37 protein-coding genes, 2 tRNA genes and 5 pseudogenes are annotated in these 44,776 nt (G+C 35.2%); 39 read left to right on the forward strand and 5 right to left on the reverse strand.

Features of this window, described 5'->3' with window-relative positions:
* Nucleotides 1-117: 117 nt before the first annotated feature.
* From RYK07_RS04280 to RYK07_RS04385, 22 genes and pseudogenes are all read left to right on the forward strand, one after another.
* The gene (locus tag RYK07_RS04280) at nucleotides 118-504 is read left to right on the forward strand and encodes a hypothetical protein (protein ID WP_314852562.1); all 387 of its coding nucleotides are present in this window, start codon (nucleotides 118-120) and stop codon (nucleotides 502-504) included.
* 45 nt (nucleotides 505-549) lie between these two features.
* Nucleotides 550-1,173, forward strand: coding sequence for a GTP pyrophosphokinase family protein (locus RYK07_RS04285; protein ID WP_314852563.1), 624 nt, complete (start codon nucleotides 550-552; stop codon nucleotides 1,171-1,173).
* A gap of 1 nt (nucleotide 1,174) precedes the next feature.
* Entirely contained in the window at nucleotides 1,175-1,852 is a 678-nt protein-coding gene (locus RYK07_RS04290; RefSeq protein WP_314852564.1) for a response regulator transcription factor, read from the forward strand.
* Between the two features lie 13 nt (nucleotides 1,853-1,865).
* On the forward strand, nucleotides 1,866-3,089 hold the full coding sequence (locus tag RYK07_RS04295) for a HAMP domain-containing sensor histidine kinase (RefSeq protein ID WP_314852565.1): 1,224 nt from the start codon (nucleotides 1,866-1,868) through the stop codon (nucleotides 3,087-3,089).
* Nucleotides 3,090-3,162: 73 nt separating this feature from the next.
* Nucleotides 3,163-3,297, forward strand: a pseudogene (locus RYK07_RS04300) (AI-2E family transporter); the annotation flags it as partial.
* Nucleotides 3,284-4,579, forward strand: a complete 1,296-nt coding sequence (locus tag RYK07_RS04305) for a hypothetical protein (RefSeq protein ID WP_314852566.1) — start codon at nucleotides 3,284-3,286, stop codon at nucleotides 4,577-4,579. The pseudogene RYK07_RS04300 and the gene RYK07_RS04305, both read left to right, overlap by 14 nt.
* Before the next feature lie 4 nt (nucleotides 4,580-4,583).
* A pseudogene (locus tag RYK07_RS04310) lies at nucleotides 4,584-4,682 on the forward strand (tRNA-specific adenosine deaminase); the annotation flags it as partial.
* Between the two features lie 580 nt (nucleotides 4,683-5,262).
* Nucleotides 5,263-5,598 (forward strand): annotated as a pseudogene (locus tag RYK07_RS04315) (hypothetical protein); the annotation flags it as partial.
* 69 nt (nucleotides 5,599-5,667) lie between these two features.
* A pseudogene (locus RYK07_RS04320) lies at nucleotides 5,668-6,172 on the forward strand (T6SS immunity protein Tdi1 domain-containing protein).
* A gap of 257 nt (nucleotides 6,173-6,429) precedes the next feature.
* Nucleotides 6,430-6,513: transfer RNA gene (locus RYK07_RS04325), tRNA-Tyr, on the forward strand.
* Nucleotide 6,514: 1 nt separating this feature from the next.
* Nucleotides 6,515-6,586, forward strand: a tRNA-Gln gene (locus tag RYK07_RS04330).
* Nucleotides 6,587-6,718: 132 nt separating this feature from the next.
* Nucleotides 6,719-7,156: a hypothetical protein gene (locus RYK07_RS04335; RefSeq protein WP_314852567.1), complete on the forward strand. Its 438-nt coding sequence runs from the start codon at nucleotides 6,719-6,721 to the stop codon at nucleotides 7,154-7,156.
* 179 nt (nucleotides 7,157-7,335) lie between these two features.
* Nucleotides 7,336-7,659, forward strand: a complete 324-nt coding sequence (locus RYK07_RS04340) for a PTS lactose/cellobiose transporter subunit IIA (RefSeq protein ID WP_314852568.1) — start codon at nucleotides 7,336-7,338, stop codon at nucleotides 7,657-7,659.
* Nucleotides 7,660-7,689: 30 nt separating this feature from the next.
* Nucleotides 7,690-8,010: a PTS sugar transporter subunit IIB gene (locus RYK07_RS04345; RefSeq protein ID WP_314680083.1), complete on the forward strand. Its 321-nt coding sequence runs from the start codon at nucleotides 7,690-7,692 to the stop codon at nucleotides 8,008-8,010.
* Nucleotides 8,011-8,021: 11 nt separating this feature from the next.
* Entirely contained in the window at nucleotides 8,022-9,377 is a 1,356-nt protein-coding gene (locus RYK07_RS04350) for a PTS transporter subunit EIIC (RefSeq protein ID WP_314852569.1), read from the forward strand.
* Nucleotides 9,378-9,481: 104 nt separating this feature from the next.
* Nucleotides 9,482-9,985 carry a GrdB-related putative oxidoreductase gene (locus RYK07_RS04355; RefSeq protein WP_314852570.1) on the forward strand — a complete coding sequence of 168 codons (504 nt, stop codon included), beginning with the start codon at nucleotides 9,482-9,484 and terminating at the stop codon, nucleotides 9,983-9,985.
* 16 nt (nucleotides 9,986-10,001) lie between these two features.
* Nucleotides 10,002-10,982, forward strand: coding sequence for a hypothetical protein (locus RYK07_RS04360; RefSeq protein ID WP_314852571.1), 981 nt, complete (start codon nucleotides 10,002-10,004; stop codon nucleotides 10,980-10,982).
* A 4-nt stretch (nucleotides 10,983-10,986) separates the two neighbouring features.
* Nucleotides 10,987-12,078: a M42 family peptidase gene (locus tag RYK07_RS04365; protein WP_314852572.1), complete on the forward strand. Its 1,092-nt coding sequence runs from the start codon at nucleotides 10,987-10,989 to the stop codon at nucleotides 12,076-12,078.
* Between the two features lie 2 nt (nucleotides 12,079-12,080).
* Complete coding sequence (locus RYK07_RS04370) at nucleotides 12,081-13,040, forward strand: N(4)-(beta-N-acetylglucosaminyl)-L-asparaginase (protein ID WP_314852573.1); 960 nt, start codon at nucleotides 12,081-12,083, stop codon at nucleotides 13,038-13,040.
* Nucleotides 13,041-14,171, forward strand: coding sequence for a Sapep family Mn(2+)-dependent dipeptidase (locus RYK07_RS04375; RefSeq protein WP_314852574.1), 1,131 nt, complete (start codon nucleotides 13,041-13,043; stop codon nucleotides 14,169-14,171). It begins immediately after the preceding gene.
* A 17-nt stretch (nucleotides 14,172-14,188) separates the two neighbouring features.
* Complete coding sequence (locus RYK07_RS04380) at nucleotides 14,189-14,920, forward strand: copper homeostasis protein CutC (RefSeq protein ID WP_314852575.1); 732 nt, start codon at nucleotides 14,189-14,191, stop codon at nucleotides 14,918-14,920.
* Between the two features lie 13 nt (nucleotides 14,921-14,933).
* Nucleotides 14,934-15,830, forward strand: coding sequence for a haloacid dehalogenase-like hydrolase (locus RYK07_RS04385; RefSeq protein ID WP_314852576.1), 897 nt, complete (start codon nucleotides 14,934-14,936; stop codon nucleotides 15,828-15,830).
* Nucleotides 15,831-15,901: 71 nt separating this feature from the next.
* Here RYK07_RS04385 and RYK07_RS04390 read toward each other — a convergent pair whose 3' ends face one another.
* On the reverse strand, nucleotides 15,902-16,315 hold the full coding sequence (locus RYK07_RS04390; protein WP_314852577.1) for a peptide deformylase: 414 nt from the start codon (nucleotides 16,313-16,315) through the stop codon (nucleotides 15,902-15,904).
* A gap of 11 nt (nucleotides 16,316-16,326) precedes the next feature.
* Entirely contained in the window at nucleotides 16,327-16,875 is a 549-nt protein-coding gene (locus RYK07_RS04395; RefSeq protein ID WP_314852578.1) for a TetR/AcrR family transcriptional regulator, read from the reverse strand.
* A 125-nt stretch (nucleotides 16,876-17,000) separates the two neighbouring features.
* Here RYK07_RS04395 and RYK07_RS04400 point away from each other — a divergent pair, with 125 nt between their 5' ends.
* From RYK07_RS04400 to RYK07_RS04420, 5 genes are all read left to right on the forward strand, one after another.
* Nucleotides 17,001-17,702 carry an ABC transporter ATP-binding protein gene (locus tag RYK07_RS04400; RefSeq protein ID WP_314680107.1) on the forward strand — a complete coding sequence of 234 codons (702 nt, stop codon included), beginning with the start codon at nucleotides 17,001-17,003 and terminating at the stop codon, nucleotides 17,700-17,702.
* Nucleotides 17,703-17,715: 13 nt separating this feature from the next.
* A complete protein-coding gene (locus RYK07_RS04405) occupies nucleotides 17,716-20,886 on the forward strand; it encodes an FtsX-like permease family protein (protein WP_314852579.1) in 3,171 nt (1,056 codons plus the stop codon).
* 237 nt (nucleotides 20,887-21,123) lie between these two features.
* Nucleotides 21,124-21,390, forward strand: coding sequence for a metalloregulator ArsR/SmtB family transcription factor (locus RYK07_RS04410; RefSeq protein WP_314257266.1), 267 nt, complete (start codon nucleotides 21,124-21,126; stop codon nucleotides 21,388-21,390).
* Between the two features lies 1 nt (nucleotide 21,391).
* Nucleotides 21,392-22,033: an SdpI family protein gene (locus RYK07_RS04415; RefSeq protein ID WP_314852580.1), complete on the forward strand. Its 642-nt coding sequence runs from the start codon at nucleotides 21,392-21,394 to the stop codon at nucleotides 22,031-22,033.
* 105 nt (nucleotides 22,034-22,138) lie between these two features.
* Nucleotides 22,139-24,664, forward strand: a complete 2,526-nt coding sequence (locus tag RYK07_RS04420; RefSeq protein WP_314852582.1) for an ABC transporter ATP-binding protein/permease — start codon at nucleotides 22,139-22,141, stop codon at nucleotides 24,662-24,664.
* 467 nt (nucleotides 24,665-25,131) lie between these two features.
* Here the strand turns inward: RYK07_RS04420 and cbpA are convergent, their stop codons facing one another.
* Nucleotides 25,132-25,770, reverse strand: a complete 639-nt coding sequence (gene cbpA / locus RYK07_RS04425) for a cyclic di-AMP binding protein CbpA (protein WP_314257272.1) — start codon at nucleotides 25,768-25,770, stop codon at nucleotides 25,132-25,134.
* A gap of 218 nt (nucleotides 25,771-25,988) precedes the next feature.
* Here cbpA and RYK07_RS04430 point away from each other — a divergent pair, with 218 nt between their 5' ends.
* From RYK07_RS04430 to RYK07_RS04460, 6 genes and pseudogenes are all read left to right on the forward strand, one after another.
* Nucleotides 25,989-27,353: a hemolysin family protein gene (locus RYK07_RS04430; protein ID WP_314852583.1), complete on the forward strand. Its 1,365-nt coding sequence runs from the start codon at nucleotides 25,989-25,991 to the stop codon at nucleotides 27,351-27,353.
* A gap of 179 nt (nucleotides 27,354-27,532) precedes the next feature.
* Nucleotides 27,533-28,576: a Fic family protein gene (locus tag RYK07_RS04435; protein WP_314852584.1), complete on the forward strand. Its 1,044-nt coding sequence runs from the start codon at nucleotides 27,533-27,535 to the stop codon at nucleotides 28,574-28,576.
* A gap of 216 nt (nucleotides 28,577-28,792) precedes the next feature.
* Nucleotides 28,793-29,644, forward strand: a complete 852-nt coding sequence (locus tag RYK07_RS04440; RefSeq protein ID WP_314852585.1) for a helix-turn-helix domain-containing protein — start codon at nucleotides 28,793-28,795, stop codon at nucleotides 29,642-29,644.
* A gap of 86 nt (nucleotides 29,645-29,730) precedes the next feature.
* A complete protein-coding gene (locus RYK07_RS04445) occupies nucleotides 29,731-31,320 on the forward strand; it encodes an ABC transporter ATP-binding protein (RefSeq protein WP_314852586.1) in 1,590 nt (529 codons plus the stop codon).
* Nucleotides 31,321-31,475: 155 nt separating this feature from the next.
* Nucleotides 31,476-32,717 carry a serine/threonine transporter SstT gene (gene sstT / locus RYK07_RS04450; RefSeq protein WP_314852587.1) on the forward strand — a complete coding sequence of 414 codons (1,242 nt, stop codon included), beginning with the start codon at nucleotides 31,476-31,478 and terminating at the stop codon, nucleotides 32,715-32,717.
* Nucleotides 32,718-32,833: 116 nt separating this feature from the next.
* Nucleotides 32,834-35,318: pseudogene (locus RYK07_RS04460) on the forward strand (heavy metal translocating P-type ATPase).
* A gap of 59 nt (nucleotides 35,319-35,377) precedes the next feature.
* On the opposite strand, the gene RYK07_RS04465 reads toward RYK07_RS04460, so the two are convergent.
* Nucleotides 35,378-35,554 (reverse strand): hypothetical protein, encoded by a 177-nt coding sequence (locus RYK07_RS04465; protein ID WP_156902298.1) that lies wholly within the window; start codon nucleotides 35,552-35,554, stop codon nucleotides 35,378-35,380.
* Nucleotides 35,555-36,448: 894 nt separating this feature from the next.
* Between RYK07_RS04465 and RYK07_RS04470 the strand changes: the two genes are divergently transcribed.
* Nucleotides 36,449-37,765, forward strand: coding sequence for a glycosyltransferase family 4 protein (locus RYK07_RS04470; RefSeq protein ID WP_314852590.1), 1,317 nt, complete (start codon nucleotides 36,449-36,451; stop codon nucleotides 37,763-37,765).
* A gap of 181 nt (nucleotides 37,766-37,946) precedes the next feature.
* Entirely contained in the window at nucleotides 37,947-40,994 is a 3,048-nt protein-coding gene (locus tag RYK07_RS04475) for a YSIRK-type signal peptide-containing protein (protein ID WP_314852591.1), read from the forward strand.
* 94 nt (nucleotides 40,995-41,088) lie between these two features.
* On the opposite strand, the gene RYK07_RS04480 is transcribed toward RYK07_RS04475, so the two are convergent.
* Nucleotides 41,089-41,808, reverse strand: a complete 720-nt coding sequence (locus RYK07_RS04480) for a YebC/PmpR family DNA-binding transcriptional regulator (protein ID WP_314076628.1) — start codon at nucleotides 41,806-41,808, stop codon at nucleotides 41,089-41,091.
* A gap of 143 nt (nucleotides 41,809-41,951) precedes the next feature.
* Between RYK07_RS04480 and RYK07_RS04485 the strand changes: the two genes are divergently transcribed.
* The 4 genes from RYK07_RS04485 (at nucleotide 41,952) to RYK07_RS04500 (ending at nucleotide 44,652) form a co-directional block, all read left to right on the forward strand.
* Nucleotides 41,952-42,245 (forward strand): thioredoxin family protein, encoded by a 294-nt coding sequence (locus RYK07_RS04485; protein ID WP_314679638.1) that lies wholly within the window; start codon nucleotides 41,952-41,954, stop codon nucleotides 42,243-42,245.
* An 80-nt stretch (nucleotides 42,246-42,325) separates the two neighbouring features.
* Nucleotides 42,326-42,964: an NfeD family protein gene (locus RYK07_RS04490; protein WP_314852592.1), complete on the forward strand. Its 639-nt coding sequence runs from the start codon at nucleotides 42,326-42,328 to the stop codon at nucleotides 42,962-42,964.
* A gap of 18 nt (nucleotides 42,965-42,982) precedes the next feature.
* Entirely contained in the window at nucleotides 42,983-43,987 is a 1,005-nt protein-coding gene (gene floA / locus RYK07_RS04495) for a flotillin-like protein FloA (RefSeq protein WP_314679634.1), read from the forward strand.
* 71 nt (nucleotides 43,988-44,058) lie between these two features.
* A complete protein-coding gene (locus RYK07_RS04500; protein WP_314852593.1) occupies nucleotides 44,059-44,652 on the forward strand; it encodes a hypothetical protein in 594 nt (197 codons plus the stop codon).
* The last annotated feature ends 124 nt before the right edge of the window (nucleotides 44,653-44,776 follow it).

Raw genomic sequence — 44,776 nt, forward strand, 5'->3', positions numbered from 1 at the left:
CTCATACTAACTTCTAGTTTTGATACTTAACTAGAAGTTACTTTGAAACTTTACGTTTTTATTGATATAATGAAATTATAAATGTGAATATTGTTTAAATTCTCTGGAGGACGTATAATGTTGAATTTAGTAAAAGGTCACCGAGTTAGCTTGGTAGAAAACCTGTTTGAATCATTTACAAAGTTAACTGAACATCATTTGACGGCGAATGTACACGCAGAAAAAATATTAGAGGTTTTTCAACACTTTATTGCGATTCATGACGAGCCATTGTTTTTTTTTTTGGAATTGCCTGTCAGTATTGATAGAGAAAAACTGATAGCAAAGAATATTATCAAGGAATCCCATAAGGATGTTTATTATATTGATGGTTGTTCAAGAGAGGAATGCCTAGCCCTGTTGATTAGATACGGTGATTTGCTTGTTAATGATGGACTAAGTAAGTTTGGATTTGGTGGGCATAAAAGTCATAGTCACAATCTCATGCTCATTCCTTGTTTTTAAGCCAATCTATGTTATAATGAAGAAAAGCTATTAGAGAAGGTGTATATGTCAAATCAAAATATTTATGGGGAGTATGCTCAATACCTCCCCAAAATTTTACAAGAAATAACAGACCCCATTATTGCGGCTAATATTGCTAGCAAAAAAGAAACAGGTTTTAAACTCTATGAACATTTCATTTCACGGATTAAGGAAAGCGACTCCATGCGTGTAAAGTGTCGTAGGAAGAATTTGCCTGAGACCAGCCAGTCTGCCCTTAAGGAAATTCGTGACAGCATTGGAATCCGTATTATTTGTGGTTTTGTCAATGATATTTACAAGACCATCGAAGTAATCAAGGCTATTCCTGGTGTCATGGTCTACAATGAGAAGGATTATATTTCAACTGCCAAGCCTAACGGCTATCGCTCTTATCACCTCATTTTGCAAATGGAGACAAATTTTCCAGATGTCCTAGGCAATGATAAAGGGACCTATTTTGTTGAGGTTCAGCTTCGGACCATCGCTCAGGACTCGTGGGCCAGTTTAGAGCATCAGATGAAGTATAAACATGACATCAAGAATTCAGAAATGATTACCCGTGAGCTTAAGCGCTGTGCAGATGAATTAGCTTCATGTGACCTGACCATGCAGACCATCCGTAACTTAATTCAAGAAGGAAGTGACTAGAATGGCTCTGAAAATTTTATTGGCTGAGGACGAGAAAGCCTTATCTCGAGTTTACAAGGCGGCACTTGAGCATCAAGGTTTTGAAGTTGATCAGGCTTTTAATGGTCAAGAGGCAGTCGACCTAGCTGCACAGAATGCCTATCAAGTAATCATTATGGATATTATGATGCCTATCAAAACAGGTATTGAGGCCCTGAAAGAGATTCGATCCTCTGGGGATACTACTCATGTCATTATGTTGACCGCCATGGCTGAAGTTGCCGATCGTGTGACAGGACTTGATGCTGGGGCAGATGATTACCTGACCAAGCCGATTTCCCTAAAGGAACTTTTGGCTCGTCTGCGGTCGCTAGAGCGTCGTGTTAGTGAGACCTTTACTGCCAAAATTTTGACCCTTGGTTCTGTTCGCTTGGACCAAGAGGAACAAGAGTTGGTAGCTGGTAACGCCATAAGACTTTCAAGTAGAGAGACTAAGTTAATGGCCCACTTCATGCTCAACCCTGCTAAGCAATTAACCACTGATCACCTTTTTAAAACTATCTGGGATGATGAGGAAGATGTGGACGAGTCAATTGTCTGGGTTTATATTTCCTATCTGCGCCAGAAATTGCAAGCTATTCAAGCTGATATCAGTATTCTTGGTGAAAAGGGTGGCGACTTCTGCCTTCTGCAAATTTAGAAAGGAGTAGTCCATGTATAGACGTTTACGACTTCAGTTTATAACAATTGCTTCTTTGGCTATCCTCTTTATCTTGATCTTTACGGTAGGAATCATCAATGCTGTGAGTTCATTTCAGACGGAACAAGAAATTACCAAGGTCCTTAACACACTCACGGAAAATAATGGAAGCTTCGGAAAAACCACAAAAATTAAGACCAATCAAGGACTTGAGATTCCTTCGGACAGTTTTCTTTTTTTCAGCGTGACCTTGTCTGGTGATAAGGTTGTTAGCCAAGATACCAGCCATACGTCTCTAATAAACGATGAGGAGGCGGCTACATATGCCTTGGCAGTTAGTCGTTTGAACAATAATCTGGGAACGATTAGAGAAAAAAATATCAATCTTAGCTATCAAGTTAGTAAGGTCAGTAAAAATAAGGTTTTGGTAGTCTTTTTGGATACGTCTGCTTATTATAATTCTTCCCAAGCCTTGTTCAATCTTTCCATTCTTTTATCACTGCTTGCTTTCATCTTTTTTGTCATCATTGTCAGTGCCTTATCAGGAATGGTCATTCGCCCCTTCATTCGAAATTACGAAAAGCAGCGACGTTTTATCACCAATGCCGGTCATGAATTGAAAACCCCGTTAGCTATTATTTCTGCTAATACTGAGTTACAGGAACTCATGACAGGGGAGAATGAATGGACCAAGTCAACTAATGACCAGGTGACACGTTTGACCAATCTAATTAATTCTCTTGTGGTTTTATCTCGTCTGGAGGAGCAGCCGGACATTGTTCTTCAAGATGTGGATTTTTCCTATATTACAGAGGATGCAGCCGAGGACTTTAAGGGACCTGTCGTCCGAGATGGCAAATCCTTCGTTATGGATATCACCCCGGATATCCATGTAAAAGCCGAGGAAAAATCTCTCTTTGAACTTGTAACTCTTCTTGTGGATAATGCTAACAAGTATTGTGACCCTGAAGGAACGGTTACGATAAGGCTCCGTCAAGTCGGAAGAACACGTAAACGGGCTCGCTTAGAAGTGTCAAATACCTATAAAGATGGTAAGGCAGTCGATTATAGTAAGTTTTTTGAGCGTTTTTATCGTATCGAAGAATCTCATAATAACAAGGAAAATAAAGGTTTCGGCATAGGCCTATCCATGGCTCAAAGCATGGTCAAATTATTTAAAGGGCGTCTCTTTGCCTCCTACAAAGGTGACACCATCACTTTTACAGTCATTTTGTAAGGATATTTTAAAATTGGAACTAGTAATGGTACCGAAGGGGGCATTATTGATTGTGAATGGCCTTATATCCTGGTTTGGTTTAGTAGGAATGATTTTCTTCATACCAATTTTTGCCGTGATTTACCGTCTAGTGAAAGAATGGGTGGAGAAATATGAACAAGCTGCTTCAGTGGTAGCTGTAGGAGGTATTATTGATGAAGAAAATTAGTGACTTAGGAATTACGGGGAAAAAGCTCCTCTTTGAAGGAATTGGGTTCCTTGTTGTTGGGATGTTGCTCCTTATATTCGGACCAAACTTCCCAGATTTGATGTTACGTCTGTTTTTAACATTCTTATGGATTCGTGAACTATGGAATTTCTTGTTCCGTTGGTTTAGTAAGGCGGAGGCTAAAGACCCGTTATGGCTGAATATTACTAAATTTTTCCTTTACGGATTTTTAGCAGGAAATCAATTCTTCCTGTCATTGCCGGTTGCGATTGTAAGCTTCTTGATGGGGCTCAATGAAGTGATGAACGCGGGAATTAGTGGTGTGACGTACTATATTTATGTCAAAGACGGCATCCGTCCGCGATTCCGCTTGCTTATTGATACCATTTGGCTTTCAGTTGTCGGGATAGCCACTTTAATTGCGCTTGGGGGCGACGGCAACTTGCAAATGTTCTTCCTTTCGCTTTATTTCGTGGGGCTTGGGATTACCAATATTCGAGACGGCTGGTTCTTTGAGGCCGAAGTTGGAAAGAAAGTCCTTCGCAGACGCTTGCGTCGTGGGATGCCGCTCGTGTTTGCTGCACTGATCCCTCGCGTAACCTTGCAGAAAATCAATGATGCGTTGGAACTTGGAGAAGGCGAAACGGCTTCAGAAATTTACGACCGTGCTAAAGAAAATGCCGAACCAAACTTAGAAATGTTTATTCACGTCACAAAAGACGGATTTGGGGCAATCGGGCATGTCGACCTGTGTTACAAGGGACGCATTATTTCATTCGGAAACTACGATACGAATTCAGAGCGACTCTTTGGAGCGATGGGGGATGGGGTTCTTTTTAGTGCCGACCGTGAAAAATACATTGAATTTTGTAAACGCGAAAACCATAAGACCTTACTGGGATATGGTCTCGCCTTGTCTCCGGAACAACTCGCAGCTGTCGATAAGGAAATCGCCAAACTGATGTCGCTGACAGTGCCTTGGGATCCACCGCAAATGGTGAAACCAGCACGTCCTGGAATCGACAAAGAAGAACCAATGTATGCCTACAAGCTAAAACAAGAAGCAGATGGCCGCTTGTATAAATTTACCTCTTCAAAATTCAAGACGTATTTTGTCATGAGTACAAACTGCGTACTGCTAGCCGATACGATTGTCGGGAAAGCAGGAACGGATATTTTAAGCGCCCGTGGATTTATTTCCCCAGGGACGTACCAAGATTACTTAGATAAGGAGTTTGAGAGACCGCATAGTCTAGTCGTGACGAAGCGCGTCTATCAGTAAGAACATGGAACTTCAGGAAAAAGAATTCTTTATGAGGGAAGCGTTGAAAGAAGCGCAGAAAGCCTATGATCAAGCGGAAGTGCCAATCGGGGCGGTCGTGGTCTTAATAAGATAAGAAAAAGAAATGCTCAAATCAGATTTGATAAACATTATAACTAAGATAGACAAAGATGATATAAATTAACGTTTTGTTTGACAGGCGAGTTCTTTCTTATTAAAATAATTGTAAGTAAAAAAAGAGTGGGTATTCTCTGGTAAATTTCAAAAATAAAACCTTGATTTGTCGCTATTTCTTTTCTGTCCTTCCCGCAGCCGCGGGAGTAGCACCCTTTTGTTTAGGATTTATCCCTTTTTAAATGAAAATAATACAAGTAGGACACTTCTAAAAGTGATATACTTTTTTTAAATATTTTCATTCTAAAGTTTAATTTTAAACAACAACTCTATCACTTTCGTTCTATAATATAAAAGTTTGCTAGCCCCACAAGTTGTTGGTAGAGCTATGAAAGACCAGATTATATTCGATATCATTGGCTTGACTATCTACTTGACTATCAAAAAAGAGGTTCCCTCAAGCTGAGTCAACATTTTATGATGATTTGAATGCTTTATACCAAACAGGCTACATTCCTTGAGGTTATACCAAGGGGTACTATAAGGTTTTATAATTTGAAGATAAATTTATGAAAGTTCAGGCTAGTATGATTTCGCTAGCAATGGAATATGTCCAAAATCAAGCAGAAAAAGTATATATTTATTGTATTTCTGAAGAAGCATTACTTTCTTTTGATGTTTTTTATAAAATTAATGGAATTTTGACAAAAATGTATGCAGTGAATGAAATTATTAATAGAAAAGTAGACACGTCAAAAAATATGATGGTAGCAGTACAACGCTTTGGTTTTGAAGATATACAAAAAATGCTTGATGTTTGCCAAGAATACAATCGTGAACACCCAACTGAAATGTGGTTGATTTATGATTCACAGAAAAACAGCCTTGACAGTCGCTATAGCTATGGATGATGACAGAACAATTACAAAATACCTATCTATATGTTCACTTAACTTATTAAATTAGGAGTATATATGTTAAAAGATTTTACAAGAGTGGCGGTCATGCCTCAAGAAGTAATTAAAAAGTACAAAGACCAAGTTCCAGAAGAGCTAGTTCAAATCTGGGAAGAATGCGGTTTGGGGACTTTTTTAGACGGTTATCTGAAGGTCATTAATCCAGATGAGTATCTTGAACTGGTTCAGGAAACTTACTTCAGAGGGGGTACTTCCATTCCAATTTTTGTGACAGCTTTTGGGGATTATTAAATATAAAGAAGGTACATTTGATATTTTTTTAGAAAATTTATCACTTTTTATCAAGTTTTTACCTGATAAAAGTTTTATAGATGATTATTTTGACTTACCGCTTTATCATGAGGCAATTGAAAAATATGGTTCGCTTGATTATACACAGTGTTTTGGATTTGTACCACTTTTGGTTTTAGGTGGATTTAAAGATGTGAATCATCTAGATAAGGTAAAAATGTATGAACATATTTTTTTAATTACTCAATTCACTGGACCTATAGGAGATTAAAAGTAGTCATACTCTTGATAATCTAATCAAAATGAAGAACCTTGTGTAATACCTAATTCAATTTCAGTGCAATCGGATAACGTTAAATGTTTGTGTTCTTTGTTTTTGTCTCATACTAACTTCTAGTTTTGATACTTAACTAGAAGTTACTCTGAAACTTTACGCTTATATAAAAATAAATATTTTTTTAAAAAAAGGTATTGCAAAAAGTTTGGGTCTAGTGTACTATATATGAGTACGTTATTTTAATAGCAGCTGGAGGGGTAGCGAAGTGGCTAAACGCGGCGGACTGTAAATCCGCTCCTTAGGGTTCGGCAGTTCGAATCTGCCCCCCTCCACCATTGGGGTATAGCCAAGCGGTAAGGCAACGGACTTTGACTCCGTCATTCGTTGGTTCGAATCCAGCTACCCCAGTAGGATAGACAGCTTCGGCTGTCTTTTTTATTTCCTAAATTTTTATTAAATTTTCTCAGATACTCTTGATTTAAAGGGGCTAGTCCGTGATGATGGTCGTAAAGGTGGGAGTTAGAGAAAGGAGCAAAGGTGATGAAAAAGTTTAGTACATATTATTGGAAATTCATCATGGGAATGATAGTACTAACGAGTGTAATAACAGTATATGCAATGAATCAAGGAAATTCACTATTAGCTAAAGATGGGGAAGTCGTTTTATTTGTGTCCTTAATGGCTTTGTTGATTATGATTGCAGAACAATGGAATGGGAAAACATGGAAAAATTCTCCATTAATCATATTAGGAGAAATGATGTTTGCGATTATGTTAACACCAATCTTTTTTATGTCGTATCGTTATATGGCAGAAGTATTAAGTTTAGGATGGATTCTTCATTTATCTAGTCCAATGATTTTATTAATGAGATTGCTTGGGATGGTGCAATATGCACTAGTATTGATAAATCCAATTATGGCGATTTTAAAAGCTATTCAATTTGTGAAGTCTCCTTATGAAAAGACAATTAGTTAAAATGAACTCTCAGAATGATAGTAGATCTATTGTTCTAAGAGTTTTTTTGTTTTCATTTTGTGAAAAAATGGAATAATTGAAGGATTTTAAGATAAAAGACTAGGATTTTTCTTGAAAACGGTTTATAATGACTTCAGAAAGAAAGCGTTTTTGAAAAGATTGTGAAAGGAGGAACAATCATGAATGAAATAGAATTAGTTTGCTTTAAAATGATTAGTGCATTAGGGGCAGCTCGTTCTGCTTTTATGGAAGCAATGGTAGCAGCAAAAAAAGGAAATTTTGAAGAAGCTCAATCTTTGATTGAGGAAGGACAACAGCAACGATTAAAAGGACATGAAATTCATTTTGAATTATTACAAAAAGATAGTTCAGGAAATAAAGTACCTTTTTCGTTGCTTTTATTACATTCAGAAGATCAATTGATGAGTGCAGAAATCTTACAAGTAACAAGTGAAGAGATTTTAGCCTTATATCAACGATTGGATAAAATTGAAAAAGCTTAATAACATAACAAAATAACTGGGGGTATATGTATGAAACGTGTGTATTTATTTTGTAATGCAGGGATGTCTACTAGTCTAGTGGCAAGTAAGATGCAGGAAGTTGCAAATCAACATCAATTGCCAATAGAAGTCAAAGCATTTCCTGATGTTCAGCTAGATTCTGTAGTTCAAGAATTTCATCCTGATGTTATTCTTTTAGGACCTCAAGTGAAATTCAAATTTAATGCTACTCGTGAGAAATATGAGCCTACTGGTATTCCTGTAGAAGTAATTAATTTGGAAGATTATGGGAATGTTAATGGGGAACGTATTTTGAAACGCGCGATTCAACTGATTAAAAATAAAAAATAGGAGGAATTGTTATGTTTGCTTCGTTAGAAAAAGTAATGGGAAGTTCCGCGGAAAAATTAGGTAATAATAAAGTCTTAATTGCAATTCGTGATGGTTTCTTAGTATCCACACCATTAATTATTGTGGCTTCTATTTTCCTTGTTATTGCGAACTTTCCAATACCAGGTTATGTTGATTTCTTAGCTCAATTTTTTGGTCAAGGTTGGCCAAGTAAAATGGATGCGGTTATTGATTCAACATTTAGTGTTTTAGGGCTATTAGGAGCAGTTGGGATTGGTTATGCATATGCACGTCAATTAGAAAGTGATCCAATTGCGGGTGGAGCCGTTTCTCTTGTATGTTTCCTAATTATTACACCAAAGGTTCATGCTGATTTCGTAAATGCAGCAAATGGCAAAGCTTTTAATGGATTTGCATTAGCACATTTAGGGTCAGCAGGAATGTTTTTGGCAATGTTAACAGCTATTATTTCTGTAAAAATTTTTGTAACGATTAAAAACAAAGGCTGGGTTATTAAAATGCCTGATGGGGTTCCACCAGCTGTCACTCAATCATTTGCAGCATTAATTCCAAGTGCATTTGCAATGTTCTTCTTCTTTGTAGTGTATTTAGTGTTCTCAGCAACAGATTATCAATACGCTCACAATTTTATTTATAAAATTTTACAAGCACCGTTAATGGGATTCGGACAAAGTTTGATTTTTGAGCCGATTTATCAGTTCTTATCTACTTTATTCTGGTTCTTTGGTATTAATGGTCCTGCTGTAACGAATACGGTATTTAATCCAATTCATTTAGCTTTAACAGCGGAAAACTTAGAAGCTTTCAAACAAGGTGCTACACTTCCTAATATCTTTACAGGGCCATTTGGAGATTTCTTTGGAAACTTTGGTGGTGGCGGTAGTACATTGTCACTTGTTTTCTTAATGGTATTCTTTGGAAAATCAGAACGTATGAAAAAATTAGGACGTTTAGCTATTATTCCTGGTATTTTTGGGATTAATGAAATGATTATTTTTGGATTACCAGTTGTATTAAATCCATTAATCGTGATTCCATTTATTTTAACGCCATTAGTAAATACAATTTTAGCGACTATTGCTACATTAATTGGTTTAATTCCATATACTACAGGAGCAGCTCTTCCTTGGACAACTCCATTCTTCTTCTCTGGTTGGTTATCTACAGGAAGTATCGTTGCAGGTTTATTCCAAATTGTATTAATTATTATTGGAATGGGAATTTACTATCCATTCTTTAGAGTGATTGATAAACAATATCTTCATGAAGAACATCAAGCTGCTAATTCATTAAGTGATGAATTAGATGAATTGTCATTAGATGATTTAAGTTTTGATGATTTATAAAAAGTAATAAGCGAGTAGAAAAGTTGAACGTGCGGAGGTGGGAAGACAACAGAAATGAATCAATTTCTGTCGTTATTCCCACTTTTTTTGAAGGGAGAATGCATATGCGAGTGATATTATTTTTGAATCAAATACAAGCGGGTTATGGTGGAAAGGAAAGAGCAGATACTCCTCTTGGGTTAGAAAAAGGAGGAATTGGTTCTTACTTAATGTATAAAGATTACTTTTTAAAAGAAAATTTACAAGTATTAGCGACTGTCTATTGTGGTCCAGATTATTTTGCGAATCATAAGGAAGAAGTGCTTCATAAAATTCATAATTTGATTTTAAAAACAAAAGCAGAAGTGTTATTTGCAGGTCCGTGTTTTAATGATGAAAGTTATACAGAAATGGCAGCAAATGTAGCTTCTTTTATTGAACATCAGACGGATTGTAAAACGTATGTCGCTTGTTCGAAAGAAAATGAAGAAATCATTCAACAATTCAAGGAACATACGACTATGATTGAAATGCCTAAAAAAGGTGCAGTTGGTTTGAATGATGCGTTGAAAGACATCGCACTAATTATTGCGCATGATCAACAAAAGTCAAATCGAATTTATCGTTAGAAGGGAAGCGAGTGAAGTGGAGTTACGTACCTTATGTAGTCTACCTGGAGTTTCTGGAGACGAGTATGAAGTTCATCAATATTTGTCTCATGAATATCAAACATTGAATTTAGACTTGAAAAGAGATAAATTAGGTTCGATTTTTGGGGAGAGACAAGTTGAGAATAGTCCTTTTAAAGTGATGATTAGTTCAAATATTGATGAATGTGGAGGGATGATTGATGATATTCATGAGAATGGATTATTGTCTTTTGTAACCATTGGAGATGTTGCACCAAAAGATTTTCTCCACCAAAGAGTTTGTCTGTTGACACGACATCATCAACGAGTTTATGGATATGTACTACAAAAACAAGAACACTATTGGATTCATATAGGAGCTAAATCACTACAAGAAGTGGAACAAATTGGGGTTCAAGTAGGAGATACTTTTGTCTTAGAAATTTCAGCGATTGAAACAGAACAAATGATATTAAGTAAAAATATCTCCAATCGAGCTGGAGTTTATGCTGCTTATCAGTTGATGAAAACAATGCCTCCTCTACCGTATACGCTTAGCATTGGAGGAATTACTCAATCTATTGTGGGATATAGAGGAGCGATTACTGCAACAAATACGATATTACCAGATGTGTCGATTGTATTAGATGTAGCGCCGGTTAGAGATTATGCAGAACAAACAGTTTATATTCGTTATTTTGATAAGACATTATTACCAAATGTTTCGTTAGTCAAAGAAATTAAAGAAGTTGCTCAAAGTTTAGGATACGAAGTGAAGGCAAATGTTCAAGAAAAAGGGACGGATGGATCGTTTATTCATAAATCTTTAGCAGGAACACCAACGGTGGTTGTGGTGATTCCCTTAAAAGAAGAAGGACAATTTGTCCAATTATTAAATAAGGAAGATTTGAAACCTGTTATTCATACGCTTCAAGTATTTTTAGAAAATCTAACTTTCCAAAAAGTTCAGCAACTTGCTTTTCAAGAAAGTTGGTGAAGCAATGTTAGAATATCATCAAATAGAACTATTAAAAACATTGAGTAATCTTGTAGGTGTTTCAGGACATGAAGAGCCAATTTTACAATTTGTATCAGAACAACTCCCGTTTTGTGCTAAAGAACAAGACAAATTAGGATCAGGATTATTTTCGTTAGGGGAAGGCGAACTTTCCATTATGTTTGCGACTCATATGGATGAAGTGGGTTTTATTGTTTCAGCCATTAATGACAAGGGCTATGTATCGATTCAACCTGTAGGAAATATGTGGGCGCATACGTTATTACAACAATTAGTTACGATTACAACGAGTGATGGTCGAACATGGACGGGAATTATTGGTGGCCCTCAAACGCATGCAATTTCTCCGGAAGTTCGTAAAAAAGTCGTTGCTATGGAGGATTTATTTGTCGATTTGGGTGTTGAGAATCGAGAAGCTATTCAAAAAATGGGCATTGAAGTAGGAGATATCGTGAGTTTAGTGAGTACTTGCCAAACGATTGGTTTGAATCAGGAATATATGATTGGAAAAGCGCTCGATAATCGGGTAAGTGTTTCTTTAGGAATTTGGCTCATGCAAGCTTTAGAACGTCATCATCTATCTAAAAGAGTGACACTAGCAACAACGATTCAAGAAGAAGTCGGACTAAGAGGGGCACGGACGACAGCTTTCCAAGAAAAGCCATTAGTGGCTTTTGCGGTTGATACAACATTAGCAGGAGATACTCCAGCTAATCAAAATCATACGAAACTTGGAAAAGGCGTCTCTCTTACAGCTATTGATAATATGACGGTAACAAATCGAGGGTTACTTATTTATTTAGAAAATCTTTGTAAGAAACATCAAATTCCTTATCAAATTGGTTGTTTTACAAAGGGTGGAACAGATGCGGGAAATATTTACAAGTCTGAAACGGGAATTTTAGCGACAACTTTATCAATTCCAATTCGTTATATGCATACACATCAAAGTATTGTGCATTTAGGCGATATTGAAGCAACTCTTCGATTAATGTGTGCGATTTGCGAAGATTTAACGATGAAAAAATACTATCAAATATTAGAACACAATTATCAATATGGAATGGAGGAGTGACTATGTGGGGAATGATTGCCACTTGGAGAATGGCGTTAGAAGGAGTCCAAGAGGCTGTGCAGACATTAGAACAACAGGCATCTTCTGGAGATGCAATTGAAGTAGCGATTAAAGCAGTTGAAGATTTTCCCTATTATAAATCAGTCGGTTATGGTGGACTTCCTAATGAAGTGATGGAAGTGGAATTAGATGCAGCTTATATGGATGGAACAACTCTTGATTTTGGAGCGGTATGTGCCATTCAAGATGTGGCGAATCCCATTTCAGTGGCTCGTCAATTAAGCTTGCAATCGGTGAATAATGTATTAGTTGGAATTGGTGCTCAAGCTTACGCACAAAAGCAGGGATTTGAACGGAAAAATATGTTAACAGATCGCGCGAAAATTCATTATCATAATCGAGTTAAAGATTTACAAACGGAATCTTTAGCACCTTATGCAGGTCATGATACGGTTGGGATGGTTAGCCTAGATACAGCTGGAAAAATGGTCGCAGGAACTTCTACAAGTGGACTATTTATGAAAAAAAGAGGACGTGTTGGAGATTCTCCATTTATTGGTTCTGGCTTATATGTGGATAGCACAGTTGGTGGTGCAACTGCTACAGGTTTAGGGGAAGATTTGATGAAGGGAATTATTTCCTATGAAATTGTTCGATTAATGGAACAAGGAATGCATCCTCAACAAGCGTGTGAAATAGCTGTGAAGAATTTGGCAGAAAAATTAGTGCGACGAAGAGGTAGTGCAGGAGATTTATCAGTCGTAGCAATGAACCACAAAGGAGAATGGGGAGCAGCAACAAATATTGCCAATTTCTCTTTTGTAGTAGCAACTGAAAAAGAACCATTAACGGTTTATCGAGTACATCCACAAGAAGATGGCACAATGATTCATGAAATAGCGACTCAAGAATGGTTGGATGACTATTTAAGAGAACGAATGAAGCCACTTGAGGTGAAATAAATGGGAATAAAAGAAGAAATAGTTAAAACTTTGGAAGAAATTCAACCTGAATTACATAAAGCTATCGAGCGATTAGTTGCTATTAAAAGTGTTCGGGGAGAATCATTGCCAGAAGCTCCTTATGGAGAAGGTCCCAAAAAAGCTTTAGTAGAAGTATTAACACTCGCTGAAGAATTAGGATTTGAAACGAAAAATTTAGATAATAAAATTGGCTATGCACAATATGGGGAATCCCGTGAAGACGGAGCGTATTATGGCATTTTTGGACATGTCGATGTCATGCCATTAGGAACAGGATGGGAAAGTCCTGCGTTAAAAGCAACGAAGCGAGAGGGGAAAATTTTCGGACGTGGTGTGCTGGATAATAAAGGACCGATTTTGTCGAATTTATTCGCCTTATATGTATTAAAAGAAAAGGGAGTTTCATTTGACCGTCCAATTCGAATTGTATTTGGAACAAATGAGGAAACGGGATTTGGCTGTGTAAAACATTATTTAACAAAAGAACAGCCCCCTACGTTTGGTTGGACTCCAGATTGTAAATGGCCAGTTGTTTACGGAGAGAGAGGACGATTGAAAGTTCGATTGAGTACTTCTTTAGAACAGATTTCAGCATTATATGCTTTTATGAATCAGTACTTACTTCATACGACTCATCAAGGAGTAGAATTAGGAATCAATTATTCCGATGAAGACTTTGGAATGATGCAATTAAGAGGATATACAGTCGGAATAGAGGAAGGAAGACACTTTATTGAGTGGACGATGTGTTATCCAGCCTCTGTGACAAAAGAACAATTATTATCGGATATTCAAAAACATATTCCAGAAGGAAGTCTTTTAGAAGAAATTAGTTCGTGGAAGCCAGTGTTGTATGATAAAGATTCGATTTATGTGCAAACTTTACAAAAAGTGTATCAAGAAGTCGTTGATGGCAATGCAACACCTGTTACGACAACGGGTGGAACTTACGCGAAAATTATTCCAAATATTATTGCTTATGGCCCAAGTTTTCCAGGGCAAAGAGATATTGCTCATCTTCCAAATGAGTGGATAGGAATCGAAGATTTAAAAGTGAATACTATTATTTATGGATTAGCATTGTATAAATTAAGTTTCATAACAAAATAATGAGAAGGAGGGAAAGGATGACAACTTTAGAAATTTGTGCAGGAGGGATTGAGGACTGTATCAATGCTCAAACTGCAGGAGCCGATCGAATTGAATTAAATAGTGCGTTACATTTAGGAGGATTAAGTCCTTCATTAGCTGTTTTAACGCAGGCTGTTAAAAAAATCGATATTCCTATTGTTTGTATGGTTCGACCAAGGGGAGCTGGTTTTTGTTATAACGAATTGGAAAAAGAAGTAATGTTTGAAGATGCGAAAATTTTCTTAGAAGCAGGAGCAAAAGGCTTAGCTTTTGGTTTTTTAACTCCAGAAGGGGACATGGATTGGGATGCTACAAAGAAAATGATTGAGCTATGTAAAACCTATAATGCCGACAGCGTAGTTCATCGTGCCTTTGATTGTGTGAAAAATCCGGAAGAAACACTTGAAACATTAATTGAGTTAGGTTGCACTCGCATTTTAACAAGTGGACAAGGAAAAAATATTATGTCTGGCTTGGAAAATTTAGCTAAGTGGCAAAAACAATATGGAAATCAAATCGAATTTTTAGGAGGATGTGGTGTTTCTCTTGCTAATCTAACAGAAATTCTAGAAAAAACAGGATTAGAACAACTTCATGGAAGTTTTAAATCTTGGGCAGTGGATCCAACGACAACGAATGGAGAAGTTTCTTATCGCTATTCTGATAGCGGAGACTATGATTTGTGTCATTTAGAAAGTATGAAAGAAGCAGTTACTATTTTAAAATAAAGGGGACTTTACAATGGGAAAACGAATTTTAAGCTGTGTGGCAAGTGATTTTAGAAAATTTTCAGCAGAAGAATTAAAATTAGCCATTCAGGCAGGTGAGGGTAGAACGGTATGCTGTGAAATGGCGATTCATCATCGCCCTATTATTCCTGAATTAACACATGCGGAAATCGCCAGTGCATTCGGGGGAGACTTAATGCTTTTAAATGGATTTGATTGTTTAAATCCAAAATTATACGGAGTAGAAGGTAGCTCCAATCCAATTGAACGATTAAAAGAATTATGCGGACGTCCTATCGGTGCCAACTTAGAACCAGTCGATTTAGAAGCAGAAATGTTGGAGACTCGATTAGTGATTCCAGCGGGAAGGATTTGTTCAAAAGAAACATTGAAATCAGCAGAAGCATTAGGCTTAGACTTTATTTGCTTAACAGGAAATCCTGGTACAGGAGTAACGAATCAAGCAATTGCCCAAGCAATTCAAAAAGCAAAAAAATATTTTACAGGAGTTATTATTGCAGGAAAAATGCATGGAGCAGGATCCAAAGAACCGGTAATGAATCGAGCAATTGCAAAGGAACTGATTGAAGCGGGAGCAGATATTTTATTGGTTCCAGCAGTAGGAACAGTTCCTGGATTCACAGAAGAAGCGCTCATTGATATTGTCCAGTTTGCACATGAACATGAAACACTTGTGTTATCTGCCATTGGAACTAGTCAAGAAGGCTCTTCTAAGGAAGTCATTGAACAAATTGCGATTCGCAATAAAATTTGTGGAGTCGATATTCAACATATTGGGGACGCGGGTTATGGTGGTTTAGCTGATGTGAATAATATCTTTGCTTTATCCGTTGCGATTCGAGGCATGAGACATACTGTTGCAAGAATGGCAAGTTCGGTCGTTCGTTAATAGAAAGTTAGAAATTGAAAAACGAGCATTTCCTTTTCGGAGATGCTCGTTTTTGTATGGATTTGAAAGAGTTAAATCAAAATTCCCTGTAAATGATCCATCTCATGTTGGATGACTTGAGCAGTAAACTCTGTGAAGGTGCCTGTGTGAGTTTTACCCATAGCATCTTGATAGCGAACTTCGATTTTTTGATAGCGAGTGGTGCTCTTCATTCCTGTATGAGAGAGACAACCTTCTTCTGTTTGATACGGTTGGGATTTTTTAGTAATAACTGGATTGACCATCACGATATCAAATGGGCCAGCAGCAACGATAATAATTGATTTATTACTTCCAATCATATTTGCCGCTAAGCCGACACAACGGTCACGATTGGCACGTAATGTATCTTGTAAGTCAATAATGACTTGTTTGTCAGTAATAGGATTAGCAGGGATTGCTTTTTGTGATAAGAAAAATGGGTCTTTAACAATATCTTTTTTCATACTTGTCTCCTTTATTCTTGGCACATTCCAAGAAATATTTTAGTAATTTCTTCAGGGGATTCTACTCCCCCTTTTAAAATCCAGTGGAAAATAATCGCGCTATTGCTATAAATGAATACTTCTCTAGCATAGTCTTCTGGCATAGGTAGTTCTTGTTTTAAATTTTGCTTAATTGAATCCATTTTTTCCATTAGTTCGATTAAAAATTTTCGAACGAGTTGATTCGTATACGTGAAACGGCTCGTAGCGACTGCGTGTATAAATTCAAATTCTTCTTTTAAATATTCGAAAATTTGAACGACTGCAGGATAGGCTTCTTGTTTTTGAGTAATAGGATACTGATGCAAAATCGTTAAAATATGATGCAAAATTTCTTCTTCTAACTGATTCATCATATCGAATTTATCCACATAATGTAAATAAAAAGTTCCACGATTCACGCCTGCAGTGCGAGAAATGTCACTAACCGTAATAGCTTCAAAATCTTTTTCTTGAAGAAGTTGAATTAAGGCTGTTTTTAAAATTTCTTTCGTTTGAGTTTGTCGTTTTTGAACTTCCATCGTCTCATCCTTCTTAAATCAACACACAGCTTCTAATTGCGCATTGAAATTTCTGTAGCGCTATTATATAGTAAATTTAAACAATAATCAACACGTTGTTCATTTAATAAGTAGAGGGAAAAGTGATGACATATATACAAGTAAAAAATAGTTTTAAACGATATCAAGTAGGAGAAACTGAAATTATTGCGAATCATGATGTGAATTTTGAAATTGAGAAAGGTGAATTCGTCATTATTCTTGGTGCATCCGGAGCAGGAAAATCCACTGTCCTAAATATTTTAGGGGGGATGGACACTAATGATGAAGGAGAAGTATGGATTGATGGTGTCAATATTTCAAACTTTGATGAGAAGCAATTAACGTATTATCGTCGAGATGATGTAGGTTTTGTGTTTCAGTTTTATAATTTAGTACCAAATTTAACAGCAAAAGAAAATGTAGAATTAGCTGCTGAAATTGTGAAGGATGCTTGGGACGCAGAAGAAGCTTTGGAAGCAGTAGGTTTAGGACATCGTCTTCATAATTTTCCTGCACAATTATCGGGTGGGGAACAACAAAGAGTATCGATTGCTAGAGCGATTGCGAAAAAGCCGAAGATTTTACTCTGTGATGAGCCTACAGGGGCATTAGATTATCAAACAGGCAAGCAAGTATTGAAGATTTTACAAGAAATGTCGAGAGATTATGGAGCAACTGTTATTATCGTTACCCATAATACGGCATTAGCGCCATTAGCGAATCGTGTCATTCATATGCATGATGCTAGGGTAAAAAGTATTGTACTGAATGAATCTCCGCAAGCGATTGAGGAATTGGAATATTGAGAGGAGAAGAATCGTGAAGAAAAAAATATTGAATAAAGCGATTCTTTCTTCATTGAAGGAATCGAAGGGAAGATTTTTATCAATCTTATGTTTAATGATGCTTGGTTCATTTGCATTAGTAGGATTAAAAGTTTCGGGTCCGGATATTCAAGAAACGGTTCACCAATATTTGGAGAAGTATCATACAGCGGATATTTTTGTGTTGGCAGATTATGGATTAAGTCCAAAAGATCAAGAAGATTTAAAAGAAGAAAATGCAGAGGTAGAATTTGGATATTTTGTGGATACTGTAATAGAGGATAGCCCACAAGCGATTCGAGTATTTTCTAAGACTGCTCAACAATCGGAAGTGGAATTAGTGAGTGGGTCTTATCCAAGTAATCTTGATGAAGTGGTATTAGATGAACAGCTATCGAAAAATTATCAAATCGGGGATTTCATAAGTTTAAATGAAGTAAAGTCTCCGTCATTGTTAAAACAACACGAGTTTAAAATTGTGGGATTTGCTCATTCGAGTGAAATTTTATCGAAAAATAGTAAAGGAGTCTCGACTGCAGGAAGTGGAGATTTATCAGGATTTGCAGTTGTTCTACAAGAAAGTTTTGACAGCTCTGTTTATACAATTGCCCGTTTACGTTATTCGAATTTACGTAATTTGAAAACATTTAGTAGGGAATACTTAGATGAAGTGGTTGGGATTCAACAATCTATCGAAGAAAAATTATCCGATAATGGAACCGTAAGGCTGAATGATTTAAAAGAGGAAGCAGATGGAAAAATCCAAGAGGGCGAAGAACAAATTTCTCAAGCTAAAAATCAACTAGAAGAGGGAAAAACGAAGCTAGAAGATGGGAAACAACAATTAGCCAATCAAGAAGGTAAATTAGTTCGAAGTCAAAACGAACTCGCACAAAATCAGGGCTCTCTAAATAGAGGGAATCAAGAAATTCAACAAGCAAAACAAAACTTACAAAGTCAGTTTGAATTACTGGAAGCTAATCGAATACAGTTAGAAACCTCCAAACAAACGTTGGATCAACAAAATAGTGCCTTGCAAGAAGGAAGAAAGAAAGTAGCGGAAGCAGAGCAACAATTAGAAGCTCAAAAAGAAAAAGGACTTCCTCAAACAGCATTATCTGCTATGCAAGAAAAAATCCTTCAACAAAAACAAAAATTAGAAGCTGGGACTACCGCTTATGAACAAGGCATGAGGCAATATGAGAGCGGATGGTCTAGTTATCAAGAAGGCTTGAAACAGTACCAAGAAGGATTAGCAATCATTCAGTCTAAACAAAATACGCTAGATGCTGGACAAAGGGCATTAGCAGAAGGTAAAAGACAAATTGCTGCTGGTGAGGAAGCTATAGCGAAAGCAAAACAAGAACTTATTGACAAACAAAACCAATATACAGATGAAAAAGAAAAAGCTGAAGGAAAGATGAGTCAAGCTGAAACAGATTTAGAAGATGCAAAAGTCAAAGCTTCAAAACTAACGAAACCTCGTTATTCTGTTTATACTCGCTCAACTATGCTAGGCAGTGAAGGCTATTTAAATATGAAGTCTACCGCAGATGGAATTATTTCTGTAGCGAATTTATTTCCTGTTGTGTTATATGCTGTAGCAGCTTTGGTGACAGTGACAACGATGACTCGTTTTGTGAATGAAGAACGAATGAATGCCGGCATTTTAAAAGCGCTAGGTTATAGTACATTTGATGTGATGAAGAAATTTGCCTTTTATGGTTTTAGTGCAGGGATGATTGGAACAATACTAGGTATTGGTTTAGGAACTTACTTTTTACCAAGTATATTAGGCGTTACTTTATTAAAAGAAACGATTCTTCCTTCGATTTCGCTATTGTTTAATTTGCGAATTACGATTGTAGCCTTACTATGTTCGATTGGGTGTAGTGTTATTCCACCAGTATGGATTGCTTATCGAGAATTAAAAGAAAGTTCGGCAAGTTTACTATTACCAAAAGCTCCGAGTGTGGGTTCTAAAATTTGGTTGGAGTATATACCGTTTATTTGGAAGAGATTTAGTTTTACTCAAAAAGTTACAGCACGAAATATTTTCCGTTATAAACAACGAATGTTGATGACGATATTTGGAGTAGCGGGTTCGGTCGCTTTATTATTTGCTGGAAGAGGAATTTTGTCTTCCTTATCAGGCATTGCTCAACGTCAATTTGGGGAAATCATTACGTATGATGCTATTGTTGTCAAAGAAGCGGTGATGACGGGAAAAGAACAAGAAGCCTTGAACCAATTATTAGCAACAAAAGAAATTGAGCATTATAGTGATGTACATAGTGAAACGATTACCACTAAAATTCCTGGCGTACATGAAGAACAATCAGTGACAGTATTAGTAGGAGAAGAAGCCGAGTTAAGTCGTTATTTACAGTTGTATGATGCGAAAACGAAGCAAGCGAAGACACTTTCAAATGATGGAGTGTTTTTATCGAAAAAATTAGCGCAGTTGTTGAATGTTCACGAAGGAGAAACGGTTCGTTTGCCGATTAAAGACGGTGTTACGAAAGAAATGGTTGTGTCAGGCATTATTGAAATGTATGCGGGCCACTTTATGATCATGTCGCCAACGGTTTATGAAACGTTAACTCAAGAAACACTAACAAAAAACGCAAGCTTTGTTAGCTTTAAAGAAAAAGATGCGGATAGTGTACGTAAGATGTCTGCTCAATTATTAGCTCAAGATGGAGTGAAGGCAGTTATACAAAATACTTCTATGATTCATCGAATTGAAACGATTGTTGGTTCATTGAGTCGAGTGATGATTTTATTAACGATTGTGTCGGTTCTGTTAGCTATTGTGATTTTATATAATTTAACAACGATTAATGTGGCAGAGCGGATTCGAGAATTGTCGACGATTAAGGTGTTAGGCTTTTTGAATCGAGAGGTGACATTGTACATTTATCGTGAAACGATGGTTCTTTCTTTGATTGGGATTGGAGTAGGGCTATTGTTGGGGAAGGTATTGCATCGTGTGATTATTGAAGCGGTGGCACCTGCATTTGTGCGGTTCAATCCGCAAGTCGGCTTGGATGTTTATATTTGGCCGTGTATTTTTATCTTATTGATTTTAGCAGTGCTAGGAATATTAGTGAACCATATGCTGAAAAAGGTTGATATGTTAGAGGCCTTGAAGTCTGTTGATTGAAAATGAAAAAAGACTGGAATAGCTGTAGCAATGGACGCAAGCAGCTTCGCGAAGCGAATCTCTCCAATGCTACGGCTATTAGTATTTTCATTTTTATTCACTTCAAAAATACCGGCGTTTTTTATTGTAAAAAATTTAAACATCTATTTAAAAATATTTTTAAATAATTCTTGCATTTTGATTTCACAAGGAGTATTATCTATTTAAAGAAAATTTTAAATAGAAAGAGATGATCATATGTCTGTAAATGATATTTTGTCTGCATTATCGGATGAAAACCGTCGGAAGATTTTAGAAATTTTACGACAGGGAGGAATGAATACTGGAGACTTAGCACAGAGCTTACAAATCACACCGCAAGCATTGTCGTATCATTTAAAAAAGTTAAAACAGGCGAATTTAATTTATGAAACAAAGGAAAAAAACTTTATTTATTATGAATTAAATTTAACAGTTTTAGAAGAGGCAATTGTTTGGATGAATTCAATTATTGGAGGAAAATAATATGTTAGTTGAACAAAGAAAAATTTATTTATTAGATGTCATTTTGACTTTTTTACCTATATTACTTGCTTTATGCGTTGTTTGGTATGCACCTGAGACAATCGTTTCTCGTTTTGACTTAGAAGGCAATATTGTCGCAACAGCTTCCCGTTGGACGATTCTAATATTACCAATTTTCATTTTATTATTATCTGGCTTGATCAAATGGATTGATTATAAAGAATTAGTCGGAAGTCATAACAAGGAAATTAGCCGTTATATTTTCAGAGTAACATTACTATTGTTTAACGCTATCGCCTTTTTCCAATTTTTCTTAATTTTAACAGGGTATAGTATGGTATCCCAAATGGGACGTTTGATGGCATTTCTTATAGGGTTATTTATGATATTCGTTGGAAATGTTAGTCCTAAAATTAAAGAAATGAACAAGCACTTTGGATTCCGTGTGCCTTGGATTATGAATAATGATGAAGCTTTTCGTAAAACACAACGATTCTTCGGATTTGCGAGTATGATTTGTGGAATTATCTTTATTTTAATTTCATTATTTGTGGCGAATCAATTAGCAATGATTCTTGTAAGTAGCGTTTTATTGCTAACGATTGGGATTACTATAGTGTATTCATATAAAATTAGCAAATAAATGATGAATGACTTTTCTAGGTAATAATTTTAGGCAATATTCTCTATCGTTACGAAGAAAAATTATGTTATTAGACTTAATAAAAAACTAAAAGGAAGTTAGACAATGTTACAGTTACAACATATTTCAAAAATATATAAAACTGGAAATCAAGAATTTCACGCGTTGAAAGATATCTCGATCCGTTTCCGTGAAAATGAGTTCGTCTCAATTCTCGGACAATCGGGTTCAGGGAAAACCACCCTATTAAATATCATCGGCGGACTCGACCAATACACATCGGGTGATTTACTTATCCAAGGAAAATCAACAAAACAATTTAAAGACCGAGATTGGGATAGCTACAGAAACCACACAATTGGTTTCGTCTTCCAATCCTATAATCTTATCGGCCACCAAACGGCACTCTCAAACGTCGAGATTGCGATGACGCTCTCTGGTGTTTCTAAAGCAGAACGTAAGAAATGTGCCATCGAAGCGCTAGAACGAGTTGGATTGAAAGATCATTTATATAAGAAACCAAACCAAATGTCTGGGGGACAAATGCAACGAATCGCGATTGCACGTGCCCTTGTCAATAATCCAAAAGTCGTTTTAGCCGATGAACCGACTGGAGCGCTTGATTCTGAGACTTCACTTCAAATCATGGAGTTGTTAAAAGACATCGCCAAGGAACGTCTCGTTATCATGGTGACGCATAACCCAGAGTTGGCACAGGCGTACTCCACTCGTATCGTACAAGTATTAGATGGAAACATCTTAAGCGACTCGAATCCATACGAATCAACCGAAGAAACCAAACAAGGCGATATTCAGTTCACGAAGACGAAGATGAGCTTTATGACAGCTCTAGCCCTCTCGTTTAATAACCTATTGACGAAGAAGGGCCGTACCTTCCTGACTGCCTTTGCCGGTTCTATTGGGATTATCGGGATTGCCCTTATTCTGGCCCTTTCGAACGGTGTGAGCAACTACGTGAAGAAAGTGCAAGAAGACACCCTCGTTTCTCTTCCTCTGACGATTAGAGAACAGAACCACAGTAATTTGCTTGCAACCTCTCCGGATTTGAGTGATAAACCTTATAAAGACAATAACGAACTCGGAGTCAATACGGTGTTGACGAATTTATTGAAAAAACAAATTGGGAAAAACGACCTCGCGCCTTTCAAGACTTACTTGGATGAACACGCATCCGAAGTCGCAACCCTTACCAAAGACATTCGTTACCAATACAATTTACAACCGTACATTTACGCTAGTGATACATCGAGCGGTCCAAAGAGCATTCTTCCGTCAAACTTATCGGAAGAAATCGACACGTCGAACCAAACGATTAAAGGTTACTTGCAAAATATTGACTACTGGAGCCAACTTTCAAGCGACGAGGAGATGCTTAATACGCAATATGACGTGCTAGAAGGTCGACTTCCAAATGATAAATCTGAAATCGTCCTTATAGTGGATGAAGATAATCAAATTAGCGACTTGCTCCTTTATAGCTTACGCATTAAAGACCCTAGCGAATTAAACGATGTGAAGAAACTCGATGAACTTAAATCACAAATATATCAATATAGTGATTTCATCGGAAAAACATTCAAAGCCGTTGTGAACACGAACAGATTCGCCAAAGAAAATAACCAATGGATGAATAAAATTAACGACGAAGCCTATATGAAGACGCAAATCGAGAATGGGCTCAATCTTACAATTGTCGGCGTTCTTCGTCAAAAAGAAGGCACCAGTTCTGGTGTGAACACTCCTTCTGGTGGTGTGGCTTATACAAGCGCTCTTATCGATTATACTTCTGAGCAAATTCAAAATAGTGACATCGTAAAAGAGCAAGAAGTCAACCCAAACATCAATGTATTTACTGGAAAAGAATTTGCCAAAGATCCAAAACCATTCAATTCAGCTAATTTAACCGAAGAAGAAAAAATCCAGTTGGTAAAATTGACGCCTGAACAACAAGCGCAATATATCCAACAATACAACGAAAACTCAGCTGCTACTTACGAGGAAAACTTAGCGAAATTGGGTGTTATCGACAAATCCAAACCGGCTGCTATCGAGTTCTACACATCTTCGTTCCAACAAAAACAAGAGTTAAAGGACTTCATCAACGCCTATAACACGGCGAAAAAAGACGCCGGCGAAGACGACAAAGTGCTCGCCTACTCCGACGATATTCAAACCATCATGTCTTCGATTACGACAATGGTGGGTGTGATTACAACCGTACTTGTTGGCTTCGTGGCTATCTCGCTTATTGTATCATCGATTATGATTGCGATTATCACGTACATCTCGGTTCTCGAACGTACAAAAGAAATTGGAATTCTACGTGCAATGGGGGCTTCGAAGAAAGACATCCGTCGCATCTTCACGGCCGAAACCGTCATCGAAGGATTTATTTCCGGGCTACTCGGTATCGGAATTACAGTACTTGCTGTTTTCCCAATTAATGCGATTGTTGAGAAAATAGCAAAAGTTAAGAATGTGGCACAATTACCGTTGTCTGCAGCACTTATCCTTATCGGTATCTCAATTATCCTTACCATGTTAGCTGGTCTTATCCCTTCACGTATCGCCGCGAAGAAAGATCCAGTTGAATCATTACGAAGTGAATAATATCTATACTCCAAATTTATTATTATAATTCGTTTAGTTCTCGAAATAAAAACGTAATAGAAACACCTCAAAGGATAATTAGTTAACTCTAATTTTTAGGTTATTTGACAAATCCTGTTGGTGAGAAATCACCGACAGGATTTTTTATATGCAAAAAAGAGAAATCCAGATTATGATTAAGTCGACCAAAACCAATCAAAGGAGGATTTCTTTCATGGATTATTGTATATAAAAATTACTAAGATTAACAGAAGAAAATTTTATTACGGATGAAAAGAGTAAAGGGACAAAAAAATAAAAACAGAAAAAGTTGGAGCGCTGTAGCTTTGGTACTATAAGCCACAGGGGCTTATGGTACGGGAAAAATTGAGACCGAGGCTCAATTTTTAGCCATGAGATTCGCAAAGCGAAGCTGCTGGCGTCCCTAGCTACAAAAGCGTAGACTTTTTCTGTTTTTATTTTTGTTTTTAGTAGTCGTTCAAATCTTCCACTTCAGCAATTGAGAAGTCTTTTTTCTCTAGCGCTGCAATAATTTGATTCAATGTTTCGTTTGAAACTCCCGCTGGAAGCGTAATTAACAGACGACGAAGTGTACGATCTCTTTCCGTATCTAATGTCATCACATTGGCAATAGAAGCATATTGATTAATAATCTTAGAAATTTGAGCTAACGAACCCTTTTCACCACCAGAAATAATCGTTAAAACATAAGAACCATTATTCACACTCCAAGATTCTTGAAGCATATTTAATAAACTACTATGCGTTAAAATACCATAAAAATGTTGAGAATCATCTAACACCGCAATATAAGGTAATTCTTTAATCGTAAAGAACACTTTGAAGAACGAACTCGTAATATTGATAAATTTCGTAGTATTTTTAATTAAATGAGTAACCGGTAAGCTCATATCGCCCCCATTTGCTTTATGACGATAGATGTGCATTTTATAAATATTTCCACGGAAGAAAGTTTCTGTTTCATCTAAAACTGGAACGCAACGATATCCAGAGTTTTCTAAAATAACAATCGCTTCTTCAAGAGTACAAGATTCTTTAACAACCGTTAAACTCTTTTTCGGAATAACAAGTGATTTTAATAGCATAGACATGCCCCTTTCTTGAAATCAATTTTCGTGTTTTGTAAAATATAGACACGTTTTCATTATTGATAATACCACTTTTTGATTAAAAAGTAACGAGAAATTTATTAAAATAGGGGGCAAAAATCTCTATATGATGGACATATCTTGCATTTTCACGCAAAAGTGAGTATGATATTTGTATATTTTTAAAAAATTAACAAAGTAAAGGGGATAACTGAATGATGACAGCAGATTCTGATGGGAGTTCGCTGGGAATCCAGATTTTAATTATTGTACTATTAACTGCCATAAATGCATTTTTTGCAGCAGCGGAAATTGCTTTTGTATCGGTCAATCAAGGAAAGATGAGTCAAAAAGCGAGTGAAGGAGATAAGAAGGCGCAACGAGTGATGCGTTTATTAGAAAATTCGGATGAATTTTTAGCAACGATTCAAGTAGCGATTACGTTAGCAGGATTCTTCTCAAGTGCTTCTGCAGCAACAAGTTTTGCTTCACGTATTCAACCATTATTGGAGAATGTACCGGGTGCAGAAACATTAGCAATTTTGATTGTGACTATCATCTTATCTTATTTAACATTAGTGTTTGGGGAATTGTATCCAAAACAAGTTGCTTTACAATTGGCGGAACCGATTGCCTTACATACGGCAGGAATTATTTTATTTGTTAAAAAAGTTTCCAAACCATTTGTATGGATTTTAACCGTTTCAACGGGTATTTTAAAACGAATGACACCAATTGAATTTAATAATGAGCAAGAAAAATTAACGCGTAGTGAAATGAAATCTCTTCTAGCGAATAGTCGTAATGATGGAGCGATTGATAAAGAAGAATTTACAATGCTTCAAGGAGTTTTATCTCTTGATTCAAAACTAGCTAGAGAAGTGATGGTACCAAGAACGGACACATTAATGCTTGATGTGGAAGATGATTTAGCAGAAAATATCGAAATCATTTTAAGTAGTTCTTATTCACGTTTCCCAATTTATGAAGAAGATAAAGATAATGTCATTGGAGTTTTACACTCTAAAGATGTTTTAAGAGCGGCAAAAGAACAAGGTTTCGATCAAATCCAATTAATGGATTTAGCGCATCAGCCATTATTTGTTCCGTCAACGATTTTCGTAGATGATTTATTAGTCGAATTTAGAAAAACACGTCAACATATGGCGATTTTAAAAGATGAATACGGTGGAGTCGAAGGTGTCGTAACATTGGAAGACTTAATCGAAGAAATTGTCGGTGAAATTGAAGATGAGTATGATGTGGAAGAAATGAGTTACCGTGAAATTGATGAGAAGAATTTCTTAATTGATGCGGGAATGACATTAGAAAAATTCAATCAAACATTCCAGACAACGATTGATTCAGATGAAGTGGACACAATGGCGGGAATTATTTTAGAAGACTTAGGATATTTCCCAGAAGATGACGAAGTGGTAGAAGTTCGTAACGAGAATGTCTTATTAAAACCAACATTAGTAGAAAATGGAAGAATTCGTCGTATTCATGTTCACTTACTAACTCCAGAAGAAGTAGAAGCGTACGAACAAGAAGAAAACGAAGAAGAAACAGAAGAATAATATATCGTAACTATCGGGTCAACGAGCTCGGTAGTTTTTTTGTGTTTATAGATGCTAATCTCGCCATCGCTAAATTTTCATAGCCAAAACGTTAAAAATGGCGTAGATTAATCTCGCCATTCATAGTTTTTCTACGCCAAATGTGATATAATGGCGTAGAAAAAGATGGAGGGGATATTTTGAGACAATTTAATTATTTAAAACTGATGGAATTATCTATACCTGTAAATATTTATCATCATATTGCTAAAATTCATGAATATAAAGGAAAACAAGAGCTTTATGTAGAAAACTATCCGGATGTACTGGAAAAAATGGTGGATGTTGCTAAAATTCAAAGTACAAAATCCTCTAATGCGATTGAAGGGATTTATACAAATGATGCAAGACTGAAGGAATTGATGAATCAAAAGGCAGAGCCTCAAAATAGAAATGAAGAAGAAATTGCAGGATATAGGCATGTGCTTGATCTAATTCATGAAAATTATGATTATATCGAGTTTAATAAAAATGATATTTTAACACTGCATAATCAGTTGTATTCTTATTCTTTCGTGAATCATAACGGGAAGTTTAAGAAATTGGATAATAGTATTATAGAAGTAGATGCTTTTGGAAATCAAAAAGTTCGATTTCAACCAGTTAGTAGTTTTGAAACAGAAATGTATGTTGATGAAATGGTGAAGGCTTATAACGAAGCGATAAAGGAAAATGTTCCTCCACTTATTTTAATTCCAGCGCTCATTCATGATTTCCTATGTATTCATCCGTTTGATGATGGAAATGGAAGAATGAGTAGAATTTTAACATTATTATTACTCTATAAATTTGGATATTTTGTAGGGCGGTATATTAGTATAGAAATGCTGATTGAGGAAACAAAAGAGTCTTATTATGAAGAATTACAACATTCAAGTGAAAAATGGCATACTGGAGAAAACGATGAATTGCCATTTATCAAATATATGCTAGGTGTTATCTTGAAAGCATATAAAGAATGTGATGATAGATTTAGATTAATAGGAGAAAAACAATTAACATCTCCCGAAAGAGTATTAACAGTAATTCAAAAATCTTTATCGCCACTTTCTAAAAAGGATATTATGATTCTTTGCCCAGATATTTCACAAAGAACAATTGAACGAGCTCTAAAAGAATTACAGGATTTAGAAAAGATACAACAAGTAGGAAATGGTCGTTCTACAAAATATATAAAACTATAGATTTAAACTAAAAGAAACTATCGGGTAACTGAACTCGATAGTTTTTATTTTAGAGATTGTATAATTTCGGATAAGTTTGGGCGTGGTTTTGGATTTTTTGTTGAATTCTCAATGATTTTTTCTGTCATATTCTTTACTCCTTTTTAAAAATGATTATAATAAAAACTAAATTATTGTGTAAAAAGTAATCTTATAGGATGACTTGGGGGAGAAGTTATGGGACATGGAGAATTTATTAAAAAAATCAGACAAGAAAAGCATTTAACTCAAAAAGAGTTAGCGGAAGGTATTTTAAGTAAAAACTTTTTATCGAAGTTTGAAAGAGGAGAAAGTAAAATAACGAGTGAAATTTTTTTGAATTTGTTGGAACGATTAAATGTCTCCTTAGATGAATTCGAACAATTAGTGACTTCAAAACATTCTCAAAAGGAATTCCTACAAAAATTAGACACTTTTAAAAGTCAAAAAGACGTTTATTTATTGGAAATTTTAAAAGCGGAAGAAAAACAATTATTTCAAGCTGATAGAAATAGACGACATCTTCATAATCAAATTTTGGTGGAAGCTCATCTACAGTATTTACAAGGTAACAATCTTGAGGTGAAGCAAAAAAGAGTGATTCAATCCTATTTATTTGAAGTAGAAGAATGGGGAGATTATGAATGGGAATTATTCGGGAATATTGTTTTTTGTCTTTCCACTAAAGAAACACATTTATATATAGATTCTATCTTTAGAAAAGCTCGTTTAGGAAAACAGGACATGATGCATAAACGAATGTTGTGTCGTATTTTATTAAATATTTTTTTAGAAGATATTGAAGCAAATTCATCTGAAGCTAGCCAAGTAGAAAAGTATTTAATAGAGGTATTACAAGATGAAGAATTTTATTACGAGAAAATTCGTTTCAACTATTTGCAAGGGATTCTTCACATTTATCAAGGTTATGTAGAAAAAGGGGAACAAGAGTGTTTGAAGATGATTGATGTTTTTAAGAATTTAAAGGAAGTGAAGAAGGCTTCTCAATATCGAGAATATTTAGAGTGTGTTTTGTGTGAAATAGAATAAATCCAACTATAGGATGATATTTTTCAAAGTATTTATGGGGAAAGTATACTGTAAGTAAACATTCGTTTTTTTAAGGGGAGTATGACATGATTCGAAAGTTAACATTACAACTCATAACTATTTTCATCATCTTTTGTAGCTTAGAGGGATTAGAGTTATGGACAAGCTTTATCCATGCAGACTTATTAAATTCTCTGGTGGATTTGGATTTTCATCAATTCGGAATGGGAGCATTATTACTAGTAGCGGTATATGCTGTTTTTCTAGTAGTAACGTATATGGATCTTCGTTATCGCTCCTTTGTAAAGCAAAAAATTGCAACGATTTGGAGAGATGAAGTGAGTGAAGCTATTTCCAATACATCTTATGGTCATTTTCATCAAAAGAAGAATCATGATTATATTGCTTGGTTTACAAGTGATATGGATCAAATTCAAGAAATGGCAGTCAATCCAAGTTTTTCCTTGTTAAGGGGAATTTTAGGAATCGTATTTTCAACGATTGGGTTATGGAGTATTCATTGGAGTTTAGTCGTTGTTGTGATGGTTGAAATTGGTGTTTTACTTCTATTGCCGAAGGTTTATGCTAAAGAACTATCTAAGAAAACCGTGCATAAAACCAAGGAAAATGAACGATTGAATCAAATTATTTCTGATGTATTATTAGCGTACGATACAATTTTTGTGTTTCAACAATGGAAATATTTTAAAGAAAAAATTCATCAAGCTTCTGAACAATTGGGATTTACTCGAAGAAATTATAGTAAATCTTTTGCAAAAGTAGCAGTTTTAGGTGGCTTTGGGAATGTCCTTAGTCAAATTTCCATTTTTTTATTTACAGGATATTTAGTGACTAAGGGAATTGTAACTGTAGGGGCTATTTTGGCAACGACAAGTTTAGCAGGAACTATTTTCAATGCCGTTGGAAATATGAGTCAAGAATTAGCGATGGTTACTAGTGCCAAACCATTATTTGAAAAAATTCATACATTAACGCCTTCAGCACGATCAGAGGAGAATGCAGTAGAAACACTTGATAATGCAGAAGTATTATACAACATAGAAAATCTTCAGTTTGCTTATGGAGATGCTATCGTGTTGAAACCTTTTAGTAAAACCTTATTCAAAAACCATAAATATGTCATTATGGGAGAAAGTGGAACAGGAAAATCTACTTTGCTTAATATTTTAGGAGGAAAAATCGAAGGATATCATGGGAATGTAACTCTATATCAAAAAGAATTAAATACCATTCCCTATTCAAAACTATACGATTCCGTTACTTATGTGGAACAAAATCCTCATATTTTCCAAGGAAGTATTCGTGAGAACATTGTTTTCCAAGAAGAAATATCGGATGAGAAAATTTGGAATGTACTAGATCAGGTATTGCTGAAATCCATCGTGGAACAATTACCTCAAGGTTTAGATACAATGATAGGAGATACTTCCTCAACATTGTCAGGAGGACAATTACAACGTATTTCTCTAGCAAGAGCGCTTGTGAGAAATCCTCAAGTGTTATTATTAGATGAAGTGACAGCGAATTTAGATGTTCAAACTGGAACTGAAATCATGCACTCTTTATTGCAAGAAGAAAATTTAACCATTCTTTGGGTAACTCATCATCTTCCTGAAGGATTGAAATCTTTATTAGATGAAGAAATCATTTTGTAAATAGAGGGAGGGAAGAGTTTTCTTCCTCTCAAAAGCAGTGAAAAAGAAGTGTTTTCTTAAGGAGGACAAATGTATCTAATTCGTGGATTTTTATTGACAGAATAGGGTTTGTTTGTGTATGATTGTCGCTATATTAAGAGAATAGGGGCAAGAAGATGAAACAAGCATTAAATTTTTGGAATCAATTAAGTTTGATTAACCGAATCGTCATTGGTATGATTATTGGTATTTTATTAGGAATTTTCGTTCCTCAAGCTGTAGCGGTAGGAACTATCGGGACAGTTTTCGTAAGTGCGTTAAAAGCAATCGCACCATTATTAGTATTCTTTATTGTACTAAGTGCTTTGGCACAACATAAAGAAGGACATGAAACAAATATGAAATCAATTGTGGTTTTATATTTATTCGGAACTTTTGCAGCAGCGTTAGTGGGAGTTCTTGTTAGTTTTGCATTTCCAATTACATTAACATTAACGGACACTGTATCAGAAATTGCAGCGCCGGAAGGAATTGCTTCAGTATTACAAACCTTAATTTTAAAATTAGTAGATAATCCAGTGAATGCTTTAATGAGCGGAAACTATATTGGTATTTTATCTTGGGCAGTTGTGTTTGGATTTGCATTCCGCAAAGCAGATGAAGCAACAAAATCATTTTTACAACAAGTGGCAGATGCAACAAGTTATGTTGTTAAAGTAGTGATTAGCTTTGCGCCATTTGGGATTATGGGATTAGTTTATACAACTGTTTCAGAAAATGGAGTAGGTGTATTTGCAACTTATGGTGAGTTAATTATGGTATTAGTTGGAAGTATGTTCTTTGTAGCATTAATTATGAACCCAATTATTGTATTCTTTATGATTAAAGAAAATCCATATCCATTAGTATTCCGTTGTTTAAAAGATAGTGGAATTACAGCTTTCTTCACTCGTAGTTCAGCAGCAAATATTCCAGTAAATATGGAATTATGTAGAGATTTAGGATTAGATGAAGATAGCTATTCAGTATCAATTCCTTTAGGGGCAACCATTAATATGGCGGGCGCAGCAATTACAATTACAGTATTATCATTAGCAGCCGTTAATACTTTAGGAATTCAAGTGGACTTTTTAACAGCGTTAGTACTAAGCGTATTATCAACAGTAGCAGCATGTGGTGCTTCTGGAGTAACTGGTGGATCATTATTATTAATTCCTGTAGCATGTAGCTTATTCGGAATTTCAAATGATATTGCGATGCAAGTTGTTGGGGTTGGATTTATTATTGGGGTATTACAAGATTCTTGTGAAACTGCCTTAAATTCATCAACAGATGTTTTATTCACAGCAGCAGCAGAATTCCGTCAATGGAAAAAAGAAGGTCGAGTAATTAATGTTCGTCCTGAATTAGCAGAATAACATTTCTAGGGAAGATTTTTTAGTCTTCCTTTTTTTTGTGTTGACTTTTTTAAAATAAGAGGTATAATCAATTTATGAAGTTTACAAATGTAAATTTAAGAAAGGTGGTTTTTTTAATGATAAAAGAATTTAAAGTAGAAGGATTAAAATGTTCAGGTTGTGCGAAAGCTGTTGCAAATGCAGTGAGTGCTGTTGAAGGTGTTGAGAAAGCAACTGTTAATTTAGAAGCTAAAAAGCTGACTGTAGAATTTCAACAAGATAAAGTAGAAGAACAAAAAATTATAGAAGCTGTATCCAAAGCAGGATATCAAGCTGAATTAGCATAATAGTAAGAAGGTGTTGTTAATCATGAAGAAAGAAGAATTTGCATTAGAAGGATTACAATGTGCTGGTTGTGTTAGTACGGTTGAAAAAGTTGTCCGAGATCTTCCAGGCGTTAAGGAAGCCAATGTGAATTTAGCGACTGAAAAAATGATGGTGCAATTTAATCCAAAGGAAGCAGATGTACAAAAAATTATGGAAACTGTTTCTCTAGCTGGATATCAGGCTATATTGATAAATGATGAAGAAGATGTGTTAGAAAAAACAGCGATTAAAAAAGAAAAACAATTACAATCACTTAAAGTAAGAGCATGGGTATCAGGTGTGTTTGCCATTGTATTACTTTATATTGCGATGGGTGAAATGATTGGACTTCCTCTTCCACAAATCTTACAGCCGATGGAACATCCAATTGTATTTTCTGTAACGCAATTGATTTTAGTAACTCCTATTTTATGGGTGGGTCGTAGTTATTTTGTGAATGGATTTAAGGCATTGATTAGAAAGCATCCGAATATGGATTCATTAGTTGCATTGGGAACGAGTGCTGCCATTTTATATAGTGTATGGAGTACGATTCGTATTTTAGCTGGAGAGTATCATTATGTGATGCATCTCTATGTAGAATCTGCAGCGGTCATTTTAGCTTTTATTACTGTAGGAAAATATTTTGAAACTTTAACAAAAGGAAGAACTTCTCAAGCGATTCAATCATTAGTCGCTTTATCTCCAAAAGTAGCGACAGTTATTCGTGATGGAAAAGAAGTAGAAGTTCCAGTAGAGGAATTACAAATTGGAGAAGTAGTCTTCGTACGACCAGGTGAAAAAATTCCTGTGGATGGGGTTATTATTTCTGGAGAAAGCTTTGTTGATGAATCCATGATTACAGGCGAAAGTGTACCAGTCTTCAAAAAAGAAGGAAGTAAAGTTGTCGGTGCTACGTTGAATACAACTGGTTCATTCCAAGTTGAAGTAAGCCAAGTTGGGAAAGACACAACTTTATCTCAAATTATTCGTTTAGTAGAAGAAGCGCAAGGCTCTAAAGCACCAATTGCTGCCATTGCAGACCGTGTAGCCGGAATTTTTGTTCCAATCGTGATGGGATTATCTCTCTTAGCAGGACTTTATTGGGGATTGATTGGTGGAGAATCTTTTGAATTTGTCGTAACCGTGATGATTTCTGTATTAGTTATTGCTTGTCCATGTGCATTAGGATTAGCAACTCCAACTGCCATTATGGTAGGAACAGGTTTCGGTGCTAAAAGAGGCATTTTAATTAAAAGTAGTGCAGCTTTAGAAGAAGCTGGACATGTAGGAGTTGTATTACTAGATAAAACAGGAACGATTACAAATGGTAAACCTAAAGTGGTCGATATTCAAGTATTCAATGATTATTCAAAAGAAGAAGTGCTAAAAGTAGCAGCTTCTATTGAAAAACATTCTGAACATCCATTAGGGAAAGCTATCGTGGAAGAAGCTGAAAAACAAAAATTTGATGTTTTACCAATTGAACAATTCCAATCTATTTCTGGTATGGGAATTCAAGGGATTGTAGATGGGAAAGAAGTATTACTAGGAAATCATTTATTATTACAAAATCAAGAAATTGCGGTGGATGATTTTAACACAGTGATTGATGAAGTAGCTTCTCAAGGACAAACAGCAATGTTTGTAGCCATTCAAAAACAAGTAGCGGGAATTATTGTAGTTGCAGATACAATTAAAGCAACTAGTAAAGAAGCAATTCAACAAATGAAAGCTTTAGGACTTCAAGTTAGAATGGTAACAGGAGATCATGAAAAAACAGCCAAAGCAATTGCGAATGAAGTTGGAATTGAGACGGTATATAGCCAAGTATTACCAAATGAAAAAGCAAGTGTTGTCCAACAATTGTTAGACGAAGGCTATCAAGTAGCCATGGTTGGAGATGGGATTAATGATGCTCCTGCACTTGCCAAAGCAACAGTCGGAATTGCGATTGGATCTGGAGTAGATGTTGCCATTGAAACAGCCGATATGGTGATGATGCAAGATGATTTAAGATTAGTGGCTAAAACCATTCAATTAAGTAAAATGACAATGATGACGATTAAAGAAAACTTATTCTGGGCATTTATTTATAACGTAATTGGAATTCCAGTAGCAATGGGTGTCTTACATTTCTTTGGAGGTCCATTATTAAGTCCAATGATAGCAGGAGCTGCGATGAGTTTCAGTTCCGTATCAGTTGTGCTAAACGCATTGCGATTGAATCATAAATTATCTAAATTGGAAAAATAAAAAAGATGAAGCGACCCCAAAAAGTTTAATTTTTTGAGGTCGCTTCAATTATTCCTTCATTATTTTATATCCATGTCTTTGTTTCTTGGGAATATAACATTGTAGTAAAAACTAGCAATACAAAATATAACAATTACTGGTTTAAGAAATGGAAATGAATCGAGAATATTGGTAAACCAAACTAATAAGGCTAAAAATATAAAAGTAATACAGATGATTATTTCATAAAATTTCATATCAATTCCTCCTAACATTTATATACCATGCCATCGCCTCTACTAAGTGAAATGACGATGATGACCATTAAGGAAAACTTATCCAAGAATCGCTTCAATATTTCATGGAAACTACAACTAAAATAAATATCAATATTAATACAAATATTAAAAAACTCATTGGATTAAATTCTTGAATTTTCTTTTTATAGACTAATACAATACTTATTGTGACTGAAATCAAACCCATAACAAACACAAATAATGTTACCATTTATAATCACCTCGGGTAGCAAGAAATTGTTGACTGCTAATTCAAATCTAAAGTAACACCATCACAATCTAAGCTGTGATAAGTAACATTTTAAGGTTTATTTTTGATCTTTTTGAACACAAATTTTAAAAAAGCATACAGTAATGCTAGATAAAAACAAATGGTAGATAGATGAACAAATAACAAGAAAAAGTCAGGTAAGAAATAATATATAAGAAGTACTATTGCTACGCCGAAAAAAGCTCCATAAAATAAATAATTACTAAATAAAAACTTACTCATTTTTTTCATCTCCATTCTGATAAGGTGTCTAGTTTTCCTATCTTATCAATATTTTAAACTATCATTTTAGTAAAAAAACAGACTTATCATTCAGAAAAAATTGATGTATAATTAAATTTTGTAAGGGTTTTATTTTTTGTATGACAGTTAGTCTATCTAAGGAAAGCTTTGTCGATGAATGATTATAGGTGAGGTAACAATAAATTATCGAATTTGGAAAAATAAATAGAATAGAAGAATTTGAGGGCTATATGTTAAGTCCTCTTTTTTATGACATCAATTTCATTTTGTTTATGGTAATATATGGGTAATTAAGAGTAATAAAAGTAGATTAGAATCAAAGAAGCGAGGAGTCTTTTATGGTAAAAATGGTTACGATACATCCAGGGATTTGGAAAGAAAATGTTAAAAAATATGGGTTCGAGTCCTCTCAATTATCAAGAAAGAAAATAGCTGAATATTTAGGATGGGGACATCTTTATATTTTAACGCATCCTCAAGTACGACCTGATTGGAAGGCAGGATATGAAAAAATAGGATTTCAACGGGATGAATTAATATCAGTTTCTCATTATCAGTCAGATATTGGACATGATGAATTAAGTGTTCGCCCTTCTGATATTATAGACAAATATCCAAATGGGGAAATGACCGTTATAAATGGCTTTGTAGCAAGTATGGAATTAGAAGAAGAAACATTATATTTTACTTCGGGCTTATTTTTAAAGAAAAATAAAAAAGAGGAATTAGAATGGTATAACCAGGATGGTTCTGTTGCTTTGAGAGCTAGGTATTATAAACCAAAAGAAGAACCGACTCCTATTTATATGATGGAGGATAATTACTTATATTACAAAGATGGAGAATGGCTCACATACGAGGATTTATTGATTCAAGTATTAATGACTCTTACAGATAAGAATGATATTTTGATTCGAGATCAGCATAATATAGTCACACCAAAGTTATGGCGCTTTGTGGAAAATACGAACCGACATTATTTTGAATATATTCATAATAATGTATTGAAAGATCCAGCACATAATTTAAGAAGAAAAACACGATACTTAGTTGCTTCTGAAGTTTTATCAGATATTTTACAAGATTTAGGCTATCATACTTGGTTTATGCCACCAATTTATGCTCCTCAAAATGATTCTGTAGTTACAAAGAGAAGCAATCCTCGTTCGTATTGTTATGCTGGGAATATGAGTCAAGTGAAGAGAGTAGAATGGATTATCGAAGCGTTTAGACTATTGGAAAAAGAAGGTATGAATGTTGAAGTATCTTTATATGGGGGAGATTTGACTCAATTAAAAGAACAGTATGAAAAGTTACCTTCTAATATTCATATTGTTGGATATGTTGATGAAGTACCGTATTGGAAACATGATGGGTATATTTCCACTTCACAAAAAGAATTATTTGCGAATGCTTGTGTCGAAGCAATGAGTTTTGGGTTAATTCCAGTGTTATCTAATGTGGAAATTGCGCATCAATATTATGCTGCTAAAAATTCAGATGTTTGCCTATTTGATTCACCTGAAGAATTAGCAACTATTATTAAACAATTATATGAATTAAAAAATGAAATTACATTGAATAATACGATCGATTTTGTGAAGAAGTATTCAATAGAAGAAGTTTCGGAAAAATATTTATCAATAAATAAATAATGAAATTTATACATAACGCTAAAATAACAGTAATTTTTTAGGAAAAATCCCTTTTTAATGTTAAAAAAATATTTGTGAATAAATTGTACAACTATTTGATAACTAAAAAATAGAATGATATGATTAATGAGATACAATATAAAATTTATATAACAATTTAGAATAGTGAAAAGAGGCTTTTATGAAAAAATTAGTTTCAGATAAAATTCAAAAATATTCATTACGTAAATATAAAGGAATTGGTGTGGCATCAGTTTTATTAGGGATGATGGTTGTTGGAGCTAGTCCGGTATTGGCTGAAGAAACTGTAAATACAGCTAATGAAACTACAGTAACACCTACAAAAGATAGTGTGGAAATGGAAACGTTGAGTAATGGCGCAGGTAGTTATACAATGCCAAAAATGCATGTGTTTAGTGGATTGAGTTACACTGGAGCAGATACGGAAGATGCGTATAAAACAAATCATAGTAGAAATGAAGATAGGGCTAAATATAATTTAGATAGAGTTGAAAAGGAACATATAAAAAAACAAGGAGAAGATACCTTTAAGGATTCAAAAATTTCTTATGTCACAAAAGAAGGTGAAGTTCTAAAAGAAGAATCGGATGTAGAAATCTCTGTTGGTGATAAAAAAACTTCTAGTAGCACAATGAACTATAAAATTCGTGGACTTTTTGGGAAACGTTATGAAGGAAATGTAGCAGATTTAAATAATGATGTTTTAACTAAAATCAAAGAAGCTGATAAAGTTTTAGATAAGGATGGAAAAAAATATCATAAGATTGATACAGAAGTAGATAAACATGAGGGGACTACTAAGGAAACAACTTTCAATGATATTACAGTACATGCAAATCCTGGCAACTTGCATAATGAAGATGGAAGTATTCGTTATAATAATATTAAAGAAGGTAGTCGGATTTGGTTAGTTTCTGAAACTGATGAAGGAAAATATGGGAAGTATGTTCTTGCTACTAAACCAACTACAGCAAATGATTCTTGGGTTGTTGAAACATTTAAACAAGGCGAAAATAATGCTAAAGATTTTACAAAAGAAAATATAACAACTGATGGAGGAATTAAAAAAGGAGATACTATATTAGTTGTTGAAAAAAATGAGGTAGCATTAAAAGACTCTGTTTCTACAGCAACCGAACAAGCAGCTTATACAGTAGGGACAGTTTTTAATGAAAAACAATTAGAAGAGGGGTTAAACAATCTTTTAGATGAGAGATTAAGAGATTTAAAAGACGAAGATGTCACTAACCCTAAAAAAGAAAAGACATGGGAAGAAATCTATAAGGTTACATTATTAAATAAAGATGCAGTAGATAATAAGAATCGTCCTACTTATTCTGTACATCAGGAGTTTAATGGTTATATAAGAGAAAATGGGAAATTTGTAGAATATCATGATGTGACAGAATATATCACTAAGTTAAAAGAAATGTTTGGCGAAAAAGAAATTACAGTAGGATGGAAAAATTCTCGAGATAAAGTAGAACCAAAATTTGTTGGAAATATTGAAGAATTTAAAGAGACTGCTAACTACGAGAGTGAAAAAGCAACTGTCACGAAGTTTAAAGAGGCTCATAAAGCAATTCAGTATGTAGACCAAGTTCCGACAAATGCAACTTTTGTAAAAAATGTGTTTGAAGTAAATGTGGATTTTAAATTAGGAGATAAGAGTACAGATTATTATTATCCTAGTGAAGATGATGATGCTAATCAACCAGAAAAAACGTATTTAGCTTATAGATTTGGCTATTTTGGTACGAAATATAATGATGAAGTTACTAGATACCAATATGGATTAGGTCAATTATATAAAGAATATGAAAAAGATGGAGTTCGATATAGAATTAACGCCCCTACTAAATATGATGAACATGCGTCAGTTACTGCTCCTATTTATAGTGAAATCCATTATTACAATTTATATCAACCAACCCGTGCCTACCATGTTAGTGATCAACTAACTAATGTTAAAAACATTTATGCAAAAGAAGAAACAGAAACGACTGAAAATAAAGGTAGTGTTATTGTTAAGTATGAATTAGCGGATGGAACTTCTATTAAAGAAACTGCAGATGTTGTTAAAGACGCAGTGATATCATCTACAGAAGCTAAATACTATCTAGATAAGGACAATAATAAAGTAGTAGTAGGAACACCAACATCAACTAATAAAGATGTTTCATATGATGCTACAAAGGTAAAACTACAAGAAATAACCAAAGATGGTAAAAAATATAAACTAGTAGGACTGAAAGAGGGTTCTCCTATAGAAAAAGGAAACGTAGTAGCGGGAAATACTGAAATTACCTATGTCTATACACTAGCTTCTGGTGGAAATGTGTTTGCAAAATATATGTTAGAAGGAACAACTACCGAACTAGCAGAAGGGAAAGTCTTAAAACAAGATGCTTCTATCGGGGATGAATATACGTCTGTTGCTCCTAAAGCGGGAACACTGCTTCAAAAAGATGGTAAGTCTTATTTCTACAAAGGGCATCGTACTACTTCAGCACATGAAACGGGAACAGTTGATGAAAATGAAAAAACAGTTATTTATGACTTTGTGGAATACTTTAGTGAAAAAGGTGAACCAGAAGTACAACCAGCATTACCAGAAGGAGTTGTAAGCGAAAAAGGCGAGCCAGAAGTACAACCAGCGTTACCAGAAGGAGTCGTGAGTGAAAAAGGCGAACCAGAAGTACAACCAGCATTACCAGAAGGAGTCGTGAGTGAAAAAGGCGAACCAGAAGTACAACCAGCATTACCAGAAGGAGTCGTGAGTGAAAAAGGTGAACCAGAAGTAAGACCAGCGTTGCCAGAAGGAGTTGTAAGTGAAAAAGGCGAACCAGAAGTAAGACCAGCGTTACCAGAAGGAGTTGTAAGTGAGAAGGGCGAACCAGAAGTAAGGCCAGCATTACCAGAAGGTATTGTGAGTGAGAAAGGCGAACCAGAAGTACAACCAATATTACCAGAAAGAGTTGTAACATCACCTACTACTTCTTCAACAGAGATTTCTGAACGTACAGAGAAAGACTCTGAAGAAACATTAGTTTCTCAAAAAGAAACGCCACAAAATAATAACGAAGAAATCCGTTCAAATGAATTACCAAAAACAGGACAAGCAGAATTGCTTCCAACGTGGTTAGGATTCCTAGGCTTAATAGGTGGAGTTTTCGTCAGAAGAATAGAGAAAAAACAACAAAGATAATTTTTAAATGATGTCTAACTAATCAAAAAAGTCTGTCTCAGGAGAAACTCTCCTAGGACAGACTTTTGTTCTATTCTGAAAAAATCAGCAATGATTAGTCTTCTAAGTTTACATTGTGGTAAACTTTTTGAACATCTTCATTATCTTCTAAAGCGTTAATCATACGTTCGAATAAACGTAAGTCATCACCTGTTAATGTTACTTCTGATTGAGGAATCATTTCGATTTCAGATACTGTGAATTCTGTAATTCCTAATCCTTCTAATGCAGTGCGAACTGTGTTGAAGTCGTTTGGTTCAGCATAAACGATTGCTTGGTCGTCTTCTTGTACAACGTCACGAACGTCTACTTCTGCTTCCATTAATTGTTCTAATAATTCGTCTGCATCTTTGTTTGCAATACCGAAGATTGCTGTATGGTCAAATAAATAAGTAACAGAACCTGGTGCACCCATGTTTCCGCCGTTTTTGCTATAAGCAGCACGAACGTCTGCAGCAGTACGGTTTACGTTGTTTGTTAATGCATCTACGATAATCATAGAACCGTTAGGACCGAATCCTTCATAACGTAATTCTTGGTAATCGCCATCGCCGCCACCTTTAGCTTTTTCAATTGCACGTTCGATAATATGACGAGGTACATTATAAGTTTTAGCACGGTCAATTACGAATTTTAATTTTTGGTTAGAATGTGGATCTGGTTCACCTTGTTTTGCTGCTACATAGATCTCAATTCCGAATTTTGCATAAATTTTACTGTTGTTAGCATCGAGTTTAGTTTTCTTTTCTACGATGTTAGCCCATTTACGTCCCATTTTCTCACTCACTTTCTAAAAATATCTATAAGACATTCTTCATTATACAGATGGAAGCTAGGTTTGTTAAGTATTTTCTATTCAGAAATGCATTTTACAAGAAAATTTTTCTAAAAATGTTACACTATAGGGGAGGTGAGTTTATGAAAAATATTAAAGTAATCTATTTAGGAAGCGAAACTTGTGGTGTTTGTCATGCATTACAGCCACGAGTCGAGGAAGTCACAGAGCAAGAAGGAGTAGCGTTAGAAATCATTAATGTCACGCAGCATCCTGAAGTGGCAAGTCAGTATCAAGTGTTAACAGTTCCCGTTGCGATTGTGTTTGTAGGAGAAAAAGAATTTGCTCGTCAAGCGAGATTTATTGATATAGATTTGTTTGAAAAACAACTACAACAAGCAAAAGAATTTGCACAAATGGAAGACTATTCATCGTAATTTCAGAAATGGTTTTCATCCTTTAAATTTAAGCATTTCATAAGAATTATTTGGTTGTATTTAAAAAGAAAAGTGCTATAATGATGGCAACGAATGGGGGTGGTCTTTTGTATGTAGACTTATTATTACTGTTTGTAGCTGTCATGGGTGTTTTTATTTCTTTGTTCTCCAAATGGAACCTACTCGGTAGCGTTATAACAGTAATAAGTTTTGCAACCTACATTTTCCTTCATCCATACTGGAATTTCTTCGTTATCATCCTATTTGTATTTGGTTTCCTATTTTTAGGATTTGAAGTATTAATTCCAGGAATTGGTGCTTTAGGAGTGTTAGGAACAGTATTAGTCATAGGGGGGATGTACTGGGCAAACCAGGCTGTCATGGATTTAGTCGTTTTAATCTTAATGTCACTATTGTTGGCAATAGTCTTATTAGTTTTATTGGTAAAAAGAGGAAATCATTTTTCTCATAAGAAAGGATTAGTCTTACTTTCTTCTTTGAACAAATCAAAAGGCTATTCAACCTCAAAAGTATATGACGATTTATTCAATCAAACAGGGAAAACATTGACGGTGTTACGTCCAAGTGGAAAGGCTGAACTAAATGGCGAAATCGTTGATGTTGTCAGTACGGGATTTGTCATTCCAGAAGATACAATGATACAAGTTGTCAAAGTAGAAGGAAGTAAAATTGTCGTACAAGCATTGGAGAACAAATAATCAGTAGGAGGGAGTAACATGTTAGAAAAAGGGTTATTGAATAATCCAGCTGGAGTCATTGGACTCATTGTGATACTATTTCTAATTTTAACAGTAGTGATGTTATTTTTTAGATTTGTACCAATTGGATTATGGATTACAGCGTATTTTTCTGATGTAAAAATTGGAGTAGGCACATTAGTAGGGATGAGATTACGTCGAGTAGCTCCTCAATATATTGTGCGTCCAATGATTAAAGCAACAAAAGCAGGGCTAAAAATTGATATTAATGAATTAGAAGCCCATTATTTAGCAGGTGGGAATGTCAATGTAGTGATTGACGCATTAATTGCAGCTCAACGTGCGAATATTGACTTAGAATTTGAACAAGCGGCTGCTATTGATTTAGCAGGTAGAAATGTATTTGAAGCCGTTCAAGTGTCTGTTAATCCAAAAGTTATTGAAACTCCGGTTATTGCAGGGGTTGCGATGGACGGGATTGAAGTTCAAGCAAAAGCAAAAGTAACCGTACGTGCCAATATTGAACGATTAGTTGGGGGTGCTGGCGAAGAAACGATTATTGCTCGTGTTGGTGAAGGGATTGTTACCACAGTTGGTTCAGCAGCTCACCATAAATTAGTTTTAGAAAATCCTGATTCTATTTCCCAAACGATTTTGAGAAAAGGATTGGATGCAGGTACAGCATATGAAATTCTATCCATTGATATCGCAGATGTTGATGTCGGTAGAAATATTGGAGCAAAATTACAAGCAGAACAAGCAGAAGCAGATAAGAAAATTGCACAAGCTAAAGCTGAAGAACGTCGTTCTCTTGCCGTAGCGCAAGAACAAGAAATGTTAGCAGAAGTACAACGGATGCGTGCAAAAGTTGTAGAAGCTGAATCGCAAATTCCATTAGCAATGGCAGAAGCTCTTCGTAATGGAAAGCTTGGAGTCATGGACTATTATCAATTGAAAAATATTCAATCAGATACAGATATGAGAGAAGCGATTAGCAAATCTTCTGTTGAGAGTGAATCATGAATATAGTACTCTTTCTCTTGTATATATTGATCCTTGTGATTATGTCTGTTGCTAGTTTTATTAATTTAAAAATGAAAAGTAAAGAGCATGGATTTGACCAACTGCACGATTGGTTTAATCATTCTTTTTCGGATAAACCAGCGCCTTCTAAACCTCATCATCCCAAAAATCAAAAAGTGGTAGATGTTGTAGTAGAAGAGATGCCAGAAACAAAAGCAACATTATCCCATACAGAGAAAATGAGACAACAATTTTTAAAGATGGTACAAGTGTTTCAACAATTTTCACCAGAGGACTATTCTTTATCCGTATTTGATAAGGAACTCATTCAAAGAGTGTCGATTATTTCTCCAGAAGAAATTGATACGATGAGAAGAAGTGCCATTTTAATTCATACTGAAAAATTAAAACGATTATACTTAAATAATCCGAATTTACCAGAAGAATTATTAGAATCTCTTCGAGCTTTTGTAGAAGAAATGGAAGCCATCCAATTACAGGAAGAAGAAGTTCAACATATGGGCTCAAAAGGCGATTTAGTCGTTGAAACCGTCAAAAGTGCAACAAATTATACAAAGAAAAACCGAGTCTTGAAACATCACTTACAATGGAAAAAAGCAATTGTCGCAAGTGAAGTGTTATCAAAACCAAAAAGCTTAAGATAGAAAATAATGCAAGAAGGCTAGGTAGAAATACTTAGCCTTTTTATTTTGTGTTAAAATATGCCTATTAGAGAGGTGAATATCATGTTAGAACAAGAAATGATTTCTCAGTTAAAAATAAAACAAG

The sequence above is a fragment of the uncultured Granulicatella sp. genome, from assembly GCF_963528315.1.
Taxonomy (GTDB): Bacteria; Bacillota; Bacilli; order Lactobacillales; family Aerococcaceae; genus Granulicatella.

Bases quoted from the DNA above. Each gene is read 5' to 3' on its own strand.
- RYK07_RS04280 (WP_314852562.1), top strand. From the start codon at position 118: ATGTTGAATTTAGTAAAAGGTCACCGAGTTAGCTTGGTAGAAAACCTG.
- RYK07_RS04285 (WP_314852563.1), top strand. From the start codon at position 550: ATGTCAAATCAAAATATTTATGGGGAGTATGCTCAATACCTCCCCAAA.
- RYK07_RS04290 (WP_314852564.1), top strand. From the start codon at position 1,175: ATGGCTCTGAAAATTTTATTGGCTGAGGACGAGAAAGCCTTATCTCGA.
- RYK07_RS04295 (WP_314852565.1), top strand. From the start codon at position 1,866: ATGTATAGACGTTTACGACTTCAGTTTATAACAATTGCTTCTTTGGCT.
- RYK07_RS04305 (WP_314852566.1), top strand. From the start codon at position 3,284: ATGAAGAAAATTAGTGACTTAGGAATTACGGGGAAAAAGCTCCTCTTT.
- RYK07_RS04335 (WP_314852567.1), top strand. From the start codon at position 6,719: ATGAAAAAGTTTAGTACATATTATTGGAAATTCATCATGGGAATGATA.
- RYK07_RS04340 (WP_314852568.1), top strand. From the start codon at position 7,336: ATGAATGAAATAGAATTAGTTTGCTTTAAAATGATTAGTGCATTAGGG.
- RYK07_RS04345 (WP_314680083.1), top strand. From the start codon at position 7,690: ATGAAACGTGTGTATTTATTTTGTAATGCAGGGATGTCTACTAGTCTA.
- RYK07_RS04350 (WP_314852569.1), top strand. From the start codon at position 8,022: ATGTTTGCTTCGTTAGAAAAAGTAATGGGAAGTTCCGCGGAAAAATTA.
- RYK07_RS04355 (WP_314852570.1), top strand. From the start codon at position 9,482: ATGCGAGTGATATTATTTTTGAATCAAATACAAGCGGGTTATGGTGGA.
- RYK07_RS04365 (WP_314852572.1), top strand. From the start codon at position 10,987: ATGTTAGAATATCATCAAATAGAACTATTAAAAACATTGAGTAATCTT.
- RYK07_RS04370 (WP_314852573.1), top strand. From the start codon at position 12,081: ATGTGGGGAATGATTGCCACTTGGAGAATGGCGTTAGAAGGAGTCCAA.
- RYK07_RS04375 (WP_314852574.1), top strand. From the start codon at position 13,041: ATGGGAATAAAAGAAGAAATAGTTAAAACTTTGGAAGAAATTCAACCT.
- RYK07_RS04380 (WP_314852575.1), top strand. From the start codon at position 14,189: ATGACAACTTTAGAAATTTGTGCAGGAGGGATTGAGGACTGTATCAAT.
- RYK07_RS04385 (WP_314852576.1), top strand. From the start codon at position 14,934: ATGGGAAAACGAATTTTAAGCTGTGTGGCAAGTGATTTTAGAAAATTT.
- RYK07_RS04390 (WP_314852577.1), bottom strand. From the start codon at position 16,315: ATGAAAAAAGATATTGTTAAAGACCCATTTTTCTTATCACAAAAAGCA.
- RYK07_RS04395 (WP_314852578.1), bottom strand. From the start codon at position 16,875: ATGGAAGTTCAAAAACGACAAACTCAAACGAAAGAAATTTTAAAAACA.
- RYK07_RS04400 (WP_314680107.1), top strand. From the start codon at position 17,001: ATGACATATATACAAGTAAAAAATAGTTTTAAACGATATCAAGTAGGA.
- RYK07_RS04410 (WP_314257266.1), top strand. From the start codon at position 21,124: ATGTCTGTAAATGATATTTTGTCTGCATTATCGGATGAAAACCGTCGG.
- RYK07_RS04415 (WP_314852580.1), top strand. From the start codon at position 21,392: ATGTTAGTTGAACAAAGAAAAATTTATTTATTAGATGTCATTTTGACT.
- RYK07_RS04420 (WP_314852582.1), top strand. From the start codon at position 22,139: ATGTTACAGTTACAACATATTTCAAAAATATATAAAACTGGAAATCAA.
- cbpA (WP_314257272.1), bottom strand. From the start codon at position 25,770: ATGCTATTAAAATCACTTGTTATTCCGAAAAAGAGTTTAACGGTTGTT.
- RYK07_RS04430 (WP_314852583.1), top strand. From the start codon at position 25,989: ATGATGACAGCAGATTCTGATGGGAGTTCGCTGGGAATCCAGATTTTA.
- RYK07_RS04440 (WP_314852585.1), top strand. From the start codon at position 28,793: ATGGGACATGGAGAATTTATTAAAAAAATCAGACAAGAAAAGCATTTA.
- RYK07_RS04445 (WP_314852586.1), top strand. From the start codon at position 29,731: ATGATTCGAAAGTTAACATTACAACTCATAACTATTTTCATCATCTTT.
- sstT (WP_314852587.1), top strand. From the start codon at position 31,476: ATGAAACAAGCATTAAATTTTTGGAATCAATTAAGTTTGATTAACCGA.
- RYK07_RS04465 (WP_156902298.1), bottom strand. From the start codon at position 35,554: ATGAAATTTTATGAAATAATCATCTGTATTACTTTTATATTTTTAGCC.
- RYK07_RS04470 (WP_314852590.1), top strand. From the start codon at position 36,449: ATGGTAAAAATGGTTACGATACATCCAGGGATTTGGAAAGAAAATGTT.
- RYK07_RS04475 (WP_314852591.1), top strand. From the start codon at position 37,947: ATGAAAAAATTAGTTTCAGATAAAATTCAAAAATATTCATTACGTAAA.
- RYK07_RS04480 (WP_314076628.1), bottom strand. From the start codon at position 41,808: ATGGGACGTAAATGGGCTAACATCGTAGAAAAGAAAACTAAACTCGAT.
- RYK07_RS04485 (WP_314679638.1), top strand. From the start codon at position 41,952: ATGAAAAATATTAAAGTAATCTATTTAGGAAGCGAAACTTGTGGTGTT.
- RYK07_RS04490 (WP_314852592.1), top strand. From the start codon at position 42,326: ATGATGGCAACGAATGGGGGTGGTCTTTTGTATGTAGACTTATTATTA.
- floA (WP_314679634.1), top strand. From the start codon at position 42,983: ATGTTAGAAAAAGGGTTATTGAATAATCCAGCTGGAGTCATTGGACTC.
- RYK07_RS04500 (WP_314852593.1), top strand. From the start codon at position 44,059: ATGAAAAGTAAAGAGCATGGATTTGACCAACTGCACGATTGGTTTAAT.